At 51.1% G+C, this 57,671-nt stretch carries 54 protein-coding genes (2 of these 54 cut by a window edge); 26 read left to right on the top strand and 28 right to left on the bottom strand.

The annotated features are described in order from the left end of the window. A protein-coding gene (locus ACO0LM_RS03955; protein ID WP_423034523.1) for an ArnT family glycosyltransferase crosses the window boundary here: on the top strand, nt 1–504 show its 3' portion. It extends 1,182 nt beyond the left edge of the window; 504 of the gene's 1,686 nt are visible here — the last part of the coding sequence; its start codon lies off the left edge, out of view; its stop codon occupies nt 502–504. A gap of 137 nt (nt 505–641) precedes the next feature. After that, nucleotides 642–4,637, top strand: a complete 3,996-nt coding sequence (purL, locus tag ACO0LM_RS03950; RefSeq protein WP_423034653.1) for a phosphoribosylformylglycinamidine synthase — start codon at nt 642–644, stop codon at nt 4,635–4,637. Between the two features lie 134 nt (nt 4,638–4,771). On the opposite strand, the gene maiA is transcribed toward purL, so the two are convergent. The 12 genes from maiA to ACO0LM_RS03890 all read right to left on the bottom strand — a co-directional run bounded on the left by maiA (nt 4,772) and on the right by ACO0LM_RS03890 (nt 15,045). Further along, nucleotides 4,772–5,428: a maleylacetoacetate isomerase gene (gene maiA, locus ACO0LM_RS03945; protein WP_423034521.1), complete on the bottom strand. Its 657-nt coding sequence runs from the start codon at nt 5,426–5,428 to the stop codon at nt 4,772–4,774. 6 nt (nt 5,429–5,434) lie between these two features. After that, on the bottom strand, nt 5,435–6,151 hold the full coding sequence (locus ACO0LM_RS03940) for an ABC transporter ATP-binding protein (RefSeq protein WP_423034519.1): 717 nt from the start codon (nt 6,149–6,151) through the stop codon (nt 5,435–5,437). A gap of 11 nt (nt 6,152–6,162) precedes the next feature. Next, the gene (locus ACO0LM_RS03935; RefSeq protein WP_423034517.1) at nt 6,163–6,912 is read right to left on the bottom strand and encodes an ABC transporter ATP-binding protein; all 750 of its coding nucleotides are present in this window, start codon (nt 6,910–6,912) and stop codon (nt 6,163–6,165) included. After that, nucleotides 6,909–7,934 (bottom strand): branched-chain amino acid ABC transporter permease, encoded by a 1,026-nt coding sequence (locus ACO0LM_RS03930; RefSeq protein ID WP_423034515.1) that lies wholly within the window; start codon nt 7,932–7,934, stop codon nt 6,909–6,911. The genes ACO0LM_RS03935 and ACO0LM_RS03930 overlap by 4 nt, the downstream gene beginning before the upstream one ends. Further along, nucleotides 7,934–8,857 carry a branched-chain amino acid ABC transporter permease gene (locus tag ACO0LM_RS03925; RefSeq protein WP_423034514.1) on the bottom strand — a complete coding sequence of 308 codons (924 nt, stop codon included), beginning with the start codon at nt 8,855–8,857 and terminating at the stop codon, nt 7,934–7,936. Before ACO0LM_RS03925 ends, ACO0LM_RS03930 begins: the two co-directional genes overlap by 1 nt. Continuing rightward, nucleotides 8,858–10,066, bottom strand: a complete 1,209-nt coding sequence (locus tag ACO0LM_RS03920) for an ABC transporter substrate-binding protein (RefSeq protein ID WP_423034512.1) — start codon at nt 10,064–10,066, stop codon at nt 8,858–8,860. It abuts the gene before it with no gap. A gap of 64 nt (nt 10,067–10,130) precedes the next feature. Beyond that, nucleotides 10,131–10,442 carry a non-heme iron oxygenase ferredoxin subunit gene (locus ACO0LM_RS03915; RefSeq protein WP_423034510.1) on the bottom strand — a complete coding sequence of 104 codons (312 nt, stop codon included), beginning with the start codon at nt 10,440–10,442 and terminating at the stop codon, nt 10,131–10,133. Between the two features lie 7 nt (nt 10,443–10,449). Beyond that, nucleotides 10,450–10,923, bottom strand: a complete 474-nt coding sequence (locus ACO0LM_RS03910; RefSeq protein WP_423034508.1) for an aromatic-ring-hydroxylating dioxygenase subunit beta — start codon at nt 10,921–10,923, stop codon at nt 10,450–10,452. Between the two features lies 1 nt (nt 10,924). After that, the gene (locus ACO0LM_RS03905) at nt 10,925–12,205 is read right to left on the bottom strand and encodes an aromatic ring-hydroxylating dioxygenase subunit alpha (RefSeq protein WP_423034506.1); all 1,281 of its coding nucleotides are present in this window, start codon (nt 12,203–12,205) and stop codon (nt 10,925–10,927) included. Nucleotides 12,206–12,226: 21 nt separating this feature from the next. Next, complete coding sequence (locus ACO0LM_RS03900; protein WP_423034504.1) at nt 12,227–12,937, bottom strand: fumarylacetoacetate hydrolase family protein; 711 nt, start codon at nt 12,935–12,937, stop codon at nt 12,227–12,229. 45 nt (nt 12,938–12,982) lie between these two features. After that, the gene (gtdA, locus tag ACO0LM_RS03895) at nt 12,983–14,035 is read right to left on the bottom strand and encodes a gentisate 1,2-dioxygenase (RefSeq protein WP_423034502.1); all 1,053 of its coding nucleotides are present in this window, start codon (nt 14,033–14,035) and stop codon (nt 12,983–12,985) included. Nucleotides 14,036–14,058: 23 nt separating this feature from the next. Beyond that, the gene (locus ACO0LM_RS03890; RefSeq protein ID WP_423034500.1) at nt 14,059–15,045 is read right to left on the bottom strand and encodes a 2Fe-2S iron-sulfur cluster-binding protein; all 987 of its coding nucleotides are present in this window, start codon (nt 15,043–15,045) and stop codon (nt 14,059–14,061) included. A gap of 117 nt (nt 15,046–15,162) precedes the next feature. On the opposite strand from ACO0LM_RS03890, the gene ACO0LM_RS03885 reads away from it, so the two are divergent. Beyond that, a complete protein-coding gene (locus ACO0LM_RS03885; protein ID WP_423034498.1) occupies nt 15,163–16,068 on the top strand; it encodes a LysR family transcriptional regulator in 906 nt (301 codons plus the stop codon). A gap of 83 nt (nt 16,069–16,151) precedes the next feature. Here the strand turns inward: ACO0LM_RS03885 and ACO0LM_RS03880 are convergent, their stop codons facing one another. From ACO0LM_RS03880 to ACO0LM_RS03845, 8 genes are all read right to left on the bottom strand, one after another. Beyond that, nucleotides 16,152–16,925 (bottom strand): peptidyl-prolyl cis-trans isomerase, encoded by a 774-nt coding sequence (locus tag ACO0LM_RS03880; protein ID WP_423034496.1) that lies wholly within the window; start codon nt 16,923–16,925, stop codon nt 16,152–16,154. Between the two features lie 52 nt (nt 16,926–16,977). Continuing rightward, complete coding sequence (locus ACO0LM_RS03875) at nt 16,978–17,250, bottom strand: BolA family protein (protein ID WP_422986866.1); 273 nt, start codon at nt 17,248–17,250, stop codon at nt 16,978–16,980. Next, on the bottom strand, nt 17,247–17,870 hold the full coding sequence (locus ACO0LM_RS03870) for a septation protein A (RefSeq protein ID WP_423034494.1): 624 nt from the start codon (nt 17,868–17,870) through the stop codon (nt 17,247–17,249). The genes ACO0LM_RS03875 and ACO0LM_RS03870 overlap by 4 nt, the downstream gene beginning before the upstream one ends. An 11-nt stretch (nt 17,871–17,881) precedes the next feature. Next, a complete protein-coding gene (gene msrB, locus ACO0LM_RS03865) occupies nt 17,882–18,280 on the bottom strand; it encodes a peptide-methionine (R)-S-oxide reductase MsrB (protein ID WP_423034651.1) in 399 nt (132 codons plus the stop codon). Nucleotides 18,281–18,292: 12 nt separating this feature from the next. Continuing rightward, nucleotides 18,293–19,777 carry a protein adenylyltransferase SelO gene (locus ACO0LM_RS03860; RefSeq protein WP_423034492.1) on the bottom strand — a complete coding sequence of 495 codons (1,485 nt, stop codon included), beginning with the start codon at nt 19,775–19,777 and terminating at the stop codon, nt 18,293–18,295. A gap of 174 nt (nt 19,778–19,951) precedes the next feature. Continuing rightward, a complete protein-coding gene (locus tag ACO0LM_RS03855; RefSeq protein WP_423034490.1) occupies nt 19,952–21,805 on the bottom strand; it encodes a chemotaxis protein CheA in 1,854 nt (617 codons plus the stop codon). After that, nucleotides 21,805–22,566 carry a protein phosphatase CheZ gene (locus ACO0LM_RS03850; protein ID WP_423034488.1) on the bottom strand — a complete coding sequence of 254 codons (762 nt, stop codon included), beginning with the start codon at nt 22,564–22,566 and terminating at the stop codon, nt 21,805–21,807. The genes ACO0LM_RS03855 and ACO0LM_RS03850 overlap by 1 nt, the downstream gene beginning before the upstream one ends. A gap of 159 nt (nt 22,567–22,725) precedes the next feature. Beyond that, the gene (locus ACO0LM_RS03845; protein WP_423034486.1) at nt 22,726–23,208 is read right to left on the bottom strand and encodes a putative toxin-antitoxin system toxin component, PIN family; all 483 of its coding nucleotides are present in this window, start codon (nt 23,206–23,208) and stop codon (nt 22,726–22,728) included. 21 nt (nt 23,209–23,229) lie between these two features. Between ACO0LM_RS03845 and yaaA the strand changes: the two genes are divergently transcribed. Continuing rightward, the gene (yaaA, locus tag ACO0LM_RS03840; protein ID WP_423034484.1) at nt 23,230–24,018 is read left to right on the top strand and encodes a peroxide stress protein YaaA; all 789 of its coding nucleotides are present in this window, start codon (nt 23,230–23,232) and stop codon (nt 24,016–24,018) included. A 199-nt stretch (nt 24,019–24,217) separates the two neighbouring features. On the opposite strand, the gene ACO0LM_RS03835 is transcribed toward yaaA, so the two are convergent. Continuing rightward, nucleotides 24,218–25,021 carry an outer membrane protein assembly factor BamD gene (locus ACO0LM_RS03835; protein WP_422986852.1) on the bottom strand — a complete coding sequence of 268 codons (804 nt, stop codon included), beginning with the start codon at nt 25,019–25,021 and terminating at the stop codon, nt 24,218–24,220. Between the two features lie 43 nt (nt 25,022–25,064). On the opposite strand from ACO0LM_RS03835, the gene ACO0LM_RS03830 reads away from it, so the two are divergent. Both ACO0LM_RS03830 and pgeF read left to right on the top strand, forming a co-directional pair. Beyond that, complete coding sequence (locus ACO0LM_RS03830; protein ID WP_423034482.1) at nt 25,065–26,105, top strand: RluA family pseudouridine synthase; 1,041 nt, start codon at nt 25,065–25,067, stop codon at nt 26,103–26,105. After that, nucleotides 26,102–26,917, top strand: a complete 816-nt coding sequence (pgeF, locus tag ACO0LM_RS03825) for a peptidoglycan editing factor PgeF (protein WP_423034480.1) — start codon at nt 26,102–26,104, stop codon at nt 26,915–26,917. The genes ACO0LM_RS03830 and pgeF overlap by 4 nt, the downstream gene beginning before the upstream one ends. Nucleotides 26,918–26,938: 21 nt before the next feature. Here pgeF and ACO0LM_RS03820 read toward each other — a convergent pair whose 3' ends face one another. Further along, nucleotides 26,939–27,181, bottom strand: coding sequence for a hypothetical protein (locus ACO0LM_RS03820; protein WP_423034478.1), 243 nt, complete (start codon nt 27,179–27,181; stop codon nt 26,939–26,941). 135 nt (nt 27,182–27,316) lie between these two features. Between ACO0LM_RS03820 and phaC the strand changes: the two genes are divergently transcribed. From phaC to ACO0LM_RS03795, 5 genes are all read left to right on the top strand, one after another. Then, entirely contained in the window at nt 27,317–29,041 is a 1,725-nt protein-coding gene (gene phaC, locus ACO0LM_RS03815) for a class I poly(R)-hydroxyalkanoic acid synthase (RefSeq protein WP_423034476.1), read from the top strand. A 45-nt stretch (nt 29,042–29,086) separates the two neighbouring features. Further along, entirely contained in the window at nt 29,087–29,827 is a 741-nt protein-coding gene (locus ACO0LM_RS03810) for a 3-ketoacyl-ACP reductase (protein WP_423034474.1), read from the top strand. A 314-nt stretch (nt 29,828–30,141) separates the two neighbouring features. Continuing rightward, nucleotides 30,142–30,699 carry a polyhydroxyalkanoate synthesis repressor PhaR gene (phaR, locus tag ACO0LM_RS03805; protein WP_422986840.1) on the top strand — a complete coding sequence of 186 codons (558 nt, stop codon included), beginning with the start codon at nt 30,142–30,144 and terminating at the stop codon, nt 30,697–30,699. Between the two features lie 142 nt (nt 30,700–30,841). Further along, the gene (rimO, locus tag ACO0LM_RS03800) at nt 30,842–32,224 is read left to right on the top strand and encodes a 30S ribosomal protein S12 methylthiotransferase RimO (RefSeq protein ID WP_423034472.1); all 1,383 of its coding nucleotides are present in this window, start codon (nt 30,842–30,844) and stop codon (nt 32,222–32,224) included. Continuing rightward, entirely contained in the window at nt 32,224–32,694 is a 471-nt protein-coding gene (locus ACO0LM_RS03795) for a hypothetical protein (RefSeq protein ID WP_423034470.1), read from the top strand. The genes rimO and ACO0LM_RS03795 overlap by 1 nt, the downstream gene beginning before the upstream one ends. A gap of 42 nt (nt 32,695–32,736) precedes the next feature. Here ACO0LM_RS03795 and ACO0LM_RS03790 read toward each other — a convergent pair whose 3' ends face one another. Next, nucleotides 32,737–33,576 carry a carbon-nitrogen hydrolase family protein gene (locus tag ACO0LM_RS03790; RefSeq protein WP_423034649.1) on the bottom strand — a complete coding sequence of 280 codons (840 nt, stop codon included), beginning with the start codon at nt 33,574–33,576 and terminating at the stop codon, nt 32,737–32,739. 107 nt (nt 33,577–33,683) lie between these two features. Here ACO0LM_RS03790 and ACO0LM_RS03785 point away from each other — a divergent pair, with 107 nt between their 5' ends. Next, nucleotides 33,684–34,865, top strand: a complete 1,182-nt coding sequence (locus ACO0LM_RS03785) for a cystathionine beta-lyase (protein ID WP_423034468.1) — start codon at nt 33,684–33,686, stop codon at nt 34,863–34,865. Nucleotides 34,866–34,963: 98 nt separating this feature from the next. Here ACO0LM_RS03785 and ACO0LM_RS03780 read toward each other — a convergent pair whose 3' ends face one another. From ACO0LM_RS03780 to ACO0LM_RS03760, 5 genes are all read right to left on the bottom strand, one after another. Beyond that, nucleotides 34,964–35,209, bottom strand: a complete 246-nt coding sequence (locus ACO0LM_RS03780) for a hypothetical protein (RefSeq protein ID WP_423034466.1) — start codon at nt 35,207–35,209, stop codon at nt 34,964–34,966. A 200-nt stretch (nt 35,210–35,409) separates the two neighbouring features. Next, on the bottom strand, nt 35,410–38,145 hold the full coding sequence (acnA, locus tag ACO0LM_RS03775) for an aconitate hydratase AcnA (RefSeq protein ID WP_423034464.1): 2,736 nt from the start codon (nt 38,143–38,145) through the stop codon (nt 35,410–35,412). Nucleotides 38,146–38,215: 70 nt separating this feature from the next. Further along, nucleotides 38,216–38,695: a hypothetical protein gene (locus ACO0LM_RS03770; protein WP_423034462.1), complete on the bottom strand. Its 480-nt coding sequence runs from the start codon at nt 38,693–38,695 to the stop codon at nt 38,216–38,218. Between the two features lie 10 nt (nt 38,696–38,705). Continuing rightward, complete coding sequence (locus ACO0LM_RS03765) at nt 38,706–39,677, bottom strand: HpcH/HpaI aldolase/citrate lyase family protein (RefSeq protein ID WP_423034460.1); 972 nt, start codon at nt 39,675–39,677, stop codon at nt 38,706–38,708. 64 nt (nt 39,678–39,741) lie between these two features. Then, nucleotides 39,742–40,731, bottom strand: coding sequence for a malate dehydrogenase (locus ACO0LM_RS03760; protein ID WP_422986821.1), 990 nt, complete (start codon nt 40,729–40,731; stop codon nt 39,742–39,744). Nucleotides 40,732–41,087: 356 nt separating this feature from the next. On the opposite strand from ACO0LM_RS03760, the gene ACO0LM_RS03755 reads away from it, so the two are divergent. The 14 genes from ACO0LM_RS03755 to ACO0LM_RS03690 form a co-directional block, all read left to right on the top strand. After that, nucleotides 41,088–41,891, top strand: coding sequence for a GntR family transcriptional regulator (locus ACO0LM_RS03755; protein ID WP_422986819.1), 804 nt, complete (start codon nt 41,088–41,090; stop codon nt 41,889–41,891). A 231-nt stretch (nt 41,892–42,122) separates the two neighbouring features. Beyond that, the gene (sdhC, locus tag ACO0LM_RS03750) at nt 42,123–42,533 is read left to right on the top strand and encodes a succinate dehydrogenase, cytochrome b556 subunit (RefSeq protein WP_423034458.1); all 411 of its coding nucleotides are present in this window, start codon (nt 42,123–42,125) and stop codon (nt 42,531–42,533) included. Continuing rightward, on the top strand, nt 42,533–42,901 hold the full coding sequence (gene sdhD, locus ACO0LM_RS03745; RefSeq protein ID WP_423034456.1) for a succinate dehydrogenase, hydrophobic membrane anchor protein: 369 nt from the start codon (nt 42,533–42,535) through the stop codon (nt 42,899–42,901). Before sdhC ends, sdhD begins: the two co-directional genes overlap by 1 nt. Nucleotides 42,902–42,903: 2 nt before the next feature. Continuing rightward, nucleotides 42,904–44,679, top strand: coding sequence for a succinate dehydrogenase flavoprotein subunit (sdhA, locus tag ACO0LM_RS03740; RefSeq protein WP_423034454.1), 1,776 nt, complete (start codon nt 42,904–42,906; stop codon nt 44,677–44,679). A 12-nt stretch (nt 44,680–44,691) separates the two neighbouring features. Then, a complete protein-coding gene (locus tag ACO0LM_RS03735; protein ID WP_423034452.1) occupies nt 44,692–45,402 on the top strand; it encodes a succinate dehydrogenase iron-sulfur subunit in 711 nt (236 codons plus the stop codon). 106 nt (nt 45,403–45,508) lie between these two features. Further along, a complete protein-coding gene (locus tag ACO0LM_RS03730; RefSeq protein WP_422986809.1) occupies nt 45,509–45,790 on the top strand; it encodes a succinate dehydrogenase assembly factor 2 in 282 nt (93 codons plus the stop codon). Nucleotides 45,791–45,850: 60 nt separating this feature from the next. Next, on the top strand, nt 45,851–47,155 hold the full coding sequence (gltA, locus tag ACO0LM_RS03725; RefSeq protein WP_422986807.1) for a citrate synthase: 1,305 nt from the start codon (nt 45,851–45,853) through the stop codon (nt 47,153–47,155). Between the two features lie 441 nt (nt 47,156–47,596). Further along, nucleotides 47,597–50,452: a 2-oxoglutarate dehydrogenase E1 component gene (locus ACO0LM_RS03720; RefSeq protein ID WP_423034451.1), complete on the top strand. Its 2,856-nt coding sequence runs from the start codon at nt 47,597–47,599 to the stop codon at nt 50,450–50,452. Between the two features lie 62 nt (nt 50,453–50,514). Next, the gene (gene odhB / locus ACO0LM_RS03715) at nt 50,515–51,780 is read left to right on the top strand and encodes a 2-oxoglutarate dehydrogenase complex dihydrolipoyllysine-residue succinyltransferase (RefSeq protein ID WP_422986803.1); all 1,266 of its coding nucleotides are present in this window, start codon (nt 50,515–50,517) and stop codon (nt 51,778–51,780) included. Nucleotides 51,781–51,811: 31 nt separating this feature from the next. Continuing rightward, a complete protein-coding gene (locus ACO0LM_RS03710) occupies nt 51,812–52,144 on the top strand; it encodes a PspC domain-containing protein (RefSeq protein WP_422986801.1) in 333 nt (110 codons plus the stop codon). Nucleotides 52,145–52,196: 52 nt separating this feature from the next. After that, the gene (lpdA, locus tag ACO0LM_RS03705) at nt 52,197–53,624 is read left to right on the top strand and encodes a dihydrolipoyl dehydrogenase (protein WP_423034449.1); all 1,428 of its coding nucleotides are present in this window, start codon (nt 52,197–52,199) and stop codon (nt 53,622–53,624) included. 160 nt (nt 53,625–53,784) lie between these two features. Beyond that, nucleotides 53,785–54,882 carry a cell division protein ZapE gene (zapE, locus tag ACO0LM_RS03700; RefSeq protein ID WP_423034447.1) on the top strand — a complete coding sequence of 366 codons (1,098 nt, stop codon included), beginning with the start codon at nt 53,785–53,787 and terminating at the stop codon, nt 54,880–54,882. Further along, entirely contained in the window at nt 54,879–55,286 is a 408-nt protein-coding gene (locus tag ACO0LM_RS03695) for a hypothetical protein (protein WP_423034445.1), read from the top strand. Before zapE ends, ACO0LM_RS03695 begins: the two co-directional genes overlap by 4 nt. Before the next feature lie 366 nt (nt 55,287–55,652). Then, nucleotides 55,653–57,671 carry the 5' portion of a DUF2339 domain-containing protein gene (locus tag ACO0LM_RS03690; RefSeq protein WP_423034443.1) on the top strand. 1,968 nt of this gene lie beyond the right edge of the window, so 2,019 of the gene's 3,987 nt are visible here — the first part of the coding sequence; the start codon lies at nt 55,653–55,655; its stop codon lies off the right edge, out of view.

Raw genomic sequence — 57,671 nt, 5'->3', positions numbered from 1 at the left:
GGCGGCATGCATTATGTTTACTGGTGCCTGGTCGTGATGACGGTACTCAGTGCCGGTATCGGTGTGCTGGTGTGGCGTTATCCGCGCACTGGCCTGCTGCCTTTTGTGGCATTGCCGGCAATGATATTGTTTACCGCAATCGGTGTTTTACAGGCATCTTCCGATTGGACATCAACTCAGCCCATGGCGCTTGAATTGCAAAGTAACAAGAACGAAAGTGAAGTATTTTTATACCGGGTCTTTGAAAACCAGTCTTCCCTGCCGTTTTACCTGAAGCAGCCGGTACGCATTATTGACAGTCGCAGCAACGACCTGTTTTGGGGTAACAAGCTGCATAAAAACGAAATTGTTGTCACCGACACCATGTTTGACAAGATTTCTGATGAGAAAAAAGTCAGTATCATCGTCCTGGATGAGGATTTGCCGCATTTTAATGAAAAGAAGTATGCATCCAAATTCATAAACGGTAAAAAAATCGGTCATAGCACTTTGTTTGTGAATTGAGTTGGGTGCTGAGGGCGAAATCTTGTCGCCTGCGTTTGGAGTCGGCTTGGGCATCAAGGTATAATCTCGCTTTCTGATCCAACCAGCATATGTACATCGCAGCTTTTGTGTACATTGCCTCAACTACCTCGCTCACCATGTTGATATTGCCAGGCTCCAACGCCCTGTCTGCTTTTCGTACCTCCGGTCTTCTCTCTCGTTTGCAAGCTGTCGATGCCAATATTGTCGGCGTCAGCGGACGCTTTGTGCATTTTGTCGATACGGCATCTGAACTGGTCAAGGAAGACGCTGATCGCCTGAACGCTCTCCTGGTGTACGGCGATGCATTTGCCGCCAGCAGTGAAGGGGATGTATTTGTCGTGATCCCGCGCTTTGGCACGATTTCTCCATGGGCCAGCAAGGCGACGGACATCGTCCACAATTGCGGCATGACGCATATCCACCGTCTGGAACGCGGCATTATTTACTATGTGCAGGTAAAGACGGGTTTGCTGGGCGGTGCCAAAAAGCTTGCTGATGGCAGTCGTGAACAGGTAGCAGCACTCTTGCACGACCGCATGACAGAAATGGTGCTGGCTGATGCACAGCAGGCGCAGGCACTGTTTTCTGAGCTGGTCGCCAAAGAGCTGGAACATGTCGACCTGCTGCAAGGTGGCAAGGCTGCCCTGTTGCATGCCAATAGCGAACTCGGCCTGGCCTTGTCAGATGACGAGATTGATTACCTGGTTGATGCCTTTACCGTAGCCAAACGTAATCCTACGGACGTTGAACTGATGATGTTTGCCCAGGCAAACAGCGAACATTGCCGTCACAAGATTTTCAATGCAGACTGGACTATTGATGGTCAGAAACAGGACAAATCCCTGTTCCAGATGATCAAGAATACCCACGAACTGCAACCTAAAGGCACCATCGTTGCCTACAGTGATAATTCTTCCATCATGGAAGGTGCGGTCGTCAATCGTTTCTTCCCATCCGGTAAAGACCAGGTATATCAGGTCACAGAAGAACTGACGCATACCCTGATGAAGGTGGAAACCCATAATCATCCAACCGCTATTTCTCCGTTCCCGGGTGCTTCTACCGGCGCTGGTGGCGAAATCCGTGATGAAGGTGCCACCGGTCGTGGTGCCAGGCCAAAAGCGGGCCTGACTGGTTTCACTGTTTCCAATCTGATGTTGCCAGGCGCACGCCAGGCCTGGGAAAACACCGGTGATAGCCTGACTGCAAAAGCCAGTGCCGAAGTCTATGGCAAGCCAGACCGTATCGCCTCGCCGCTGCAAATCATGATAGAAGGCCCTTTGGGTGGTGCGGCGTTCAATAATGAATTTGGTCGCCCTGTTCTGGGTGGTTATTTCCGTACCTTCGAACAAAACGTCGGCGGCACGGTATATGGCTATCACAAACCCATCATGATTGCCGGTGGTATAGGCAATATCTCGGACAAGCACACCAAAAAGAATGATCTGCCGGTGGGCAGCCTGCTGATACAACTGGGTGGCCCGGGCATGCGCATAGGCATGGGCGGCAGTGCAGCGTCTTCGATGGCAACCGGCACCAATACGGCAGATCTGGATTTTGATTCTGTGCAGCGTGGCAACCCTGAAATGGAACGCCGCGCGCAAGAAGTCATCAATTCCTGCTGGCAGTTGGGTGATGATAATCCTGTTTTGTCCATCCATGACGTCGGTGCCGGTGGTTTGTCGAATGCCTTCCCGGAAATAACCAATGACGCCAAGCGTGGTGCCCTGTTTGATTTGCGCAAAGTGCCGCTGGAAGAAAGCGGCATGGCCCCGAAAGAAATCTGGAGCAATGAATCGCAAGAGCGTTATGTCCTGGGCATTGCCCCAGAAAGCCTGGAGCTGTTCCGTCATTTCTGTGAGCGTGAGCGTTGCCCGTTTGCTGTTGTTGGTACAGCGACTGAAGAACGTCAGTTGCGCGTCATCGACCCGCAAAACGATACTTCGCCAGTCGATATGCCCATGAATGTCTTGCTGGGCAAGCCACCAAAAATGCACAGGGACGTCGCCCACGTCAGCAATGATTTCCCGAAAATTGATTTGACAGGCATCACTTTGCAAGTCGCCGCAGAGCGTGTCCTGAGCCTGCCCACCGTTGCTGATAAATCCTTCCTGATCACCATCGGTGACCGTACGGTTGGGGCTACCTCGGTGCGTGACCAGATGGTCGGCCCATGGCAAGTGCCAGTGGCGGATTGCGCCGTGACTACCATGAGCCTGGAAGGCTATCTGGGTGAAGCCATGTCCATGGGCGAACGTACACCGCTGGCTGTGATTGATGCTGCCGCATCGGGCCGTATGGCTGTCGGTGAAGCCATCACCAATATCGCTGCCGCACCGATCAATGATATGTCGGATATCAAACTGTCGGCCAACTGGATGGCCGCCTGTGGCCAGCCTGGTCAGGATGCCGCCCTGTTTGATACGGTAAAAGCCGTCGGCATGGAATTGTGCCCGGCGCTGGGTATCAGTATCCCGGTAGGTAAAGACTCTTTGTCCATGCGCACCACCTGGAAGGATGAGGGGCAAAGCAAGGCCGTGACGTCACCGGTATCGCTGATTATTTCTGCCTTCTCACCGGTGTACGACGTGCGCAAGTCGCTGACACCGCAGATACGCCTGGATCAGGGCGATACCAGCCTGATCCTGATCGATCTCGGCCGTGGCAAGAATCGCCTGGGGGCTTCCTGCTTCGCGCAAGTCATGCAGCAACTCGGCAACGACGCGCCGGATGTCGACAGCGCAGAAGACCTCAAAGCCTTCTTTGCCGCTATTCAGCAATTGAATCGCGAAGATAAATTGCTGGCTTATCATGACCGCTCTGATGGTGGTCTGTACGCCAGCCTGTGTGAAATGGCCTTTGCCGGTCGTGCTGGTTTGTCTGTCAATCTCGATATTCTGACCATGGATAGTGAGCATGCGGCAGACCAGGGCGATGCCAAGAACTGGGCCAGCCAGGTGTCTGAACGTCGCAACGACATGACACTGCGCGCCTTGTTCAATGAAGAGCTGGGTGCAGTGATACAGGTGCGTACTGCGCAACGTTCAGAAGTCATGGATGTCTTGCGTAGTTTCAATCTGGGTGCTTGCAGCCATATCATTGGCAAGCCAAACAATGGCGGCATCATCGAATTTACCCGTGACGCCAAACAAATCTATTCACAGCCAAGAACCACATTGCACCAGTTGTGGAGCAAAACCAGCTGGCAAATCGCCCGCCTGCGCGATAACCCAGCCGGTGCCGATGCCGAATATGCACGCATCATTGATGCCAATGATCCCGGCATGCAACCCAAGTTGAGTTTCGACCCGCAGCAAGATGTGGCAGCGCCATTCATTGCCACGGGCGTGCGTCCCAAGGTCGCCATCCTGCGTGAGCAGGGCGTGAATTCACATATCGAAACTGCCTATGTCATGCATAAGTCCGGTTTTGAAGCGGTGGACGTACACATGAGTGACCTGATCGCTGGCCGTGCAAAATTGGCCGATTTCAAGGGCTTGATCGCCGTCGGTGGCTTCTCTTATGGCGACGTGCTGGGGGCAGGTGAGGGCTGGGCAAAAACCATTTTGTTCAATGCCATGATGTCTGAACAGTTTTCGCAATTCTTCCACCGCGATGATACGTTTGGCCTGGGTATCTGCAATGGTTGCCAGATGATGAGTAATCTGAAATCCATCATCCCTGGCGCACAAGCCTGGCCTAAATTCACCAAGAACAAGTCCGAGCAGTTCGAAGGCCGTTTTGCCATGGTGGAAGTGGCTGACTCTGCATCCATTTTCTTCCAGGGTATGGCCGGCACGCAAACGCCTATCGCCATTGCCCATGGCGAAGGCTTTGCTGACTTTTCTACGACGGGCGATATTGCCAAGGCACAGGTTGCCATGCGCTTTGTCAATAATGCAGGTCAGGCGACGGAAGCTTACCCCTACAACCCAAATGGTTCACCCCTTGGGATTACCTCGGTCACCAATGAAGATGGACGCTTTACGGTATTGATGCCGCATGCAGAGCGCGTATTCCGCTCGGTTCTGCATTCTTGGCATCCAGATGGTTGGGGTGAAGATTCCCCATGGATGCGCATGTTTCGCAATGCGCGCGTGTGGGTGGGCTGACAGCGTTTTCAAGCAAGCACAGCTTCATCGAAAGTGTCATTGATATGCCATATCCTGAGTCAGCAGACGCAAGATATGGCAGTTTCAAAAATAGGCTAGCGCATCTTTGCTCATTCTATCCACGAGGGGTGAAATTACTCCGAGTCTGGCTGCATGCCAGGATGCGCCAATTCAAATGCCTTTAGTTTCCCGCACGCTGTCGCAATGGCTCGCAAGGTCGGGTAGGGGGTGAGATCAACATCAAAACGTTGCGCGTTGAATAATTGTGGGACGAGGCAACAGTCAGCAATCGTTGGCGTATTGCCAAAGACAAATTGCCCTCTCTTGGGCGAATTCAAGATAGTTTTCTCAAGAGCCTGCAAGCCCAGTTCATTCCAGTGACGAACCCAGTTTTTCTTTGCTTCATCAGTCAGTTTGAGTTCTTCAGTTAAATACTTCAATACACGCAAGTTATTCAGCGGATGCATTTCACATGCAATGGTGTTTGCTATCTGCCGTACATAAGCCCTGTCCTCCGGCGCTGGTGGTAATAGGGGATGTTCTGGATAGGTTTCTTCAAGATATTCAATGATAGCGAGAGACTGGCTGATCCTGTTTCCATTCTCAAGCAGAAGCGGAACCAGTTGTTGAGGATTCAGGGCTTGAAAATCATGCGAAAACTGTTCGCCGCCATGTCGATTCAAATGCACCGCAAGATACGCGAAGGGAAGCGATTTCAGGTTCAATGCGATACGAACCCGATATGAAGAAGAACTACGAAAATAATTGTAGAGAATACGTTCGGTGGGCATGATTATTCACACTCCAAGGTAGCGATGGATGATGTCAGGTTCATTTGAAAGTTTTGCCGAAGTGCCAGACCAGACAATTTTCCCTTTTTCCATGACAAAGTGACGGTCAGCCAGCGTCAAAAGAGATTTGATGTTCTTGTCAATCACGATCTGTGACAGGCCTTCACTTTTTAATACCTTCAACGCTGCCCATATCTCTTGCCTGATTAAGGGAGATAGCCCCTCCGTCGCTTCGTCTAAGACGAGAAGCCGCGGATTGGTCATCAGTGCCCTGCCGATAGCCAGCATTTGCTGTTCTCCGCCAGACAGTTGCCATCCCTGGTTGGTGCGTCTTTCTTTTAATCTTGGAAAGAATTGGTAAACGCGGCCTAGTGTCCAGGGGGAGGAGAGGGCATTTTTTTTCGATGCCCTGGCCGTGGCGATTAAATTCTCTTCCACGGACAGGTTAGGAAATATCTGGCGCCCTTCAGGCACCAGCCCAAGGCCAAGACGTGCGATTGCATGTGGGGCACTTGATTGAAGGTCCGTTCCTGCAAAGCATATATTCCCTTTTTGCACAGGTAATAATCCGAAAAGACATTTGATCGTCGTCGATCTACCCATGCCGTTTCGTCCTAGCAGGGTGATTACTTCTCCTTCCCTGACATCCAGATCGACGCCAAACAGGGCCTGGGCATGTCCATAGGAAGCAACGACATGTTCAATTTTAAGCAACTGGTCCATATGATCAACCCTTATTCTTCTTCACCGAGATAAATAGCTTTCACCTCCGGGTGATTGCGAATTTCATCAGGTGTTCCACAAAACATGATGCGCCCATATACCAGCACGCTGATACGATCTGCCAGGGCAAATACCGCATCCATGTCATGCTCAATAAGCAGGATTCCATATTTGCCTTTGAGTCGCTTGAGTAATGTGACTACGACAGCAGATTCTTGTGAACTCATTCCCGCCATTGGTTCATCCAGTAACAGGAACCTGGGTTCTGCGGCCATCGCCATCGCGAGTTCCAGTTGTCGTCGTTCTCCATATGCCAATTCGCCTGCCAGCATGTTTTGGCTGGCTACCAAGCCTATGTCTTCAATAACACGGTCTGCTACATCGGTAATATCCCGATGTTCAAGCATGGGTTTTAAAAAAGAAAATGCATTTCTTTTTGCCCCGGCTGCAGATAACCCCACATTCTCACGGACAGTGAATGACTCAAAGATAGAAGTTATCTGATACGAGCGAAGCAAGCCCAGTCGAGCCCGGCTTTCTATCCCAAGGGGTGTTACATCCTGTCCTTGAAAATATACCTGCCCCATGTCGGGGGATAATTCTCCTGACAATTGATTGATGAGGGTAGTTTTGCCGGCACCATTTGGACCAATGATGGCGTGTAGTTCACCCGGCTGAATATCAATGGTGACGTTATCCGTAACGAGCAAACCGCCATAGCGTTTTGTCAGGGAGCGGGTGCTCAGTAGACTGGTCGTCATGCTGACTTCTCCTCAGCAGGAACAGGGCTACTATTTTTCATCGTGCGATATTGATTGCGCAGACGAGTAAGCCGGTGATCGATACTGTTCAACCAGCCAGCAATCCCGGACTTGCCGAGCAAAGCAATCAAGACAATGATGGGGCCAAAAACGACCATCCAATGCTCGAAGTATGCCTTTAGTATTTCTTCAAGTCCCAAGAACACAAATGCGCCAATAAATGGTCCGGCAACTGATCCTATCCCGCCCAGAACCACCATTACAATTAAATCTCCGGACACAGACCAGGCTAGCGTGCTGGGAGACGCAAATGCATTCAGGTTTGCAAAAAGCAGGCCTGCTATGCCACAGATAATCGAAGAAATAACATAGGCAACCAGCTGATATTTTTTTGCTGGAAACCCTGATGCATTAATGCGACGGGTATTCTGTTTCGCACCGCGTAACACCATGCCAAACAAAGACGAGTGGAGTCGCCACATAAACCAGGTGACAACGCACAGCAAGAAAAACGCGACATAATAAAGTGTGTTCAGGTCGCCTAAGCTCACACTGAAAAATTTTGATGGATTTGAGATCGTCATGCCGTCGTCTCCACCGTAATTTTTCAGGCTTACAAAGACGAAATATCCCATTTGAGCAAAGGCCAGCGTAATCATGATGAAAGCGATACCTGTAGTGCGAAGACTGATGAGACCGGTAATGCCACCAAGAACAGCACATGCCACTATACATATGCCCAATTGCATCCATCCAGAATCAATGCCATAAAAAGCCGGTATGGCAACACAATAGGAGCCAACGCCAAAGAAAAGGGCATGACCAAAGCTGACCAGCCCTGCATAGCCTAGTGAAAGATTTAAGGCCATCGCAGCCAGTGCGTAAATCACTATACGGGCAAACAGTGATACATAAAATGGCTGTTCAAGCATTCCTGCTATGAGTGGCACTAAGCCAAGCATGGCCAATATGGACATGGGCAGAAAAAAAGCAGCTTTGTGAAACATGTCTTTTCTCAACATTACCGTCTCCCCGTTGGAAAAAGGCCCTGCGGTTTGACAGCCAATACAAGCGCCATCAAGATATAGACCAGCATGGAAGCGACTGCGGGCCCGGCTGCTGTCGCCACTTCTTTATCCATGACAGAACGGAATAACAGCGGCAAAAAAGCACGTCCCAGCGTATCTGCAACACCGACGATGATGGACGCATACAGTGCGCCGCGTATTGATCCAATGCCACCGATCACGATTACGACCAGTGTGCTGATCAACACGGATTCCCCCATTCCTGATTGAATCGACAGTATCGGTCCAGCCATCACTCCTGCCAATCCTGCCAGCACAGCGCCTATGCAGAACAAGAGGGTGTTGAGCAATTTAATATTGACCCCCAGCGCGCCAACCATGGCAGGGTTTGTGGCGCCAGCACGAATCAGCATTCCCAATCGCGTTCCTTGCATGAGCCACTGTGCCCCAACAGCAACCGCGATACCAACGGCAATAATAGAAAACCGGTAGGCCGGGTAGGTGATGCCAAAAAGATTCACTGTTCCTTCGAGAAACGCAGGGACGGGTAAAAAGTAAGGCTGCGAACCAAACAGGATGCGTACTAGCTCGTTAAAAAAAAGCACCAGACCAAAAGTCGCCAATACGTGATCCAGGTGATCCCGACTATAGAGGCGGGTGATGACGATGCGCTCCAATATCAATCCAACTGCTGCGCAACCGATGATGGCCGCCAGCACTGCCCAGGCGAATGATCCTCCGTATTCAAAACCGAGAGCGGAAAAATAGGCCCCCAGCATATACAGCGAACCATGCGCCAAATTGACAAAGTTCATGATCCCAAATACCAATGTCAAGCCGGCTGCAAGCAAGAACAGGAGCACGCCGTATTGAACACCATTGAGTACCTGCGGGAATACCTGCATTAAGATATCCATTTACTTCCTCGGACATTGATTGCTGTAGGCGTCGGAATGCTCTTTTAGTGCAACGCTACTTTGTTTCACTTCAATCCGGCCTGCAGTTTTAATGACTTCGAATATGTAGTAGTTCTGAATAGGGAAGTTATTGTTATTGAACTGAAAAGGTCCCCTTACCGATTTGAATTCTTTACCAGCAGCTCTCACTGCCTCTGAAAACGCTTTCTTGTCAGAGGTGTTGCCACCTAGTTTTTCTACTGCCAGATTTATAATGCGTGCCGCATCAAATCCAGTTGCAGCGTATTCACTTGGAATGCGCTTGTACTTTGCCTGGAACGCTGCGACAAATTTCTTGTTTTCATCGTTGTCCAGTGCCGCGTCCCACATGGCACCAAAGGTGCTGCCAACGGCAAAATCTCTCAGTGCCGGCATGGTTGTACCGTCTATGGTGAAGACAGAGAACATTGGTACAGTACCCAATAAGCCAGCCTGGCTAAATTGTTTGACGAAATTGACGCCCATCCCACCCGGATAGAAAACAAACACGGCATCTGGCTTTGCAGACTGAATTTGAGCGATTTCGGCAGAGTAGTCGGTTTGGCCAACTTGCGTATAGAGTTCGTCCGCGACCGTGCCTTTATATAAACGCTTGAATCCAGTCAGCATGTCTTTGCCAGCCTGATAGTTGGGTGCCAGGATGAATACTTTTTTATAGCCCTTGGATTTGACATATTGGCCAACTGCTTCTGCAGTACTGTCGTTTTGCCAGGCCACAGAAAACACGTTGGCGGCACATGAGACCCCGGCGACTGGGGAAGGGCCAGCGTTTGTGCCGATGGCTACCACTCCTGAATCGACGATAGTCTTGAATCCAGCCATGAAAACATTAGAAAAACCCAGACCGACAATGGCGTCTACCTTGTCTTTTTCGATAAACTTACGAATTATCTGCGCCCCTATTTCTGGTTTCAGTTGATCATCTTCTTTAAGCAAGCTCACGGTACGGCCACCGAAACGGCCGCCATATTGCTCAATTGCCAGATTGAATCCGTCCAGTTGGTCTTGTCCCACCATCGCTTGACTACCCGATAGCGGTGCCGAAAAACCAATCTTGATGTCATTGGCAGCCTGTGCTGCAGATGTGAAAGCTGAAGTGAAAGCTAAAGTGAAAGCTAAAGTGCATACAAAAGTAGCTATGGCAGAACTTATTTTTTTAAAGGTTTTCATTTTGTCTCCTGATTTTTTGGTGCTTGCCTGTCATTGAAAAGCAAGCGTTGAGTGATGCGGCTATTTACATTTCTATGAAAACCTTTCCGGCTTCAATCTTCACAGGGTAGGTACGAAGGTCTTGTGTGAGAGGGGAGCACATTGCCTTGCCATTACGGATATCGAATTTCCCCTGATGCAGCGGACATTCAATTTCGTGTCCTTCCAAAAAGCCGTCGCACAAGCGTGCATGTCCGTGGGTGCAAATGTTGTCAGTCACGTAGACGTTTCCGTTAAAGCTATAAATAGCCAGGTCCCTTCCTTCTACGGCAACGCCAACCACATCATCTTGGGGGACATCATCGGCAGCAATTGCCTCGATCCAGTTTTGACTCATGGGAACCTCAAATCGGATAAATAAGTGAATTCGGAATCATTTCTGAGTCATAAATACACAGCTTTGACTCGAACTTCATTCCTTCAGGGGTCAGGCGTACTTTATCCAGGTAGCGACCGGCATTGAACACGGTGGTTTCCTGGTTAAGCTTGGTTCTGAACACGGTATAGTTCGCTTCTGAAACAATCAGTCCGGCCTCCTCGCTCTTGACTAAGGGAAGGCCAGTTATATTGCGTTGATAATAGGGGTCATGAAACAGGGTTTCTTCAATGCCATAGACACGATCCAGCAGCATTTTCTTGCTGATGAATGAGAGTGTGGCAAGCGGGAAGTTGCGCTCAAAATTCTCGCGAGGCTGGATCATGTAAATACAGGTTTCAGTGAAAAAATCCGGCCATTTTTTCCATTCTGCATTACTGAGTACCGCTGCGTAGTTCGCATACAATTGGATCAGGTCGACATATGTTTTTGGATCAATCATGTTAACGCTCCATCACTTTCCGCCAATAGTTGTACATTCCGCGTATCAGTGTTTCTGTGACCATATGCTCAGTATCCTGGATGTGTATGCCATCCAATTCGGCCAGCGTGCGATGATTCGGTTTTTGCTCAAACCCGCATTGAGAAAATTCGATGACTTCACCGTCATCTGCTGATACGAAGCCAGCCGGGCCAAACAGGTTCGCCTGAATCAAACGACGCTCTGTCATTTCCTCGCTATCGTCTTCAAAGCCAAAGTGGGTCCAGATAAAGTCAAATGAACCGGTACCATTAGGTTGAATGTGGCGAGTGGATACGCTGTTGACCTGCTGTTGGAAAATGACACTTGGAAACACGGTCATCATCACCGCGGTCGGACCCTTCCACCAATCTTCCAGGACAATGTCAAGCAGACGTTTGTCGTTGATTTGCATGTTTTCTTTAAAGCTACTCACACCCGCAGTGACTTCGGTAGAGGCACCACCTGTGCCACTTGTGCCACCCGTGCCACGGGTCGAGATCATCGCTGCATGCCGGAAATGATCATCCATGCGAAGCTGCGACTTGTTGTCTGCACGCCAGAGACCATAGGTGACGAACCAGGTGTGGAGCAAACCAGGATGGTAGGGGTCCTTGATATTTTCTTGCATCAGCTTCCAGTTGCCCGGTATGCGTTGACGGTTATAACCAAGTATCTTGAGCTGGCGGCCATTGAACAGGCGATCAAAATACGTCAACATTTGCGGCCCAAGAAACTCTTCCAAAGGTTCTATATCCAGGTCGAAAGAGGCAAACACCACCCCGCCACGGGTAGCGACCTTTAACTTTGTCAAACCGTTATCCTCGGTTTTAAAGCTGACTGGCATACCGCCGTTAATTTTTCCATCCTGCTTGACGCCACGACGAAATGGAACCCCCTGCAGGTCGCCGTTTAGTTTGTAGCTCCACTGATGATACGGGCATACCAGTTCTTTTTTATTACCGTGGCGCGCCCGGCAAAATTGCATACCTCGGTGCGCGCAAACATTCTCGATAACACGAATGGCACCATCGGCGTCACGTGTCATGACGACCGATCTTTCACCGACAACGGTGCGTTTAAAATCGCCATGATTGGGAATTTCGGCTTCCAGGCCGACGTAACACCAGTGCTTGGTATAAAAAAAACGTTCCAGCTCTTTCTTGTAGATGGATTCGTCGGTGTAAGCCCAGAATGGAATCCGGCTAGACCCGTCGCCATCCCATTTTGGATTGCTTTGAAAAATAGTTTCTGAATCAGGCATGTCTCACTCCCTTGGTGGAATTCATGGCACTTGCGAGGCAGCTACGCGCACCGCAATTGCGCCAAGGCCATCTATTGCACCGACCATCACATCACCTGCCACGACGGCATTAACACCTTCTGGCGTCCCAGTCATGATGATGTCGCCAGGTTCCAATACTTCGAACTGCGAAAGATAGGCAATACTTTCCGCGACCGACCAAATCAATTCCTTGACGTTGGAGGATTGCCTGGTCACACCATTGACAGTCAAGCTAATTGCTGCGGATGCGATGTGGCCCACGTCTTCTATGCGGTGAATAGGACCGATCGGTGCCGAACCTGAAAAGGATTTTCCAAATTCCCAGGGGCGTCCTTTGTCACGCGCATCCAATTGCAGATCGCGGCGTGTCATATCCAGGCCAACTGCGTAACCATATACATGCTGTAACGCTGCTTCTTTTGGGATAGCCGATCCCCCACGTCCAATTGCCACCACCATCTCAATTTCATGATGAAAATTATTAGTCATGCCCGGGTAGGGAATACTTGATTCTGTATTCCCCACCTTGACTGCAGCGCATGCTGGTTTCATGAAAAAAAACGGCGGCTCACGTTCCGGGTCTTTCCCCATTTCGCGTGCATGGGCCGCATAGTTTCGTCCAACACAAAAAATACGATTCACGGGAAATTCATCGCTGGTGCCAGCCACTTCCAGACTGTATGTGGGGGCGGTAGCTACGACATATTTCATTTTCTTCTCCGGTTGGTTATTGCTTAGTTAATGCTGGGCTATTGCTTAGTTATTTTGAATTCGCTCTTCGCGCCACAACCCCATTGCCTGCTGAACAGGCCGGTCGGAGTAACTGAACAGGATGCAGTTGCTGGCAGCACGCAGACTGAGCCTGTGCCACGAAGGGACGACGAAGACATCGTTCTGCGAGAAATGAAATAGCTTGTTATCTATCGTCGCTGTTCCTTCACCTTCCAGGCAGACGTAGACGGTCGCATCCGTGCAGCGATACGGATAGCTCTCAAAATTTCGTGGCAGGTATTGTGCGAAAGCAGCAATCGTTGGCATCGGTGACGCACCGGTCGCGGGATTCACAAAACGCAGCTTGTGTCCGTGATGCCTGTCAATTTCTCCTTGAGAAACGGTCAGCAGCGATGAACGTGTTTGGGCAAACGGATACGCAAAAACCTTGGTGGCTTGATTCGACACCTGGTAAAAATCGACTGGCAACATATTGCTGCCATAACGCGCCAATGCGTCTCCTTCTTGTCGACTGACCTGCTGAGATCGTTCTTCGCTATGTTCAGAAAAACCCGCATCGAAGAATCTGACCAGCGGAATATCCAGCCCGTCCAGCCAAATCACCGGGTCCTTACCGAGGTTGCCATGATCATGCCAAGTCCAGGACGGCGTAATGATGAAGTCGCCCCGACGCATGGTGCTACGTTCTCCGTCAACCGCGGTGTAAGCGCCTTCGCCGTCCAGCACTAATCTGAGGGCAGACTGCGTGTGGCGATGTGCTGGAGCCACTTCTCCAGGCATAATCAGCTGGAGGCCGGCATACAAGCTTTGTGTGATCGATGAATTTCCGCGAAGTGCCGGATTCTCCAGAATAAGCACACGGCGCTCTGCCTCTTCGGCAGTAATAAGCGTGCCTGCTCTCAGAACCTGATCACGTACTTCACTGTATTTCCATAAAGCGGCGACGACGACGGGTGCCGGTTCTTTGGGAACCAGGCGACCTAGCACTTCCCATAATGGCGTCATGCTGTATTCGTTGATGTGCTGGTAATATCTTTGACGTTCTTCGTGAACATCGTTGGCTAATTCTTTGTTCATAGGGTGCTCACTCACTTACTCACTCAATTTGCACTGGCATAAAATGCATCTGCATACACATGTTCATTCGCAATACCTTTTCTCTTCACGATCAATTTCGCTGCATCAACCATAGGTGGTGCGCCACAAAGATAAGCACGCCATCCTGTTAAATCTTTCCAGTCTTGTTCAACGGCATCTGTCACCAAGCCTAGGCGATAGGTAGAATTGCTTTCCTTGGTCGAGACGATGACGTGCACGTGTAAATTCGGGTTCTGCAATGCAATGGATTCTAGCCATGCCAGTCCGTATATATCTGCTGAGGAACGAACCCCAAAGTACAGATGAATTGGATTATTGAGTCCAGCGGCGGTGGCGCCGCGGATGATAGCCAGTACTGGCGCAAGCCCGGTGCCGCCGGCTATGCACAGTATTGGGCCGGTATATTTTTTGCGTAAATATGCAGTCCCCATGGGGCCCGAGATACGAATGGCATCACCGACCCTGAGTTCGTTGAAGACATAGCCGGTAACACGACCACGTGGTACTGCACGGATATGAAATTCGAGTAGCTCATCGTCTGGCAGACATGCCATTGAGTAGGGGCGTACATGTTCGGCAGTGAACTGCAGCGTCGCATATTGACCCGGTGAAAATGAGAGCTGCTTGGGGGACTTCACGACCAGTCGTTTAATGTCGTGAGTCAGATTTTCCAGGGTAACCACGGTCCCTTTAATTATTCTGGCAGGGTGATGAACGATCTCGTCAGGTTCCGGGATTTCGATCACACAATTTTCTGTCAGCACACTCATGCATGCCAATACGTGATTATCGTCGTCAGGATTGGTGATTTTGGCATCTCTTCCTGATTCGAGTACTTTGCCTTCCACTATGCGGCAACGACAGGTTCCACACCGTCCTGATTTGCAACTATAAGAGATTGGAATATCGTTCGCTTCCAGCACCCCCAGCAAATTTTCTCCGGGCTGTACGCTAAGCGCGCGCCCCAGGGGTTGCACAACGAGTTCCATTTTTTCTCCTTTTACCTACTGACATTGACTGGTTGGAGGAATTATAGAAATCTGAGCTTTATTAATATATAGTATTCTGTGAATTTTAATAATCACTGAAAATGATATTGCCTAAATATGGAACTCAAGGATATTGACCTCAATCTGCTCGTCGTTTTCAATCAGTTATTGATAGATAAACGTGTTTCTATCGTTGCAGAAAAGCTTGGCCAGACACAACCCGCAATTAGCAATGCGCTCAACCGACTCAGACGTTTATTGGGGGATGAGCTGTTTCTGCGGACTTCAAAGGGGATGGAACCCACCTCACTGTCCGTGCAGTTGGCGGAACCTATCGCCTATGCATTAAGTGCAATTCACAGCACCTTGAATCAGCAAACATTATTCGATCCAAAATGTAGCGCAAGAACTTTTAGAATCGGCATGACGGATATCGGTGAAATATATTTCCTGCCCAAATTAATGAATGCGCTTTCCGAGATTGCTCCCGGGGTCTCCATCAGTACGGTTCGTAACACTGCGGTTAATCTGAGGGATGAAATGGAGGCGGGAAATGTCGACTTGGCTGTTGGCTTATTGCCACAACTGAAGGCTGGTTTTTTCCAGCACAGACTCTTCGAGCAAAAATATGTATGCATGTTGCGTCGGGGTCATGCTCTGGATAAGAAAAAAATATCTATAGAGGAGTTTTCCAATGCCGAGCATGTGGTGGTGATCTCGGCGGGAACCGGGCACGCAAAACTGGACGAATCCATAGAAAGAAAGGGGGTTAAACGCAACATCAAGTTGACTGTCCCCCATTTTGTCGCAGTTGGGCATATTCTATCCACGACCAACATGCTGGCAACTGTCCCCGAGCGCTACGCAAGAGAGTGCCTGGCACCGTTTAATCTCCGGTTCATGGACCATCCAATACCACTGCCGGAAACCGGAATCAATTTATTCTGGCATGCCAAGTTTCATAAGGAACCAGGGAATCAATGGATGCGGCGCCTGATATTTGATACTTTTTCAGACACCTAATCTATTCTATTCAGTAATTTTCCTAAGGATTCAGAAACAAAAAAGCGGACTTGAAGTCCGCTTTTTCTTGTGCCTTGACAAAATTACTGGACTTTTGCCTTTTTAACCAGCGCTTGCTGATAAATCTGCACGCGTTGCTGCTGCAGACCGTCAACAATTTGCGGTTTCACTTCTTCCAGTGTAGGGAATTTCGCTGCACGTACATCATCCAGCTTGATGATGTGGAAGCCAAATTGTGTCTTCACCGGTGTTTCTGTGAACTGACCTTTTTGCAGGGCAGTCATGGCTTGAGAGAAAGCTGGATCCCAGGCAGCAGGAGATGCCCAGTCCAGATCGCCGCCTTTGGATGCAGAACCTGCATCTTTAGACTGTTTTGCCAGTTCTTCAAACTTGGCACCAGCCTTCAGTTTGGAGATGATGGCTTTGGCTTCATCTTCCTTGTCAACCAGGATATGGTAAGCGTGGTATTCCTTGTCGCCAGCCTGTGCTTTTGCCTTGTCGTACTCAGCCTGTATCTCTGCATCAGTGACAGGGTTTTTCTTGACATGTTCAATCATCAGGGCACGAATCAACAAAGATTGGCGTGCTATTTCCAGTTGGTTTTTGACTTCTGGATTTGAGGCTACTCCGGATTTCTCAGCTTCCTGCATCAATACTTCACGATTGATCAGTTCTTGCTTTACCATCGCACGCAATTGCGGGCTGTCTTGCTGTCCTTGTGCAGTCAATTGCTTGACCATGGCATCAACACGGCTGGATGGGATGGCTTTGCCGTTAACAACAGCCAGATTCTGTGCCAGAGCAGGCAGGGCAGTTGCAAGAAGTACTACCAGCAAATGAGCAGGTTTAAAAGTCATTGTCTGTTCCTAAATAACAAAATTAAATAAAACGGATTTATAAGTAAACTGCCTAGGTCGGTATCTCTGACGGACTTAATGCCACGATGTTTAAGGCATGAATTTCCGTTTGCATCATATCGCCAACGGCATCATACACCAGTCGATGGCGAGAAATACGGTTTAAGCCCTCAAATTGCTGACAAACTATTCTTACACGGTAATGACCGGCTCCACCAGCGGCACCAGCATGCCCCCGATGTGCTTCAGAATCGTCTGTCAATTGACAATCGGAAGGCTGCAAGGTTTCCGAAAGGCGCTGCAATATTTTCTCGTCGCGTGTCATTGCGCTGGTTCTTCCAGGTATTTTGCCAAGAACAGGCTTTGTACCACGACAAATGCAGGCATTATTGCAACAACAGCAATTAATTTGAAATTTGCCCAGGTATCAGTGGAAAAATGATAGGCAACGTAGAGATTGACGACGCCCATCAGCGTGAAATACAGTATCCACGCCACGCTCAGACGTGACCAGATGGTATCCGGCAATTTGATTTGCGAGCCCATGGCAGCCTGGATCAGGTTGGACTTGAAAATAAATTGCCCCAAGGCAAATGCGCCGCCATAACACCAATATAAGACGGTCGGTTTCCACTTGATAAAGGCTTCACTCTGGAAGTACATGGTGGCACCACCGAAAATCATGATGATGATGAAGGAAATCAGCAGCATTGCATCGACTTTTTGCCTGCGCAGCACCAGATAGCCGATCTGGATAACAGAAGCGATCAGGGCGACAGCGGTTGCCAGCATGATGGGTGCCAGCTCGACGGTGGTTGTGCCGCCCGAGATAATGCCAGAAAGATATTGCGTGACCAGCGCCTGCGCCTTTTCTGCGTTTCCCTCGCCCCATTTGAAAGCGCCAAAAAACAATACGACCGGGAATAAATCAAAAAGAAATTTCATGTGCGGACAGCTTAAGTTTCTGGTTCAAATTTCATGGATGCGGAATTGATGCAATAACGCAACCTTGTTGGCGGCGGCCCGTCAGGAAATACATGTCCCAAGTGAGCGTCGCAGATATTACACAATATCTCGGTTCGCGTCATGCCATGAGATGTATCAATTTTTTCACGCACGTTGTCCGGATCCAGTGCCTTGAAATAGCTGGGCCAGCCACAGCCGGAATCAAACTTGGCGTCGGAGGTGAATAGCGGCGTGTTGCAGCAGACACAAATATAGGTGCCGACCTCGTGGTGATCCCAGAATTTGCCAGTAAACGCACGTTCGGTGGCGGCGTGCCGGGTAACTTCATATTCCATGGCGTCTAACTGGGTTTTCCATTCGGCATCGGATTTGACAACTTTTTTCATGATTTCCTCATCGTTTCAGGAAGAACAACTGACTTCTATATGCCTGGCCCAGTCGGGGGGCAGGGTAGCGTAGTCTTCGTTTTCCTCTTGTTCGTCAAACGGTTTTTCCAGAATCTGCAGCAGTTTTTCCACTTCTGAAAAATCCTTGTTTTGTGCTTTTTCTATCGCCACCTGTGCCAGATAGTTTCTCAATATGTATTTGGGGTTGCTTGCCAGCATGCTGGCCTGACGTACCGCTTCATCACTGGCTTCCATTGCCAGTCGTGCCCGGTAGTGCGATAGCCAGTCATCCAAAGCTTGTCTATCGAGAAATAAATCGCGCAGGGGTTCATCCTTAGTCGAAATCTGGTTCGAAAGCTTACTTAAATTGCGAAAACTCAGGGTAAAGTCGGCTTGATTACTTTGTAACAGTTTGAAAAAATCGGCAAACAGTTCCAGATCGCCTTCATGCACTGTATCCAGCCCGAATTTCCTGTGCATCAGCTCGCTCCACTTGTTGCGATAACTCGCTGGATAATGGGCCAGGGCGGCATTGGTTTCGTCCACGCTGCCGATCAGGGGCGACAGTGCTTGTGCCAGTGCCTGGCAATTCCAGTTGCCGATGGCCGGTTGCATGCGGTATGAATAGCGCCCTTGCTGGTCAGTGTGATTGCAGATGTGTTTTTCATCATAGGCTTCCATGAAGCCAAACGGGCCGTAATCAAGCGTCAGGCCAAGGATCGACATATTGTCCGTATTCATGACGCCATGCATGAAACCTACGGCCTGCCAGTGCGCCATCAATTCAGCAGTGCGCTGGGTGACTTCTACCAGTAAAGCCTGGTATTTGTTGGCGTGATCTAATAGTTCAGGGAAAGACTGCTCAATGACAAAGTCGGCCAGCAGACGCAGGTCATCCATCCTGTCATTGTAGTACCAGTGTTCAAATGAACCAAAGCGTATGAAGCTGGGAGCAAGGCGGGCAACCACCGCACTGGTTTCTGGCGTTTCGCGAAACACCATCTGGTCCGAGCCTATGACGCACAGCGCGCGTGAGGTAGGTATACCGAGACCGGCCATGGCTTCTGAACACAAGAATTCCCGTATTGACGAGCGCAATACGGCGCGTCCGTCACCCATGCGGGAATAGGGCGTCATGCCGGAACCTTTGAGCTGGATTTCCAGGTGCTGGCCGGCATGACTCAGTCCACCCAGCAGCAGGGCCCTGCCATCGCCAAGTTGCCCGGCCCAGACGCCAAATTGATGACCAGAATAGACAGCGGCCAGTGGTTTGCTGCCAGGAATGCCCTGATTGCCTGAAAAATAGGAAATAAATTCCGGCGTGTTCAGGCATGCCTGATCCAGGTGCAGGTAATCCGCCGCAGCCTTGCTGGCAGCGACCAGATACGGCTGCTGGATAGGGCTGGCCGGCAGTTGGGTAAAAAAATGCGCTGGCAGGTTTGCAAACTGATTTTCCAGGGCCAGATTTTGCAGTGTAAAAGTGGCGGCAGCAGATGTCATGGGGTGCCAGATGGCTGTAAAAAGAATAAACGCATTTTGACAGATTTGGTCAAAATGCGTTTATTGGGGTGGGGCGCGGTGATGCAGATCAATACTGATTGATGCTGGATGATCCAGAGCGCCTGGCCAGGTACAGAGCCAGGAACAGTCAGGAAGCGCCAGGATCAACAATAATCAGGCAGAAATACGTTCCCGTGTCTTACAGCCGTCAATCAGGAAGGACAGGCTGATCACCAGTACCAGTTCACCTTCAGCCGAGCGGGCCGTACCCGTAATGCCCGGCGTGCTGATGCAGGTCAATGGTTTGATCACCAGATCAGCCGTGCCATCCACCGCGTCTACTGACAGGATGTAAGGGCTGGGGGCTGCAATGACGATGCCAACACGCTCTGATGCCGGGGTATAACCTAAAATCTTGCCCAGTGATTTTACTGGCAATGGGCGACCCAGATCGCGCAATACAGGTTGGCCACCGACACTTTCAAAGGTCTCGGGCAATTCGACCACGCGTTGCACGGTCGCCATCGGCAAGGCCAGTGAAGCGCCATCTGTACGTACCAGCATGGTAGGTACGATGGACAATTCGATCGGCAGGCGAATCAGAAAGGTCGTGCCTGCACCCAGTTGTGACGCAATGCGTATGGCGCCACGATGACGTTCCACCGCGGTTTTCACCACGTCCATACCGACACCACGTCCAGAAACGCTGGACGCCACTTCCTTGGTAGAGAAGCCCGGCAGGAAAACCAGCTGGAACGCTTCGTCGTCGGTGCGGGCATCATGCGAATTGATGAGACCCTTGGAAATCGCCTTGTCACGCAACCTTTGCGCATCCATACCCTTGCCGTCATCGGTCACTTCTATCATGACGCTGCTGGCTTCCTGCCAGGCCTTGAGAGAAATGGTGGAGCGTGGCGACTTGTTGGCGTTGATGCGTTCTTCAGACGTTTCTATGCCGTGATCAAGTGCATTGCGCAGCATGTGGACCAGTGGGTCATACAGGCTGTCCACCACGACGCGATCCACTTCGGTTTCAGCACCGGCAATATTCAGATCCACTTCTTTGCCCAGATCGCGAGCCAGTTCACGAACCAGACGCGGGAATTTCTGGAACAGGCGACCAACTGGCTGCATGCGGGTGGCCAGTGTAGCGCGCTGTAGTTCTGTAGAGTAACGCGAGGCCCTGGTCAGGGTTTCGGTCAGTGCCGACATCAGTGGTGCTGCCTGACCATCAAATTTGAATTGCGACAGTTTTTCCAGCAAAACAGCAGCCTGATTGGCAGCCTGCACGGATTCGCCAGCAACTTCCAGCAAGACATTCAGCTTGACTGCATCAATACGTATGCTTTCTTCCTTGGCCGGTGCGTTTTGCTTGATTTCTGCATTCGATAGCGAGGATTTGACCGCTTCGTGTTCTTCTTTTTGTACGATGGCCTTGTCTTCCGCTTCTTCTGCGTCTGCTTCAGCGGCTGCGTCAACAGCTTCCGGCAAGGTGCCAGGTGGCGTCACTGCACGGAAATAAGCTTCCCAGTCAAGTTCACCACTGCTTTCCTTGGCAGGGGTGTCGACCTTTTTCTCGGCGGCTTTTTTTGGCGCAACTTCGGCTTTGGGCTTGGCAACAGCAGGGGCTTTTTTGCTCGCACCCTTCATCTCGATCGCATCTGTCAGCATCTTTTCGAGCGATTTTGGCATCGTCGAAAGACTGGCTGGTTCGGTGCCATTGTTCAGTGCCGTCAACTGATCTGCCACAAAGCCGCTGGCTTCCAGTGCCGCTTCTATGGCTTCGGGGGTTACCGGTACCTGGCCCGTGCGCAGCGCATCGAACAGGTTTTCTGTCAGATGGCAGGCCGATACCATGGCGCTCAGATTCATGAAGCCGGCACCACCCTTAATCGTATGGAAAGACCTGAACACCGCATTCAGCGTATTCATGTCACCTGGATTGCGCTCGAGCGAGAGCAGGTGTTCTTCTACATTTGTCGCAAGGTCGAGCGCTTCGACGACAAATTCTTTGAGCATGTCATCCATTAGAAACCCAGACTATCAAGTAGATTGTCTACATCGTCCTGTTCCAACGCTGCGTTCGGGACAGATGGGCCTTCCATCAATACCACGGCCTTTTCTTTCAGGTCAGATGGTGCATTGTCGAGCAGTATCTGCGCCAGTTCATGTTCCACTATTTTGTTGATGGCGACCACTTTCTTGATCAACTGGCCAGTCAGATCCTGGAAGTCCTGTGCCATCATGATGTCCAGCAAGCGTGCTTTTTCAGCATCGGTTGCTACCAGCACGGTAGTGGCAAAACTTTTGGAATCTGTCGCCAGCGATTTGAATTCGTCAACACTGAGCTTGCCTTCAAACAGGTCCGTCCAGCGCGCATCCATGGTCTTGGCTTTCTTGGCCAGTTCATCCTGTTCCGGCAGACCCAGATCAGTGGCATTCAAGACTTTGTTGGCAGCTTGTTCTGTCAGCGAGGCAACATATTCCAGCCTGTCCTGCGCATCAGCGATTTGTATTGCGACATCCGACAGTGAGCGGTCATAGCCGAGCTCACGCATGGAGTCGTGCAGCATTCTGACCAATCCACCAAGGCGGTCAAACATGGGCTTGTTTGCTTCTTCATCGGTGTTGTGGAAATTGAATTTGGCGGGGATGCTGTCGTGCGCCACCTGCGCATTTGACTCTGCTGGAGACGGCGATCCGGGCGGTGTAGGTGCAGCACCTGTTTCCACCCGCTGATTGGCCATTTCTTCAAACAATGCGTCCAGATCATCTGCTGAATCGGTCATAGTCCTTTATTCTCCATAATCGCATTGAGGTAGGTTCCCTGAATTGTTCAATGATGAATGCAATTCAGATCTTGTTTTCATGCTCTGGCGATGCTTCTTTCATCATTCCATCATAGTAGCAGGAGATTACCGAAGGATAACCCAGAGTAACAAAATTTGTCATGCTTTTGTTCCATGCGATGCAGTTTTGTCACATTCTTTTACGTAGCCAAGTAAAAATTGTTCTGGCGTTTGAATCTGGAACATGCCGGCGGTTTTCATTTTTCTTGCCAGCTTCAACAAAGCCTTGTCCTTGGTGATCAATACTTGCGCTTGTGCATCGCGCGCAATTTCCAGAAATTTCTGATCGTCCTTGTCACTGCAGACTGGCAATTTATACGTCGATGGCTCTGCCGGTATGACGCACAGTATGTATGCATCAAACCAGCCGGTAATCTGCTCCAACTGTTCTGGTATGACCGGCAGGTGAGGGTATTTGAGTACGGCCAGCCATTCGTCCCGGCAATCATTTCTGGTGACGGCCTGTATCTGGCCATTTTGCAAGGCAGACAGCAAAACCGACCAGCGCGGGTCTTTGAAGACAAACAGATCGAGACAGACATTGGTGTCAATGACGACGCGCTTAGGTATGATGTGGGTCATTTTGGAATTTGAAATTTATTTATGCTCATTGTAATATCGCCAGCCAAAAGCCTGGATTTTGACACCAGGGTGAAAACCAGAACTTCCAGCACCCCGCATTTTCTGGATGAGGCTGAAGAATTGATTGCGGTCGCCTCGCGTTATTCTCCCGCGCAACTGACTGAGCTGATGGACATCTCCCCAACATTGGCCGAACTCAACGTTGACCGGTTTGCCGCCTGGCAGCGTGATCCGGTGGCCGGTCAGGGCAAGCAGGCCGTTTTTGCTTTCAATGGAGATGTCTACGAAGGTCTGGATGTGCACAGCCTGACTGCAAGCCATGTCAAATATCTGCAAAATCGTCTGTATATTTTGTCCGGGCTATATGGAGCATTGCGTCCTTTGGATGTTTTGCAAGCCTATCGACTGGAAATGGGAACGTCTCTGGCAAACCGGCATGGCAAGAACCTGTATGCATTTTGGGGTGATAAAGTCAGTCTGTTGCTGCATGAGGCAATGCGACAGCAAAAATCCAAAACCTTGCTGAATCTGGCCTCTGACGAGTATTTCAAGGTGGTCAGACCCGCCGTGCTGGGCGTCAATATCATTTCACCGGTGTTTCAGGACTGGAAAAATGGCCAGTATAAAATTATTTCCTTTTACGCCAAGCGCGCCCGTGGCCTGATGGCCCGTTATTGTGCGCAGCATGGCCTGCGACGCGTCCAGGATATCAAAGCCTTCAATGGAGAAGGCTATGCCTACTGCGAAGAAGCGTCGACTGGCAACAATTGGGTATTTCGTCGCAAAATGGCTGATCAGGACGGGAAATAAAATAGCCCCTACAGCCCAAAGGGGCTGTCAGAGGCAACCTGTGCACGATCTTACTGCGCGAGCGTGATCGGGGCTCATGTGCTGCTCAAAATGCTCATGGTCTTAAGTACATTCCGCTTTTTGCGCTGCTCTTCTCCCCGCTGACGCTCGCTCGCTACAGATCGTACACAGGTTCTTGCCAGCTTATGCTTCGGTCAATTTACCAGAACTTCCACCAGGCATCGCGACCACGGCCTTTGCCTGTCACAAAGTCACTGTTCGGGAAATTTTGCGTAAATACGCGATTGGCATCATTGCGCAAATCCGCCAGGCCCATGGCATCGTATGAGCGAACCAGGATGAACATGGCTTCTTCAATCGCCGGTGCGTCAGGATATTCCTTGATGGCTGACTGGGCGCGGTTGGCTGCCGCCAGATAAGCGCCACGACGCAGGTAATAACGCGCTACGTGGACATCGTACTGGGCCAGGGCATTGACCAGATATTTCATACGCAAGATGGCATCAGGCGTATATTTGCTGTCTGGGAACTGAATAGCCAACTGCTTGAAAGCGTCGAAAGAGTCGCGTGAAGCCTTCGGGTCACGTTCAGTAATGTCCTGATTGGCCAGGAAATTGAACAAACCGACCTGATCATTGAAGTTGATCACGCCACGCAAGTAGTACATGTAGTCAACATGACTATGATTCGGGTGGAGTTTGATAAAACGTTCCACGGCGGCCAGGGCCTGTGCCTGGTCACCCTGTTTATAGTAAGCATAGGCTGTTTCGATCTGAGCCTGTTGTGCATAAGTACCAAAAGGGAAGCGCGATTCCAGTTTTTCAAAGTACTGAATTGCCTTTTCGTAACCCCCGCTGGACATTTCGTCTTTTGCTTCAGCGTATAATTTTGATGCTGACCAGGTTCTGGTCTCATCGCCTTTTTCTCCAAACACCCCGCAGCCGCTTAAACTTAAGGACGCGGCCATAGCCAGAACAAGCAATTTCAAAGATTTAATGTGCATAAATTTGTGCGTGAGCATGAAAACAATTTACGGATTATAGCCGATGGCAAAAAATGTGAAACCAACTACTACAGTGATTTTGTCAGATTCCGACCTGGAGACTGAATTTGAAGAGCTGAACGATACCACCGAAGTGGACGAAGATTTTTCGCCAGCAGTCGAAAATATAGAATTAAAGCTCACATCGGACGCTTGTGGTGAGCGTTTGGACAAGACTTTGTCCAAACTGGTTCCCCAATATTCCCGCAGCCGCATCTCGCAATGGATAGAAAATGGCTTTGTCAGCGTCGATGGCAAGCCCGGACGCGGAAAAATGACCATGCTGGGGGATGAGCGCATCGTCATCCAGCCCCAGGCAGCACCGGATGAAGGTGCGTATGCGCCTGAAGATATTCCTTTAAACGTTGTTTTTGAAGACGAACACGTGCTGGTGATCAATAAACCGGCAGGCATGGTGGTGCATCCGGCTGCGGGCAACTGGTCCGGCACCTTGCTGAATGGCTTGCTGTATCGCTGGCCAGCCTTGCTGGGCGTGCCTCGTGCCGGTATTGTTCACCGGCTGGACAAGGATACCTCTGGCTTGATGGTGGTTGCCAAAACCCTGGTCGCCCATACCGAACTGGTCAGGCAGTTGCAAGACCGTACCGTCAAACGTGAATACAATGCGCTGGTATGGGGAACCCCGAATCTGTCTGGCACCGTGGACGCGCCTATGGCCCGGCATCCGCGTGACCGTATCAAAATGGCAGTTTCTCAAAGCATCATTGCCAAACCCGCAGTCACGCATTTCCAGCGTGTTGCTGCTGGCATGCTGGAAAAATTCCCGGTCAGTCTGGTTGCCTGCCAACTGGAAACTGGCCGTACCCATCAGATTCGCGTGCATATGCAATCCCTGGGTTTCCCTCTGGTGGGTGATACCTTGTACGGCAAGCAGCATCTGGCACGGTTTTTCCCGCGCCAGGCCTTGCAGGCCAGAAAACTGGGTTTGACCCATCCCAAAACCGGCAAGCATGTCGAATGGGAAGTCAGTCTGGCAGATGATTTTTCTGACCTGTTAAAACAGGCCGGCATCCAACTTACATGAGCGCTGATACAGGTAGAAGGACGCAAAAGTTGCCATTTCCGGTGTTATTGCCAGACTGGCAGGGCGCGCCTGCCCACGTGCGCGCCATGACCACTCTGCGTCAGGGCGGTGGCAGCCGCGGTGCGTATGGCGATGCGGATGGCAATTCCGGATTGAACCTCGGTGATCATGTTGGTGACGATTTGATGGACGTCAAACAGAATCGGGATAAATTAAACCGGCAATTACCATCTGATGTCATATTCCTATCACAAGTACATGGCAATATTGCTGTTGACGCCGCCAGTTTGCGTAATAAGCAGCACGGTGCCGTCAGTGCCGATGCCGTGTTTTCCTCGCAGGCAGGCTTGGTGTGTGCAGTATTGACGGCGGATTGTTTGCCTGTGCTGTTGACCGACATGGATGGCACCGTGGTGGCGGCGGCTCATGCCGGCTGGCGTGGGCTGGCAACGGGTGTCTTGCAAAATACCGTGCGCAGTATGCGTGAAGCCGGGGCCGGGGAGTTGCTTGCCTGGCTGGGGCCGGCCATAGGCCCTGCCGAATTTGAAGTGGGTAGCGATGTGTTGCAGGCTTTTTTGCCGCAAGTGGATGATATTGGTCTTTATTTCCGGGCCAAAGTGGCAGTGAACGGCCAGGATAAATATCTGGCTGATATTTATGGATTGGCAAGAAAATTGCTAGGTGATGTGGGCGTGACACGCATCAGTGGCGGCGAGCATTGCACGCTGCGCGAAAAGCAACAGTTTTATTCTTACCGGCGCGATGGCATCTGTGGTCGCATGGCCAGCATGATCTGGATCGAACGTCTTTGATTGTGCTTTTTTTGATCGGGATTAATCGGGCATATTTTGCAGGCTGATGTCTTGGTTGTCGGTGTTTGCAGCACTTTGTTTTTGCAGTGCAGCTTGTTTTTCCAGTCGCTCACGCTTGCGTTGTGGTGTGCGCATCAGGTATAAAACTATTGTTAAAGGAAAAACGCAGTAGAACAGAAAAGTCATGATGCCGGTGAACACGGAGTGCTCAGTGATGGACATCATGAGAACGACGTAGATCCAGGCGATGGCAACGATATACATACTAACCTTAATGCAAAAATAGGGGATGGCCGGGCAAGCAACCATGGGTAGGGATTTATCCCGGAACACTCACCGCAGGCAAAACGGAAAGCTTAAAATTATTTCGAAACGATACGCGAAAAACAGGAGGCACGCATGAAGACTTTCGATCCTCAAGCTATGTACTCCGAGTGGATGTCACAGCTAGTGAATCAAAAAAATTGGCAGGACTGGATGTTACCTGCCTCGCCCTTGAATCAAATGCAAATGCCCTCTGGGGACATGCTCAAGGAACTGGGTGCGCTGATCGAACCGGCCACCATGACTCGCCTGCAACGTGAGTACATGCAAGAGCTGGCCCAGTTATGGCAAGACTTTTCCCTGTCCAAATTACCCGACCTGAAGGACAGGCGTTTTGCCGCACCGGACTGGCATAACCATGCCATGCATTCTTATAGTGCAGCGTCTTATCTGTTGAATGCACGGTTTTTAATGGCATTGGCAGAGGCTGTACAGGCTCCCGCCAAGACAAAACAAAAAATCGGTTTTGCGGTGCAGCAAATGATCGATGCCATGTCACCCGCCAATTTCCTGGTGACCAATCCCGAAGCCCAAAGCAAGCTGATCGAGAGCAAAGGCGAAAGCCTGGCCAAAGGCATCAGCCAGATGCTGGCGGACATGCAAAAAGGCAGGATTTCACAGACTGACGAATCCGCCTTTGAAGTCGGCAAGAATGTGGCCACGTCGGCAGGCAACGTGGTGTTTGAAAACAAGTTATTCCAACTCATACAGTACCAGCCGGCCACCAAGACCGTGCATCAGCGCCCCTTGCTGATGGTGCCGCCCTGCATCAATAAATTCTATATCCTCGATCTGCAGCCAGAAAATTCCGTCGTCCATTATGCGGTTGAGCAAGGGCATACCGTGTTCCTGGTGTCATGGGCCAATCCGGATGAAAGCATGGCAGATGTCACCTGGGATGATTACATCGAAGACGGTGCCATCAAGGCCATCAGCGTGGTACAGGAAATCAGCAAGCAGGACAAAATCAATGCATTTGGTTTTTGCGTTGGCGGCACCATCATTTCTACCGCCTTGTCCGTCCTTGCTGACAGGGGCCAGCATCCCGCTGCCAGCCTGACCTTGCTGACGACACTGCTGGATTTCTCGCAGACGGGCGTGCTGGACGTGTTTATCGATGAAATGCAGGTCAAGATGCGTGAGCAGACCATAGGGCAGGGTGGACTGTTGCCAGGCCGCGACCTGGCCAGCACCTTTTCTGCCCTGCGCGCGAACGATCTGGTCTGGAATTATGTGCAGTCGAATTATCTCAAGGGCGAGGCACCACCTCCCTTTGATCTCTTGTACTGGAATGCGGACAGCACCAATTTGCCAGGCCCGATGTTTTGCTGGTATCTGCGCAATACGTATCTGGAAAACAAACTCAGGCAGCCTGGCGCACTGACCGTGGCCGGGAGCAAGGTGGATCTGGGTAAAATTGATGCCCCATGCTTTATCTATGGCTCACGCGACGACCATATCGTCCCCTGGCAGGCGGCCTACGCATCAACCAGCCTGTTGAACCCGCGTCACAAGAGCAAGAATCGATTTTTGCTGGGAGCCTCAGGACATATTGCCGGTGTGGTCAACCCTCCGGCGAAAAAGAAAAGAAATTACTGGACCAATACCCAGACGGGTTTGGATGCCGATAAATGGTTTGCCGATGCGACCGAACATCCGGGTAGCTGGTGGCCAGAATGGGCTGATTTCCTTAAAGAGCATGGTGGAAAAATGGTCAAGGCGCCAGCCAAACCTGGCAGCCCGGACTTCCCGGCGATAGAAGTGGCACCGGGACGTTATGTCAAAGTAAGAGCAGATTGATCGTTTTTGTTATAATTAATATAAAATTTTAATCAGGAGAACAATATGTCAAAACGTGTAGCGTATGTAACTGGTGGTATGGGTGGTATCGGCACTCCAATTTGCCGTCGTCTGTGCAGAGACGGCTATATCGTGGTGGCCGGTTGCGGCCCGAATTCTGCCCGTAAAGACAAATGGCTGGCGGATATGCGCGCCGAAGGCCTGGATATTCATGCGTCGGAAGGTAATGTATCTGACTGGGAATCCACCAGGGCTGCTTTCGAAAAAGTCAGGGCAGAAATCGGTGAAGTTGACGTGCTGGTCAACAATGCCGGTATTACCCGCGACGGTCAGTTCCGCAAGATGAGTAAAGGAGATTGGGATGCGGTCATGGATACCAATCTGAATTCCCTGTTCAATGTCACCAAACAAGTCATTGATGGCATGGTAGACCGTGGTTGGGGCCGTATTATCAATATTTCCTCTGTCAATGGTCAAAAGGGCCAGTTTGGTCAAACCAATTATTCGACTGCCAAGGCCGGTATCCATGGTTTCAGTATGGCCCTGGCGCAAGAAGTTGCCACCAAGGGTGTCACCGTCAATACCGTGTCACCAGGCTATGTCGGTACCGACATGGTCAAGGCCATACGTCCTGATGTACTGGAAAAGATCGTTGCCGGTATTCCCGTCAAACGTCTGGCTGAGCCTGAAGAAATCGCTTCCATCGTTGCCTGGATCGCTTCGGATGAAGGTGGTTATGCCACTGGTTCTGACTTCTCCATCAATGGCGGCTTGCATATGGGCTAATGCCCAATAATCTTTAATGTGGGAATTATTTAGAGTAAACAGTTTTAAATAGGCTTTTTAGTTCTCTTATTGCTGTCTTTCTGCCGCAGTGCGGTAAAATATGCCCATCAGGTCGCAAGATTTCGATGGGCATGTCTTTTGCAAGTCGCAATTTAAAAGATGCAATAATAAAGGGGACAAACATGGTTTCGGATAGTGGCTACCCAGTAGCCACCACCAGTCTGAAGTCTTGTTTGCGTGAATTAGTCTGCGCCACGCTTGTGAGAAAGCTTTCATGATGTGGCTGGATATCGAAGTGATTAACTGAGATTTCAATGAATAGCGCAAAAAAATCAACACAGCATCTGATCAAAAAATACCCGAATCGCCGTCTGTACGACACCCAGACCAGTAGCTACATCACACTGGTCGACGTGAAGCAGTTCGTACTCGAAAACGACGATTTCGCAGTGGTCGATGCCAAATCCGGCGAGGATTTGACACGCAGCATTTTGTTGCAGATCATTCTGGAAGAAGAAGCTGGCGGAAGCCCGATGTTCTCCAGTGTTGTCCTGTCGCAGATCATCCGTTATTACGGACATGCCATGCAGGGTATGATGGGCAATTATCTGGAAAAAAACGTCCAGGCCTTTATCGATATCCAGAACAAGCTGGCAGAAAACTCAAAAGGCATTTACGAAGGCAAGCCCTTCAGCCCCGAAATGTGGACACAGTTCATGAATGTGCAGGGTCCGATGATGCAGGGCATGATGGGCAACTACATAGAACAGAGCAAGAATCTGTTTGTGCAAATGCAAGAGCAGATGCAAAGCCAGGCCAAAAATATGTTCAATGTCTTCCCGTTTAATCCGGAAGATGTGAATAAAAAGTAAATTATATAGATAGACGATCTTACTTAAGCCCCTGATTTATCAGGAAAATTGCCATTCATACGGCAAGGTGAGATGGCAAAGGGTACAATAGCGGATTCGCTTTTGTACCCTTTTTGCTATTTTTTGCTATTAAGTATCCGTTATGTCTATCATTGAAATCCGTCGTCAAGAACCTGCCAACGCACCCAAGGTTGGGTTTGTCTCTCTCGGTTGTCCGAAAGCCCTGGTTGACTCCGAACAGATCCTCACCCAACTGCGTGCCGAAGGGTATGACACCGCCAAATCCTATGACGGTGCTGACCTGGTCATTGTCAATACTTGCGGTTTTATTGATGCTGCCGTGCAGGAATCGCTGGACGCGATAGGTGAGGCGCTGGCTGAAAACGGCAGGGTCATCGTGACCGGTTGCCTGGGTGCCAAGAAGGGGGCTGATGGCAAGGACATGATACAGTCCATCCACCCTAAAGTACTGGAAGTGACTGGCCCGCATGCAGTGGGTGAAGTCATGGCCGCTGTGCACAAGCATTTGCCAAAACCCCATGAGCCCTTCTTTGATCTGGTGCCGGCCCAGGGTGTCAAGCTGACACCAAAACATTTTGCCTACCTGAAAATATCCGAAGGCTGTAACCATCGCTGCAGTTTTTGCATCATCCCATCCATGCGCGGCGACCTGGTATCGCGCCCGATTGCCGATGTCATGCTGGAAGCAGAAAACCTGTTCAAAGCCGGCGTCAAGGAATTGCTGGTGATTTCCCAGGACACCAGCGCCTATGGGGTGGATATCAAGTTCCGCACGGGCTTCTGGAATGGCAAGCCTGTCAAAACCCATATGACGCAACTGGTCGAAGCCCTGGGTGAACTGGCCAAACAATATGACGCCTGGGTGCGTCTGCACTATGTGTATCCGTACCCGCATGTCGATCAGATTATCCCTTTCATGAACAATGGCCATGTACTGCCGTATCTGGACGTGCCTTTGCAGCATGCCCACCCGGATGTGTTGAAGCGCATGAAGCGCCCGGCCAGTGGCGAGAAAAATATTGAACGCATCAAAGCCTGGCGTGCGATGTGCCCGGACATCACCATACGCTCGACCTTCATCGCCGGTTTCCCTGGCGAGACCGAAGAAGAATTCGAATACCTGCTGGATTTCTTGAAAGAAGCAGAGATTGACCGTCTGGGCTGTTTTGCCTATTCGCCGGTCGAAGGCGCGACAGCGAATGAAATTGAGAATCAATTGCCGGATGAAGTGCGCGAAGATCGCCGCCGCCGCGTCATGGAATTGCAAGAAGGCATATCCAAAAAACGCCTGCAGGCCAAAGTCGGTAAAACCATGCGTGTATTGATTGATTCCCTGGATCGCAGTGGCGGCGTTGGCCGCAGTTCTGCCGATGCACCTGAAATTGATGGTGTGGTCTACGTCAAGCCACCGTTTGAGCCACATCGCAAACTGAAGGTTGGTGAATTTGTCGATGTCACCATTACCGCCGCCGATGCCCATGACCTGTGGGGCGAGGCAGTTTGATGCGCGTCATGCCGGTGTTGAAAGTGTTGCTGCTGATGGTATTGATGAGTAGTTTGGGTTTGCCAGTGCAAGCTCAGCCATTTGCGCCTATGTCTAACCCGCAGTTTGCCAAACCGGTGGAATTGCGCGGCAAGCTGGGCGACGACAAGGTGACGATGCATATACAGCCAAAGCCCGAAGACAGGGATAGCGTCGAAGGTAACTATGTCGTCGCAGGTGGCAAGCGCAATCATGGCAAGAAGATTTTACTTGCTGGTGAAATCAGCGGCAATAAACTCAGCATGGAAGAATCCGAAGATGGTACGGACGTGTCTGGTCAGTGGGATGGTGAACTGAAAGACAATGTCATACGCGGTATCTGGCAATCGGACGATGGCAAAGTCAGCAAGGATTTTGTGCTGGAACTGGTCCCGCCTGCAAAAGCCAGAAAAAATAAAACGGCACAGCCACAAGGCAAGCCAGTCAAGTAAATCACCGGGCCCGGGCCATTACCATGGCCTGATTGCCCCGCTTTATCCAACGTCAAAAACCACTACACCCTCAACCCCTTGCGTCACGCGGGCGACTATCTCGCCTTGCGGGTTGACGATGCATGTGCAGCCGTGGCTAAGCTTGTCACCCGATACACCAACAATGTCAGAAGAAACGACCCAGCAAGCTGTTTCGATGGCTCTCTGGCGTAGATTCTCTACACTCTTGTGCCGCCATTTGTCAGCAGTGGCGACAGCAAGCATATTATTAAGCGGGTAGCAGATCAGGCGAGCAGCTTGTGTGCTGAGCCGTTTTGCGCAATCAGGGAAATTCGCATCAAAGCAGATATTGATGCCAAATAAAAAACCTGATTTCTGAAAAACAGGCATGTCGCGGCCTGGTAAAAATGCCTGTTCTTGCGGGTGATTTTTGGCGTAGATGCCGCGCAGCTTGCCTTTGCCGATAAGTGCAGCAGAGTTATAGTAACCGTCTATGCCTTGCTCGACAAAACCAATAATCAAATCGGTGGAAAAAGGGGATAACTTCGTCAGTATGTCATTGAACGAAGGGCTGTCAACAGCGATGGCCCGACGCGCAATGATTTGCTGATCGCTGGTGTATCCCTGCAAATAACATTCAGGAAATACAGCCAGTTCCACACCCTGATTGTCACACCAGGCCAAATCGTCCTGCAGGCGAGCCAGGGTGCCGGCGATGTCATCAAATAAGGGGCGGCGCTGGAATGTGGCTACACGGATTTTTTGCATAAGGGTATCGGATCCGTCTTCGTTTAAAAAATGCACTGACACATGCATTGTGCTGATGAGGTCAGCGGTGTTGCTAATCGTCTTGTCATGGACGCAGCTCAAACTGTAACCCATCCAGGTACAGGCCAGTGCAGCCTGGTGAAATCCTGAAGCGCAAAGTCCCGGTTCTGCGTTAACATAGCCCTTCATCTGTGGATATCTTAATCAAAGAAAAAGTGGCCATGTCGGAAAATTCAAATTCTCAACGCGGATTCAATACCCGCGTCATTCATAGCGATTACGAAGCACCAGACGGTTTTGGGGCTCTCCCTGTCGCGATACATCATGCTTCCACCGTATTGTTTACGGATGTGGCGTCCATGCGTTCCCGAAGCTGGCAAGACAAATCTGCTTATACCTATGGCCTGCACGGCACACCAACCAGCTTCACGCTGGAAGCCAGGCTGGCCGAGATAGAGCAGGGCAAGCATTGCCTGCTGACACCGAGCGGGCTGGCCGCCATCACGCTGGTGAATATGGCTTTTCTGGCGAGTGGTGATCATGTGCTGATCCCGGACAATGTGTATAGCCCGAATCGCGAACTGGCAGACTGGCTGTCGCGCAGTTTTGGTGTCCATGTCAGTTATTACGACCCCCTGATCGGGGCGGGCATTGCTGCGCTGATTCGTGATAACACCAAATTGATCTGGGCCGAGGCTCCTGGCTCGGTTTCCATGGAAGTGCCGGACGTGCCGGCGATATGTGCCGCCGCCCACGCACGTGGGGTGTTGGTGGCGCTGGACAATACCTGGTCTGGCGGGATTGCCTTTCCGGCGTTTGAACATGGCATCGATATCATCATGCAGGCGCTGACCAAATACCAGAGTGGTGGTTCGGACGTTTTGATGGGGGCAGTGATTACCCGTGACGGGGCATTGAATATCCGTTTGCAGACAGCGCATATGCGCCTGGGCTTTGGTGTCGGCATGGATGATGTTTACCTGGTGTTGCGCAATCTGCCAACGCTGCAATTGCGTTTCCAGGCGCATGACCAAAGTGCACGCCAGGTCGCTGCATGGTTAAAGACGCGGCCAGAAATCAGTACGGTATTGCATCCGGCATTGCCAGGCTGTCCGGGTCATGAAATCTGGCAGCGCGACTTTACTGGTGCCGGTGGCTTGTTCTCGGTTTTATTTGATGAGAAATACACAGAGCAACAGACCGATGGTTTTGTCGATAGCCTGAAGCTGTTCAAGATCGGTTTTAGCTGGGGTGGGGCGCATAGCTTGTGCGTGCCTTATCGCATTGAACAAATGCGTCAGCACTGGCCGCACAAAGGTATCTTGGTGCGCTTCAATATAGGGTTGGAAGACAGCGCAGATTTGATTACCGATATCGAACAGGCATTGGCGCAAATGACGTGAGTTGGATTGGACTGTGTTGATATTGAGTAGAGATGCAGGTGCAAGTGCAAGAATGGGCAGACTGCAAACGGTCGGCCCATGCACATAGCATAGCGAAATTATTTGCTGGCGCTGCTGGCTGTCGCGTCAGATGCGGGTGCTGGTGTAGCGGTAGCTGAAGCCGCGACAGGTGCCACTGGTGCCACAGGCGTTTCTGGCCCGGATGCACTGGCCGAAGCTGAGTGAACTTCAGTAGGATTATGGCCGGCTGCTTCGCCTTGCATATCCACTTTGTCGCCTGCCTTGAAAATCAGGAGCAGGGCAGCGGCTGCAAAAATAATAAAGCCGACGAGAATTTTCCACATGTTTGTCTCCAGAATTGTACTTATAAGATGCGACAAGCTTAGATGTCCTTGCTTACATCATTCTTGCATTGCCACAGCACAAAAGAAAGAAAGGTGAATTTCAAAAGAAATTCACCTTTCTTATTTAATCCCCGTGACGGGGATTAATGTACAGCGCATGGGTATTGCTTATGTTTGCTGATTTTTGCTTCTTTTGTTAATTACGCAGCCAGCAATTGACGCAATACGAATGGCAGGATGCCGCCATGTTTGTAGTAGTCAACTTCGATAGGCGTATCGATGCGCAACAGGACTTTGACTTCCTGTTTATCGCCATTGGCACGGTGGATGACCAGAGTCACTTCTTGCTGTGGCTTGATTTCATCTTCTATGCCTTTCAGGTCGTACGATTCAGTACCTGTGATGCCCAGGCTGTCAACACTGTCAGTACCCAGGAATTGCAGCGGCAATACGCCCATGCCAACCAGGTTGGAGCGGTGGATACGTTCAAAAGAACGGGCGATGACTGCTTTCACGCCCAGCAATTGTGTGCCTTTTGCTGCCCAGTCACGGGAAGAGCCTGTGCCGTATTCTTCGCCACCGAAAATCATGGTCGGTACGCCGTCTGCAATGTATTTCATCGCTGCATCGTAAATTGCCATCGGTTCGCCGGTTGGCTGAAACAGGGTTTCGCCGCCTTCAACGCGGGAGCCATCTTCCTTCGCCGGGATCATCAGGTTTTTGATACGCACGTTGGCAAATGTGCCGCGCATCATGATTTCATGGTTGCCACGACGTGAGCCGTAGGAATTGAAATCAGCCTTCAAAACGCCGTTTTCTTTCAGCCATTTACCTGCAGGGCTGGATTCCTTGATCGAGCCAGCTGGTGAGATGTGATCGGTCGTGATGGAATCACCAAACACGCCCAATGCGCGCGCACCAGTGATGCCGGTTGCCGCTGCTTTTGGTTCCATCGTGAAATCAGCAAAGAAGGGTGGCTCAGCGATGTAGGTGGAAGTAGGCCAGTTGTAGACTTCGCCTTCAGCGACGCCCTGGATGTTTTCCCACAGTTTGCCTGGTGCACCTTTGACGTCTGCATAGTTTTCCTTGAAGGTCTTGGAATTCATCGCATACTTCATCAGCTTGTTGATTTCAGCACTGGTAGGCCAGATGTCACCCAGGAAAATATCCTTGCCTTTAACGCGGCCAACTGGCTCTGTCATCAGGTCTCTGGTCATGTTGCCAGCGATGGCGTAAGCCACCACCAACGGCGGAGATGCCAGGAAGTTGGAGCGGATATTCGGGTGAATCCGTGCTTCAAAGTTGCGGTTGCCAGACAGGATGGCAGAAGCCACGATGTCGTTGGCAACAATCGCTTCATTCATCGCTGGTGTCAGATCACCGGCATTGCCGATACAGGTTGTACAGCCATAAGCGGTGACGCCGAAGCCGAGTTTTTCCAGGTAAGGCAGCAAGCCTGCCGCTTCCAGGTATTTGGTGACGACGCGCGAGCCAGGAGCCAGCGAAGTCTTGATATGTGGCGCCACTTTCAAGCCAGCTTCTACCGCTTTCTTGGCCAGCAAGCCAGCTGCCAGCAAGACGCTAGGATTGGATGTATTGGTGCAGGAAGTAATTGCAGCGATCAGGACATCGCCGTTTTTGACTTTGACGCCATCGCTATTGGTGTAGACCGCATCCAGATCTTCGGCTTTTTTGTTGAAGCCGTTTTCAGATGTTGGTTTGGCAAACAGGTCGGCGAAAGTGGATTTGACGTGACCGATTTCAATGCGATCCTGTGGGCGTTTCGGGCCAGCCAGGGAAGGTGCAACGGTGGACAGATCCAGCGAGATTTCGGTGGTGTAGTCGATGTCGCCAGCGTTAGGGATGCCGAACATTTTCTGGGCTTTGAAATAGCCTTCGAATGCATCGATTTCTGCCTTGGTGCGGCCTGTGCCTTTGAAGTAATCTATCGTTGCTTCATCAACCGGGAAGAAACCCATGGTGGCGCCGTATTCTGGTGCCATGTTGGCGATGGTGGCGCGGTCTGTCAGCGACAGGGAACGTGTGCCTTCGCCGAAGAATTCAACAAACTTGCCAACTACCTTGGCTTTACGCAGCAATTCTGTGATGGTCAGTACCAGATCCGTTGCAGTACAACCTTCGCGCAATGCGCCAGTCAGGTTGACGCCGACCACGTCCGGTGTCAGGAAGTAGACAGGCTGGCCCAGCATGCCGGCTTCCGCTTCGATACCACCCACGCCCCAGCCGACTACGCCGATACCGTTGATCATGGTGGTGTGGGAATCAGTACCTACCAGTGTGTCCGGATAGTACACGTCGTTTTTCTTGGCATCTTTGATTTTGTGTACACCGCGTGCCAGGTATTCCAGGTTAACCTGGTGAACGATACCAAAGCCAGGAGGAACCACGCCAAAAGTATCAAATGCCTGCATACCCCATTTCATGAACTGGTAACGCTCGTTATTGCGTTGGAATTCCAGTTTCATGTTCAGGTCCAGCGCTTTCTTTTCGCGGAAATGATCGATCTGTACAGAGTGATCAACCACCAGATCAACCGGCACCAAAGGTTCGATGTTCTTAGGGTTTTTACCTTGCTTGGCGGCGACGTTACGCATGGCAGCCAGGTCGGCCAGCAAAGGGACGCCCGTGAAATCTTGCAGGACAACGCGGGAAACGACGAAAGGAATTTCATCGGTGCGGGTGGCGGTTGCGCTCCAGTTGGCCAATTGCTTTACATGTTCATCAGTAACTTTTTTGCCGTCGCAGTTACGCAATACCGATTCCAGAACCACGCGGATGGAAACGGGCAGACGGGAGATTTTTACACCGAGATTTTTTTCCAGTGCGGGCAAAGAAAAGAACTTGCCTTTCTTGGTGTCTGAAATTTTGAAATCTTTCAGGGTTTTGAATGCATCTTTGTACGCATTTTGGCTCATGGCTGTTCCTTATTTACAAAAATCAACGATCAGAAAATTTACTTGCTACTACTTTTTTATTTGATGAATATTATTTTAGAAGTACCGGTGTCGCTTTGGTGTTATCCACTTCTGCCAGGGCAGGTGTTGCGGTCTTGCATTCATTGGCCAGTTGCTGACCCTTGAGTGAATCGAGTAACAGGCCTTTTGCCGGAATACCTATCCAGATCAAACCTGATTTGCGGTTTTCAAAACGCACGGCACCGGTCGTCGTGTCCACCTTGGACAAGCGGTACAAACGTTTTTTCCAGCGCATGGCAACGTGGTCAGTATCTTCAGGGTTGATGTACATCGTCAATGAATTACCCAGTTCACATTTGTATTCGAAACTGCTGTGCTGTTGTATGTCCGGTTCTGGCTCATCGCTTTCTTTGCTGGCCGCAGCGGCAGCTGGTTTCGCTGTTTTGGCACCGACCTTGGTTTTGCTATGTGGTGCTTCCACTGCGTGGACGTTGGCAGTGAGCATTGCGCATGCGGCAAATGCCAGGCTGATAAAAGAAAGTAATTTCATGAGGGTCTCCCTAGAGTAATTCTCGTGCTGCTTCTGGTAATACAACTTGCCCAAACTGGGCCTTTTTTAAAACTGTCCAATAGTAGCGGTAACTGGCGCGGTCGTGTAGCTGTCCTTGCCACTGTATTGGTCCCCATTGATGCGCTTTGGCTGATGACAGGATGGATACGGCTTCATCGATTTCCTGGTTGGGGGGCGTCAGCGCGCCAACTATGGCCTTAATCTGGTCCGGATGTATGCTCCACATGCGGGTATAGCCGCATTCCTGGGCGGCACGGCGCGCATCATTGGCGACCACGTCCTTGTCCCGGATTTCTGTGGTCACATTATGCGAGGGGATTTTTCCATGATGATGACAGGCGGCAGCTATTTCCAGCTTGGCGCGTAGTACCAGTGGATGCTCAAACTGTCCGGGCGAGCGCATGGCTGTGGCTGGAATGGCACCGTAATGGGCGGATACAAAGTCCATCAGGCCAAATGACAGGCACTGCACCTGGGGCAGGGCAGCAATGTCCCTTACTTCAGCCAGGGCGCCATGTGTTTCTATTAATACATGGACAGGTATCAGGCTGCCATCTGCCTTCTGCGCGTGGCGATTGATACGGCTGAGGGCAGACTGCACCTCGGCCACACTCTCCACTTTCGGCAAAACCACATAGGCCAGTTTGGTGGCGGCAGTGGGCAGGATAATGGATAAGTCCTGCTCAAAGGCAGGATGATGCAGGTCGTGCACGCGCACGCCTATGCGTTGAAACAGATTTTCTGTGCCCGACACTAAAGACGCGACCAGCACGGCATGGGCTTTTTCATTGCCGGCGGCTGCGCCGTCTTCACAGTCAAGCGTGATATCGAAAACGGGGCCAAGTTCCTGCTGTAAGGCGATGGACTTGCGCATGAGCTTTTCAGAGCCGGCATAGTGATCGCAGACCGGTAAAAACACCGGTGGTAACTGATCCTGAAAAAGCACAGAGGAGGGATGCATCTTGAATATGGCGTCTTGATTGAGGCAGTCTGCGGCGAGTGGCCGCAGACTGTCTCAGACTTGATTAACCTACCAGGTGTTTCACGCCATCACGCTCTTCTTGCAACTCTTTGAGAGTGATGTTGATGCGTTCGCGGGAGAATTCGTCGATTTCCAGACCTTGAACGATCTTGTATTCGCCGTTTTCTGTGGTGACAGGGAAGCCGAACATGGTGCCTTCAGGGATGCCATAAGAGCCATCGGAAGCGATGCCCATGGTAGTCCATTTGCCGTTTGTGCCCAGAATCCAGTCACGTACGTGGTCAATCGCTGCATTTGCTGCGGATGCTGCAGAAGACAGACCGCGTGCTTCGATGATGGCAGCGCCGCGTTTGCCAACGGTAGGCAGGAACACATCCTTGTTCCAGACTTGATCGTTGATCAGGTCTTTGACGGATGCGCCATCTACTGTCGCGAAGCGATAGTCAGCGTACATGGTTGGGGAATGATTACCCCAGACGCACAGTTTTTCAACTGCAGCAACCGGTTTGCCAACTTTGGCAGCAACCTGGGACAACGCACGGTTGTGATCCAGGCGCAGCATGGCTGTAAAGTTTTTAGCTGGCAGGGAAGGTGCCGATTTCATTGCAATGTAAGCATTGGTGTTGGCTGGATTGCCGACCACCAGGACTTTAACGTTGCGGGAAGCAACGGCGTCCAGTGCCTTACCTTGTACCGTGAAAATCTGTGCGTTGGCTTCCAGCAGATCTTTGCGTTCCATGCCTGGGCCGCGTGGACGTGCGCCAACCAGCAGGGCGACGTCGATGTCCTTGAATGCTGTCAGTGGATCGCTGTGAGCAGACATGCCGGCCAGCAACGGGAAAGCGCAGTCATCGATTTCCATCATGACGCCTTTCAGCGCTTTTTGTGCTTTTTCGTCAGGGATTTCTAACAATTGCAGTATCACTGGCTGGTCTTTGCCCAGCATGTCGCCATTGGCGATACGGAATAGAAGGGAATAGCCGATTTGGCCTGCGGCGCCGGTAACAGCTACGCGCATAGGGGATTTCGCCATGATGCATCTCCGAAGTGGTGTAAAAACGAATTTCAAACAAATGCCTTGCCCGCAGGACGTGTGAATGTTGCGGGCACTGTGTAAAACGCTTAATGATACCGTTGAAAACCATGCCAGTCAGCCAAAATCAGCGCTGAAGCCGTTTTTCTTCCTTTACATTAAAGACGTTCGAACTATATTGCACTGGTGTGGCAGCAGTGCTGACTACTGCTGTGGGCAGGCTGCCAATTATATTCCCCGAGAGTTTAGGTGCTGTGCGCTGAAGTGTCAATGAATATCTTATGTCTTATATAAGACATATTACTTGACACTTTGTTCTGGACGGGATGGGTGGTTTCGTGGTGAAATTGCAGTCTATGAACTCAATCATTCCTATCGCAAGTAATCAGCCTGTCAGTCCAGCTACGCCTGGTACAGGTGCTGCTGCTTCGTCCTTGAGTGCTTCGCCTACATTCAGCCCATTATATCAACAGATAAAAGCCCTGATCACCCAGAGCCTGCAATCGGGTGAGTGGAAGCCGGGCGAGCTAATTCCCAGTGAAATGGAATTGGCCAGCCGCTTCAAGGTCAGCCAGGGTACGGTGCGCAAGGCGATTGATGAGTTGTCGGCAGAAAACCTGGTGGTGCGCCGGCAGGGCAAGGGAACCTTTGTGGCGACCCATCACGAGGCGCGCTCGCAGTTTCGTTTCTTGCGGCTGGCGCCGGACGAAGGTGTGCCGCATTACCCCGAAAATAAAATTGTTGAAGTCAAGCGCATGCGTGCACCAGCCGAGGTGGCGCGTCTGCTGGATATCAAATCCGGGGATTCCGTTGTTTTCATCCGCCGTGTGCAGTCTTTTTCTGGCGTGCCTACCATTCTGGATGATTTGTGGTTGCCTGGTTCCATCTTCAAAGGACTGACCGCCGAACGCCTGAATGAATACAAGGGGCCGATGTATGGCCTGTTTGAAACCGAATTCGGCACCCACATGATCCGCGCCTCGGAGCAGATTCGTGCTGTCTGCGCAGATGAGCAAGTCGCTCCCTTGCTGAATGTTGAGGTCGGCATGCCTTTGCTCAATGTGGAGCGGGTTTCTTTCACGTATGGTGATAAGCCGGTTGAGTTGCGTCGTGGTTTGTACCTGACAGTTAATCATCACTACCGAAATGAATTGAGCTAGTGCAGCACTACACCAGTACCGGCTGTTATTGCCACGTTGCTGGCAGCATCAATGGCTGCATTTCAAGTGGGATTGCCTGGTTTCGCGTTGATCCGTGCTCAGCGAGAGTGTTGGGTTTGGGTTTAAGATAGCGATATTTTGTAAATTGGACTGATTTTTGTTGGTGCAATGCACCAAAATGAGCGAAAATTGCAAGGTTTATGTACAGACTAGTTAATGGGGAGATTATTTATGTCTGAAGTAGTAAAAACCAGACCGCGCTTTGGTGTAATGCGCCTGATAGATGCGACTGGCTACAGGCTGCCACTGGCGGGCTTTGTTTCCATCTTGCATCGTGGCAGTGGAATGTTGATGTTCTTGTTGTTGCCTTTCATTTTGTATTTGCTCGATAAAAGTCTCACTTCAGAAACGACGTTCGCTGAATTGCAGGGTTTTATTGCACCTAATGTTTTTGTCAAGTTGGTCATCCTTGCCCTGGTCTGGGCGTACTTGCATCATTTCTGTGCGGGTATTCGTCATTTGTTCATGGATCTTCACTTTGGTCTGAATAAGGAATCTGCACGCAAGTCGGCGGTCAGTGTTCTGGTGATCAGCCTGGTGTTGGCTGCTTTGACAGGCCTGAAATTGTTTGGAGTATTTTGATGGCAAATAACAATATTGGTCCAAAGCGCCTGGTCGTAGGTGCAAGCTATGGCTTGCGCGACTGGTTGGCGCAACGTGTCACGGCAATCGTGATGGCTTTGTATACAGTGATTTTGCTTGGTCTGTTTTTGACTGGCAAAAATTTCAGTTACGAAGCGTGGGCTGGCATATTCGCCATGCAATGGTTCAAGCTGGCGACATTCTCTGTCATCGTTTGCCTGTTGTATCACGCCTGGGTAGGTATGCGTGATGTCTGGATGGATTATGTGACACACAGCGTCTTTGTGCGTCTGGTATTTCAGGTTGCCACTATTCTGTGGCTGATTGCTTGTGCTGGCTATGCTGCACAGATTTTGTGGAGAGTATAAAAGTGGCTGCAATTAAATCCACAATTCCTAGCCGCCGTTTTGACGCGGTCATCGTTGGTGCTGGCGGTTCTGGCATGCGTGCTTCGCTGCAACTGGCTGAAGCTGGCCTGAATGTCGCGGTACTGTCGAAAGTATTTCCTACCCGTTCTCATACGGTAGCAGCGCAGGGCGGTATTGGTGCTTCCCTGGGCAATATGTCGGAAGATAACTGGTACTGGCACATGTTTGACACGGTCAAGGGTTCCGATTACCTGGGTGACCAGGATGCGATCGAATTCATGTGCCGTGAAGCGCCAAAAGTCGTGTACGAACTCGAACATTTTGGTATGCCGTTTGACCGTAATGCCGATGGCACCATTTATCAGCGTCCATTTGGCGGTCACACTGCCAATTTCGGTGAAAAACCTGTACAGCGTGCCTGTGCTGCAGCTGACCGTACCGGTCACGCCTTGCTGCATACCCTGTATCAGCGCAATGTGCGCGCCCGTACCCATTTCTTTGTTGAATGGATGGCGATTGACCTGATCCGCGATGCGGACGGTGATGTGCTGGGTGTTGTTGCGCTGGAAATGGAAACTGGCGAAGTCATGATGCTGGAAGCCAAAACCACGATATTTGCCACTGGCGGTGCCGGTCGTATCTGGGCAGCGTCGACCAATGCATTTATCAATACCGGTGACGGTATGGGCATGGCTGCACGTGCTGGCTTGCCGCTGGAAGATATGGAATTCTGGCAATTCCACCCAACCGGTGTTGCTGGTGCGGGTGTTTTGATTACCGAAGGCGTGCGCGGTGAAGGCGGTATCCTGGTGAATAGCCAGGGTGAGCGTTTCATGGAACGTTATGCGCCTACGCTGAAAGACCTGGCACCGCGTGACTTCGTTTCGCGTTCTATGGACCAGGAAATCAAGGAAGGCCGTGGCTGTGGTCCGAACAAGGATCACGTCATGCTGGATCTGCGCCACATCGGTGCTGAAACGATACAGAAACGCCTGCCATCGATCCTGGAAATCGCCCACAAGTTTGCCAACGTGGATGCGACCAAAGAACCGATTCCTGTCGTTCCTACCATTCACTATCAGATGGGCGGTATCCCGACCAATATCTATGGTCAGGTAGTGGCGCCGAAAAACGGTGGCAGTGAAATCGTCAATGGTTTGTACGCAATCGGCGAGTGCGCCTGCGTATCTGTGCACGGTGCCAACCGTCTGGGTACCAATTCGCTGCTCGATTTGCTGGTGTTTGGTCGTGCTGCCGGTAATCACGTGGTTGCCAGCAAGCTCAAAGAACGCAGCAACAAGGATTTGCCGGCTGATGCAGCTGATCTGGCGCTGTCACGTTTGTCCAAGCTGGAAACCAGTACCGGTTCCGAGCGCGTACAAGACGTTGCCAATGATATTCGTGCCACCATGCAGCAATACTGCGGCGTGTTCCGTACTGATGAATTGCTGCAAACCGGCTACAAGAAAATTATGGAGCTTGATGAGCGTCGCAAGCATGTTTCTTTCAAGGATAAATCCAAGGTCTTCAATACTGCACGGGTAGAAGCGCTGGAACTGGATAACCTGATCGAAACAGCCAAGGCAACGATTACATCGGCCGCCGCCCGTAAAGAATCCCGTGGTGCGCATGCACACCGTGATTACGAACAACGCGACGACGTTAACTGGATGAAGCATAGCTTGTGGTATTCCGAAGGCAATCGCCTCGACTACAAGCCAGTCGTGACCAAACCACTGACTGTGGAAACCTTCAAACCGAAACCACGTACATTCTAAAGAGATACCGATATGGCACGTACACTAAAATTCCAAATATATCGCTACGATCCGGACAAGGACGCCAAGCCTTACATGCAGGATCTGACAGTAGAACTGCAAGATACCGACAAGATGTTGTTGGATGCATTGCAGCGCATCAAGTCTGACGTTGATGATTCCCTGGCGCTGCGCCGTTCATGCCGTGAAGGTGTGTGTGGTTCTGACGCCATGAACATCAATGGCAAGAATGGTCTGGCCTGTACCACCAACCTGAACGAATTGACTGAGCCTATCAAATTGCGTCCTTTGCCTGGCTTGCCAGTGATTCGCGACCTGATCGTGGATATGACGCAATTCTTCAAGCAATATAATTCCATCAAGCCTTATCTGATGAATGATTCCATTCCACCAGAAAAAGAACGTTTGCAGTCACCTGCCGAACGGGAAGAACTGGATGGTCTGTATGAATGCATCCTGTGCGCCTGCTGTTCGACTTCCTGCCCGTCTTTCTGGTGGAATCCGGACAAATTCGTTGGCCCTGCAGGTTTGTTGCAGGCATACCGTTTCATTGCTGATTCCCGTGATGAAGCAACTGGTGCGCGCCTGGACAATCTGGAAGATCCGTATCGTCTGTTCCGTTGCCACACAATCATGAACTGTGTGGATGTCTGTCCTAAAGGTCTGAATCCTACCCGTGCTATCGGTAAGATTAAAGAACTGATGGTGCGTCGCGCGGTCTAAGAAGGTGTTGTTGTCAGCGATGCTCCGGCATCGCTGCTATTTCATGCGGTTTTTTACGGGTTACCTGAGAATCGCATGAAATAGTCAGTATGGAAGAGAATTAATTATGTCTGAGTCACAAGCGGTACCCCATCAAAGCGACCCGGTAAAGCGGGCCCGTTTGCGGTGGCGGGCGAGGCGCGGCTTGCTGGAAAACGATCTGATCTTGACGCGTTTCCTGGATGCCCATGAAGAATCCCTGACAGATGAGGAAGTGGATGCCTTCGGCCGCCTGATGGAATTGCCAGACAATACGTTAATGGATTTGATCATGGCTAAAAAGCAGCCAGAAGCCGAGGTCGATCTTCCTCATGTCCATGCTTTATTGCTACGTCTGCAAACGGCGTAAGTCAATTTGATTTTTGTGTTTTTTTGATTAACGACTCACCTCTTATCTGAAGGAAGAGCCATGACTAATTCTGAAACAAAAGCCACCCTATCATTTTCCGATGGCTCCCCAGCGCTGGAAATGCCAATTTACAAGGGCTCTATTGGTCCTGATGTGATTGACATCCGCAAGTTGTACGGCTCTACCGGCATGTTTACGTATGATCCGGGTTTCATGTCCACCGCAGCCTGTAATTCTTCCATCACCTACATCGATGGCGACAAGGGTGAACTGTTGTATCGCGGTTATCCGATCGAACAACTGGCAGTCAATGGCGGCGATTTCCTGGAAACTTGCTACCTGTTGCTGAATGGCGAATTGCCAAATGCTGCGCAAAAGAAAGAATTTGTTGCGACTGTCACCAATCACACCATGGTGCATGAGCAGATGCAATTCTTCTTCCGTGGTTTCCGTCGTGATGCTCATCCTATGTCGGTTTTGGTAGGTACAGTTGGCGCGCTGGCATCGTTCTACCATGATTCGCTGGACATCAATGATCCGCATCACCGTGAAGTATCGGCGATTCGCCTGATCGCCAAGATGCCGACCCTGGTTGCCATGGCTTACAAATATTCCATAGGCCAGCCTTTCGTGTATCCACGCAATGACCTGTCCTACAGTGCCAACTTCATGCACATGATGTTCTCGACACCATGTGAGCCATACAAAACCAATGAAGTGCTGGTACGTGCGCTGGATCGTATCCTGATCCTGCACGCAGATCACGAGCAAAATGCATCTACATCGACCGTGCGTCTGGCGGGTTCTTCCGGTGCCAATCCATTTGCCTGTATCGCTGCCGGTATCGCTTGCCTGTGGGGTCCTGCTCACGGTGGCGCGAATGAAGCGGCATTGAGCATGCTGGAAGAAATCGGCAGCGTCGACAATATTCCTAACTTTATCGCTCAGGTAAAAGACAAGAATTCCGGCGTCAAGCTGATGGGCTTTGGTCACCGCGTCTATAAAAATTATGACCCACGCGCCAAACTGATGCGTGAAACTTGCTACGAAGTATTGCAAGAACTCGGTCTGCAAGACGACCCACTGTTCAAGCTTGCCATGGCGCTGGAAAAAATCGCTCTGGAAGATGACTATTTCGTCAGCCGCAAGCTGTATCCTAATGTCGATTTCTATTCAGGCATCGTACAGCGCGCGCTGGGCATCCCAACCGCCTTGTTCACTGGTATTTTCGCCTTGGCGCGTACAGTAGGCTGGATCGCTCAGTGGAAAGAAATGATTTCTGATCCTGAGCAAAAAATTGGCCGTCCTCGTCAGTTGTTTGTTGGCGCAGCCAAGCGCGACGTGCCACCAATCGACAAACGTTGATGTTCAGACGCTGGTTTTTTAATCAGTTCTGATGTTGTAAAAAGCGAGTCTTTAAGAACCTGTTTACGATCTGTAGCGAGCGAGCGTCAGCGGGGTGAAGAGCAGCGCAAAAAGCGGAATGTACTTAAGTACATGAGCATTTTGAGCAGCGCATGAGCCCCGATCACGCCCGCGCAGCAAGATCGCAAACAGGTTCTAAGACTCGCTTTTTTTTTTCTTTAAATATGCTATGCTTCGGCACGAAAGTGATTTTTACATATAACTTTCGCGATTAAATCAAAAATCATATTAAAAGAGCATGATTTTTGATTCGATCACGAGGATAGTTTGAAATAAGCCCTTCCCCACAACTTGATGTGCAATCCGCTAACCGGTCAGGCCGTGTCGCGGAAGGTTAGATTAACCCGCTAATCTCGCGAAACGCGAAGAAAGGTGAGCAAGATGATGCAACAATATAACGCCAACTCGTACTTGTTCGGCGGCAATGCGCCGTACGTAGAAGAACTGTATGAAGCGTATCTGAATAATCCCGGTTCTGTTCCTGAAAATTGGCGCGCGTACTTTGACGCCATGCAAAATGTGCCTGCAGTCGATGGCTCTGCCAAACCCGACGTTGCGCATGCTCCCGTCATTGCTTCCTTTGCTGAACGTGCCAAACAAGGCCCGATACGCGCAGTCAATGCCACAAATGATGCTGAAATGGGCCGTAAACGCGTCGCTGCCCAGCAACTGATCGCTGCTTATCGCTTCCTCGGTAGCCATTGGGCCAATCTGGACCCACTGCAGCGCCAGGAACGTCCAAGTATCCCGGAACTAGAACCCAGTTTTTATGGCTTTACTGATGCGGACATGGATATCCAGTTCAACATCAGCAATACCTATTTCGGACCAGAAACTGCATCCTTGCGCGACCTTCTGAATGCCTTGCGTGATACCTATTGTCGTTCCATTGGTGCCGAGTTCATGTACATCAGCGATCCGACTGAAAAGCGTTGGTTGCAACAAAAACTCGAAGCCATCCGCTCTACACCATCCTTTACCCTGGAAAAGAAAAAACACATCCTCGACCGCCTGACTGCGGCTGAAGGTCTGGAGCGTTATCTGCACACCAAATATGTGGGTCAGAAGCGTTTCTCCCTGGAAGGTGGCGAGAGCTTTATCGCCTCCATGGATGAAACCATCCAGCGCGCCGGTGAGCGCGGTGTGGAAGAAATCGTTATCGGTATGGCCCACCGTGGTCGTCTGAACGTACTGGTCAATACCCTGGGCAAAATGCCACAGGATCTGTTTGCCGAATTTGAAGGCAAGCATGGTGACGATTTGCCAGCAGGTGACGTTAAATACCACCAGGGCTTCTCGTCCGATATTTCTACTCCAGGCGGCCCGGTCCACCTGTCGCTGGCGTTTAATCCTTCCCATCTGGAAATCGTCAACCCGGTGGTTGAAGGTTCTGTCAAAGCACGTATGGACCGTCGTGGCGACAAAGATGGCTCGCAGGTTTTGCCTATCCTGGTACACGGCGACGCCGCGTTTGCAGGGCAGGGCGTGGTCATGGAAACCCTGAACCTGGCGCAGACTCGCGGCTATGGTACAGGTGGTACTGTGCATATCGTCATCAATAACCAGATCGGTTTTACGACTTCCGATCCACGCGATTCTCGTTCGACCCTGTATTGCTCCGACGTCGTCAAGATGATCGAAGCGCCGGTATTGCACGTCAATGCAGATGATCCTGAAGCGGTTGTTCTGGCCACCCAGATCGCCCTGGATTACCGTATGGAATTCAAGAAGGATGTCGTGGTTGACATCATCTGCTATCGCAAACTGGGTCACAATGAGCAAGATACACCTGCGCTGACCCAGCCTTTGATGTACAAGAAGATTGGTCAGCATCCTGGCACGCGCAAGATGTATGCAGACAAGCTGGCAGCGCAGGGCGCTATTCCTGCGGATGGTGGCGATCAGATGATCAAGGCTTACCGTGATGCCATGGATGCCGGCAAGCATACCCATGATCCGGTCATTTCCAATTTCAAAAACAAATACGCAGTTGACTGGATTCCTTTTCTCAACCGCAAATGGACAGATGCGGCTGACACTGCCGTTCCATTGACAGAGCTGAAGCGTCTGGCTGAACGTATTACCGTCGTGCCTGAAGGCTTCAAGCCGCATAGTCTGGTAGAAAAAGTCCTGGGTGACCGCGCTAACATGGGTCGTGGCGACATGAACCTGGACTGGGGCATGGGCGAACATCTGGCGTATGCATCCCTGGTATCTTCCGGTTATGCAATTCGTCTGACAGGTCAGGATGCAGGTCGCGGTACCTTCGTTCATCGTCATGCCGTCTTGCATGATCAAAATCGTGAGCGTTGGGATGCCGGTACTTATATCCCTCTGCAAAACATTTCTGACAAGCAGGCCCCATTCACAGTCATCGATTCGGTCTTGTCTGAAGAAGCGGTACTGGGCTTTGAATATGGTTATTCCACAGCAGAACCAAATACGCTGACCATCTGGGAAGCGCAATTCGGCGATTTCGCCAACGGCGCGCAAGTGGTTATCGATCAGTTCATCAGCTCTGGTGAAGTGAAATGGGGTCGTGCATCCGGTCTGGTCATGATGCTGCCGCATGGTTACGAAGGCCAGGGTCCGGAACATTCATCCGCACGTCCTGAGCGTTTCCTGCAACTGTGTGCTGACAACAATATGCAAGTGGTGCAGCCGACGACAGCAGCACAGATTTTCCATCTGTTGCGTCGTCAGATGATACGCATGTTCCGTAAGCCATTGGTCATCATGACACCGAAATCCCTGTTGCGTAACAAGGATGCCGGTTCACCGTTGTCCGACCTGGCCAAAGGCAGCTTCCACACTGTCATCGGCGAAGTGGATGAAAAAATCGACGCGAAAAAAGTCAAGCGCGTGGTCGCCTGCTCAGGCAAGGTGTATTACGACCTGGTTAATTCTCGTAAAGAGCGTGGCCAGACTGATACGGCAATTATCCGTGTTGAACAGTTGTATCCTTTCCCGCACAAGAGCTTTGCTGCAGAACTGAAGAAATTCCCGAACTTGACGGAATTGGTCTGGGCACAAGATGAGCCGCAAAATCAGGGACCATGGTTCCAGATCCAGCACAATATTTTTGAAAGCCTGGAAGAAGGGCAAAAGCTTGCTTATGCCGGTCGTCCAGCGAGTGCATCGCCAGCTGTCGGTTATTACGACAAGCACTATGCGCAACAAAAAGCATTGCTGGAAACGGCATTTTCCAAACTCAAAGGCTTTGTCCTGACCAAATAATGACGCGATGCGACATCAGAAGCTGATGTCGCATTTGGCTACCCGAATCGGAGAGTAAAAAAATGGCAATTATCGAAGTAAAAGTTCCTCAGTTATCTGAATCTGTCGCAGAAGCAACCCTGTTGTCCTGGCATAAAAAAGTTGGCGAAGCAGTTGGCCGTGACGAAAACCTGATCGACGTGGAAACTGACAAAGTTGTATTGGAACTGCCTGCGCCTGACGCTGGCGTGATCACACAAATCATCAAAGGTGACGGCAGCACAGTGGTTGCTGGTGAAATCATCGCCATCATCGACACCGCAGCAAGTGCCAGTGCTGCCGCCACACCGGCAGCAGCACCAGCTGCCGTTGCAGCCGCCCCTGCCGCAGTCGCTGCAAGCGCCTCTGCGGATGCAAAATCTTCTGCTGGCGTGGCAATGCCTGCCGCAGCAAAAATCCTGTCAGAAAACAATCTGACGGCAGCACAAGTGGATGGCTCTGGCAAAGATGGCCGTGTCACCAAAGGTGATGCACTGGCAGCAGTTGCAGGTAAATCAGCAGCACCGGTAGTTGCGCCTCTGGCAGCACCGGTAGCCAGCAAACCAGCGCTGCAACAAGTTGCTGCACCGACCATCGCCAGCCTGGGTGACCGTCCGGAAGAGCGCGTACCGATGAGCCGCCTGCGTGCACGTATTGCTGAACGTCTGGTGCAGTCACAATCGACAAACGCGATCCTGACCACTTTCAACGAAGTCAACATGGCACCCGTCATGGACTTGCGTAACAAGTACAAAGACAAGTTTGAAAAAGAACACGGCGTGAAACTGGGTTTCATGTCCTTCTTCGTCAAGGCTGCTGTTGCTGCATTGAAAAAATACCCTATCATCAACGCTTCCGTTGATGGTAATGACATCGTGTACCACGGTTACTTCGATATCGGTATTGCTGTCGGTTCCCCGCGTGGTCTGGTGGTACCTATCCTGCGCAATGCGGATCAAATGACGATTGCTGAAATCGAGAAGAAAATCGGTGAATTCGGTAACAAGGCAAAAGACGGTAAATTGACTCTGGATGATCTGTCTGGCGGTACGTTCTCCATCTCGAATGGCGGTACTTTCGGTTCCATGTTGTCTACGCCTATCATCAACCCACCACAATCCGCAATTTTGGGCGTGCATGCGACCAAGGATCGTGCCGTGGTTGAAAATGGCCAGATCGTTATCCGTCCTATGAATTACCTGGCAATGTCTTATGACCATCGCATCATTGACGGTCGTGAAGCTGTTCTGGGTCTGGTGGCAATGAAAGACGCGCTGGAAGATCCAGCCCGCCTGTTGCTCGATCTGTAATTCAGATTCAAAGCAAAGCGAGAGTCATTCTGTGAATATCGCTGACGAAATCAAACGTCTGCATGAACTGCATCAGGCAGGAGCCCTGTCTGATGCAGAATTTGCCCAAGCCAAAGCCAGATTGCTGGCAACTGGCGACACTTCCGCATCTGGTAATCATCAGGACCAGGGTTTCAACCATCTGAATCAATTCCGCAGGTCAAAAAAAGACCAGTGGCTGGGTGGTATTTGCGGTGGGCTGGCGCAATTTACTGGTCTGGATTCCTGGATCTGGCGTTTGATGTTTGTCTTTTTCAGTCTTTACTTTGGTGCTGGCGTGGTCGCTTATTTGCTGGCCTGGATTTTTGTGCCGGAAGAAGAGTAAAAAACCACGGTATGTCGCGAATTAGTCAATCTATACCTATCAGGATATTTTCATGAGCAAACAATTTGATGTTGTCGTTATCGGCGCTGGCCCTGGCGGCTATATCGCAGCAATTCGTGCTGCCCAACTGGGTTTTTCCACAGCCTGTATCGATGCCTGGAGCAATGACAAAGGCGGCCCGGCACCTGGCGGCACTTGCACCAACGTAGGCTGTATCCCATCCAAGGCCTTGTTGCAGTCTTCCGAACATTATGAACACGCTGGCCATGCTTTCGCTGACCACGGTATCCAGGTGCAGGGCCTGGGCCTGGATGTCGGCAAGATGCTGGGTCGCAAAAATACCATCGTCAAGCAAAACAACGACGGTATCTTGTTCCTGTTCAAAAAGAACAAAGTCACTTTCTTCCATGGCCACGGCTCTTTCGTTAAAGCCGATGCGACCGGTTATGAAATCAAGGTCGCTGGCAAGACCGAAGAAAGCATCACCGGCAAGCACATCATCGTGGCTACCGGTTCCAATGCCCGCGGCTTGCCTGGCGCAGCATTTGATGAAACCACCATCCTGTCGAATGACGGCGCACTGAAGATAGCTGAAGTACCGAAAAAACTCGGCGTCATCGGTGCCGGTGTCATCGGTCTGGAAATGGGTAGCGTCTGGCGTCGTCTGGGTGCTGAAGTCACAGTACTCGAAGCATTGCCGACTTTCCTTGGTGCAGTGGATGAACAAATCGCCAAAGAAGCACACAAGCTGTTCGTCAAACAAGGCCTGTCCATCAATCTGGGCGTCAAGATTGGTGAAATCGTCAATGGCGGCAAAGAGGTGACCGTCAATTACACGGATGACAAAGGTGCTGAACATAAGGCCGTCTTCGACAAACTGATCATCTCCATCGGCCGCACACCTAACACCAATGGCCTGAATGCTGAAGCTGTCGGCCTGCAACTGGATGAACGTGGTTTCGTCGCCGTTGACGGTGATTGCAAAACCAATCTGGCGAATGTCTGGGCATTGGGTGACGTGGTACGAGGCCCGATGCTGGCACACAAAGCGGAAGAAGAGGGCGTTGCCGTTGCCGAGCGTATCGCCGGTCAGCACGGTCATGTCAACTTCAATACCATCCCCTGGGTGATCTACACTTCACCTGAAATCGCCTGGGTCGGTCGCACTGAACAGCAACTGAAGGCAGACGGCGTGGCTTACAAAGCCGGCACTTTCCCATTCATGGCGAATGGTCGTGCCCGCGCCCTGGGTGATACGTCCGGCATGGTCAAGTTCCTGGCCGATGCAAGCACAGATGAAATCCTGGGCGTACACATCGTCGGTCCTATGGCATCTGAGTTGATTTCCGAAGCAGTGGTTGCGATGGAATTCAAAGCCTCGGCAGAAGACATCGCCCGTATTTGCCATGCCCATCCTTCTTTGTCTGAAGCAACCAAAGAAGCGGCACTGGCAGTCGACAAGCGTTCCCTGAACTTCTGATCGTTCCCAGCCTGTAGTCAGGGGTGCTGTCTTGGCACCTCTGATCACAGCTTGCTGCCAGCACGCCTGGGTCCGGTCTGATGGGGCAGGGTGTGCGGCAGTTTCATCCGGCTACCAGATACAAGATGGCAGCTAACGCAGCAAAGAATCATTTTCCCTCATGAATGTCATAGAGTTTTATCAGGATGCATTGAGCCAGCGTGGTTTCCAGGCTGACGAAGCACAAAGACGGGCAGTGGACCGCCTGCAGACTGCCTATGATGAATGGGTGGAATACAAAGGCAAGCGTGCGAATAAATTTACCCGCCTCATCACCCGCCCTGAAGTGCCGCGTGGGGTGTATATGTGGGGTGGGGTCGGTCGCGGTAAATCGTTCTTGATGGACAGTTTTTACTCGGTCGTGCCGGTGGTACGCAAAACCCGCCTGCATTTCCATGAATTCATGCGCGGTGTACACCGCCAACTGGATGAAATGAAAGGCGTAGCCGACCCGCTGGACGAGGTGGCGCGCAGGATCGCCAAAAAATATCGGCTGATTTGCTTTGACGAATTTCATGTATCAGATGTGGCCGATGCCATGCTCTTGTATAACCTGCTGAAGGCGCTGTTTGACAATGGCGTATCCTTTGTCATGACATCCAATTACCAGCCGGATACCCTGTATCCTGAAGGCTTGCACCGCGATCGCATGTTGCCGACGATTGCCTTGCTGAAAGAAAAACTGGATATCCTGAATGTGGATTCCGGCAATGATTATCGCAAGCGTGCGATGGAACAGGTGCAGGCTTACCTGACCCCGCTGAATGCGGCAAATGACCGTTCCTTGCGTGATATGTTTGCGCGCATTGCAGAAACCCATGATGAAGATCCGCGCGTTGATATCGAAGGGCGCAACCTGAAATCCTTGCGACGGGCCGGCAGTGTCATCTGGTTTGACTTTGCCACCCTGTGCGGTGGGCCACGATCACAGAATGATTATCTCGAAATCGCCAGTCGTTTCCATACGGTCATTTTGTCTTCCATCCCCCGCATGTCGGCCGCCATGTCGTCCGAGGCGCGTCGTTTTACCTGGCTGATCGACGTCTTTTACGACAATAAAGTGAAGCTCATCATGTCGGCAGAAGTGATACCCGAGGAACTTTATACCAACGGTACCCTGTCTAATGAATTTCACAGAACCATTTCACGTATCATAGAGATGCAGTCCAAGGAATACATGGATGCAGATCAGCGCCAACTTGCGGAGAGTATCACTTGAATAAAAACATACTGACTGTCTGTGTTGCCGCATTGCTTCAACTGGCGCTGACCAGCCCCGCAATGGCTATCCCCGACAGCAATGAATTGTCGGCGATTGCCGGATTGACGACTACCCTCGATCAAAAATATGCACCTGGCAGCATTACGACTGGCGAGGTGGCAGATATAGCCCTGAAAGAAGCCACGGTGGCACAGCAACGTTTGCAAAACTGGTATGAACAGGCGGACAAAGCCTGCCATAGTAAATTTTTTGTGAATGACTGCCTGGATGACACCAAGCAACAGCGTCGGCAATATATCGTCGTCTTGCAAAGAATCTCGCTGGAAGCCAAAGCCCTGCAACGTAAATTGCACATAGAACAGCTGGACAGAGAATTGCTGCAAAGGCAGGCAAAACCTTGAAACGATGGGCACGCCTGTTGCCTGCCCCTCGCTTCCTGACAGATGGAAAGCAATCAGTCTGAACGCGCATGACGCTCACGAGATTGATGACACTTTCGTGCTGCTTTCGTCGCAAACCGGACGGTATCACACAATTTACCATGCAATTTTGTAAGTAGTTGTAATGCATTTCATTTGCTCCCCCGCCTGTTTGCCCTTTGTTTGGCAGCGGTTCTTCAAGTGTTTTCCTATTGGAATCACCAATTACATGCATAAAATAAATCGCAACACCCCGATTGCAACTCAAGTGCAAGTATTGCAAGTTTTTTGAATTTTCCTTACAGTCTGGCGATGGCGCTAAAAGCGCAGAAGAAATAAGGGAATATTATGTGGTTTGTCGGGGGAATCATCGGTTTCATCATCGGCGTGGCAACGGGGTCTGGCCCCGTCATGCTGCTGTTTGCCGTACTGGGTGGCTTTGTCGGCCAGATGCTGGGCAGTTCCCGCAAAAAAAATCCCAAACCCTGGAGCGCAAGTGAAGCTGCGCAGGCGAAACCGGGACAGAGCAAACCTGAAGATCCGCTGGCAGAGATGCGCAGGAAAATGGCAGCGATGGAAAATCGCCTGCAAAATCTGGAGCATGAACTGGCCAGCCTGAAAGCTGGTACCGCCAGCAGTGGTGCTGATGCTGCAGCCGCGACTTCGGTCCTGCCGGAACAAGCATCCGGAATCGCTGCCGCAGCCGTCCGTCCTTCGGATACCGGTATGGCGACAGCAGAGCCAGTCATCACCACACCACCACCCTTACCACTCCCCATAGCTGACGAGGCCTTATCCATCGATGACGGCCTGACATTTGAACCAGCACCCGCCATGGCAGCGACCATCACGGGCAAAGATGCGAATGCCAGCTTGCCTGTCAGGGATGAAGCCGCCTTCAAGCCAGTTGAGCTGACACCGGCAATGTCTGCACCAGTACCTCCGGTGGCGTCGCCTGCTATGCCAACTTCGGCGTCTCCTGTAGTGTCACCCGCAGTGACAACCGTCATACCAGCCGTTACGCCTGTACCTCCGGCCCCGGTCAAACCTGCGGCGGCAAAACGGCCTCCGCCACCACCACCCAAAAGCTTGCGTGAAAGTTTGCCTGCGCCGATTGCCAATCTGATTTTTGGCGGCAATACCCTGGTCAAGGCGGGTGTGCTGATCTTGTTCCTGGGCCTGGCTTTCCTGCTGCGTTATACCGCAGAGCGGGTAACGGTGCCGGTGGAATTGCGTTATGCCGGCGTTGCGCTGGTCGGTGTAGTCCTGTTAAGCCTGGGCTGGTTGCTGCGTAACAAGCGGCGCGATTATGCGTTGATATTGCAGGGTATGGCGATAGGAGTGTTTTATCTGACGACCCTGTCCGCCATGAAAATGCATGGGCTGGTAACACCAGAAGTAGGCTTTGGTTTCATGTTTGCCGTGTCAGTGTTAAGTGCTGCATTAGCCGTCTTGCAAAATGCGCCGATGCTGGCCATCGTCGCAGCGCTGGAAGGCTTTGTGACGCCGGTGCTGACCTCTACCGGCGAAAACCGGCCTATGGGCTTGTTCACCTATCTGGCGGTGCTGGATATCGGTATTTTCCTGGTGGCCTGGTTCAATGCCTGGCGCATCCTGAACCTGATCGGTTTTGTCGGCACCTTTACCCTGGCTCTGGGCTGGGCAGATAAATTTTATACAGACAGTCAATATGGGCTGGTGCAGCCTTTCCTGCTGTTCTTCTTTGTCCTGTTTGCCTTGATCGGCTTGCTGTTTGCGCGTCGTACGCTGAAAGAAACTGAAAATCAGGAAGGCCCGCTGGCCACCCTGAAACGGGTGGGCAGAGTGGATAGCGCACTGGTGTTTGGTAACCCGGTCACGGCGTTTGGCATGCAGTACATGCTGGTCAAGCATACCGAATATGGGGCTGCATTTTCTGCACTGGCAGTTGGTTTCTTTTATCTGCTGCTGGCCAGGTTTGTGTTTTCCAGGCAGAAGCAGGGTCTGGCCTTGCTGGCCGAGGCCTATGTCATCGTGGCCGCCATTTTTGGTACTTTGGCGATTCCGCTGGGCTTGGAAGGCACCTGGACCGGCGCTGCCTGGGCGGTAGAGGGGGCGGGCATGTACTGGCTGGGCTGGCGCCAGCAAAGACCGTATGCCCGGGCATTTGCCTATGTCGTATTGGTGGGGGCCAGCTACAAGCTGTTAAATGGCATTTACCTGAATCCTGATCTGACCGGACCTTTGTGGCAGGGACCGTGGCTGGGGCCGGTGCTGCTTGCCGTCAGCGTGTTTGTGGTCTGGAATTTGCACCGGCGTGCCGACAGCAAGACTGTTTCAAGCTGGGAAGAAGTGCCAAACCGCTTCTTGCCGTGGCTGGGTGTGGCG

The sequence above is a fragment of the Undibacterium sp. Di26W genome (assembly GCF_049340265.1).
Lineage (GTDB): Bacteria > Pseudomonadota > Gammaproteobacteria > Burkholderiales > Burkholderiaceae_D > Undibacterium.
Note: the sequence above shows the minus strand (reverse complement) of the source record. Positions and strands in the feature narration are given on the sequence as shown.

Coding starts and splice junctions, on each gene's coding strand:
- ACO0LM_RS03925 (WP_423034514.1), bottom strand. CDS start 8,857: ATGGATATCTTAATGCAGGTATTCCCGCAGGTACTCAATGGTGTTCAA.
- gtdA (WP_423034502.1), bottom strand. CDS start 14,035: ATGAACAAAGAATTAGCCAACGATGTTCACGAAGAACGTCAAAGATAT.
- ACO0LM_RS03885 (WP_423034498.1), top strand. CDS start 15,163: ATGGAACTCAAGGATATTGACCTCAATCTGCTCGTCGTTTTCAATCAG.
- ACO0LM_RS03850 (WP_423034488.1), bottom strand. CDS start 22,566: ATGACCGATTCAGCAGATGATCTGGACGCATTGTTTGAAGAAATGGCC.
- ACO0LM_RS03765 (WP_423034460.1), bottom strand. CDS start 39,677: ATGCATCCCTCCTCTGTGCTTTTTCAGGATCAGTTACCACCGGTGTTT.
- phaR (WP_422986840.1), top strand. CDS start 30,142: ATGAATAGCGCAAAAAAATCAACACAGCATCTGATCAAAAAATACCCG.
- ACO0LM_RS03890 (WP_423034500.1), bottom strand. CDS start 15,045: ATGGAACTCGTTGTGCAACCCCTGGGGCGCGCGCTTAGCGTACAGCCC.
- ACO0LM_RS03855 (WP_423034490.1), bottom strand. CDS start 21,805: ATGGATGACATGCTCAAAGAATTTGTCGTCGAAGCGCTCGACCTTGCG.
- ACO0LM_RS03905 (WP_423034506.1), bottom strand. CDS start 12,205: ATGCCTGATTCAGAAACTATTTTTCAAAGCAATCCAAAATGGGATGGC.
- ACO0LM_RS03920 (WP_423034512.1), bottom strand. CDS start 10,066: ATGAAAACCTTTAAAAAAATAAGTTCTGCCATAGCTACTTTTGTATGC.
- ACO0LM_RS03730 (WP_422986809.1), top strand. CDS start 45,509: ATGTCTGAGTCACAAGCGGTACCCCATCAAAGCGACCCGGTAAAGCGG.
- odhB (WP_422986803.1), top strand. CDS start 50,515: ATGGCAATTATCGAAGTAAAAGTTCCTCAGTTATCTGAATCTGTCGCA.
- ACO0LM_RS03930 (WP_423034515.1), bottom strand. CDS start 7,934: ATGTTGAGAAAAGACATGTTTCACAAAGCTGCTTTTTTTCTGCCCATG.
- zapE (WP_423034447.1), top strand. CDS start 53,785: ATGAATGTCATAGAGTTTTATCAGGATGCATTGAGCCAGCGTGGTTTC.
- ACO0LM_RS03860 (WP_423034492.1), bottom strand. CDS start 19,777: ATGACATCTGCTGCCGCCACTTTTACACTGCAAAATCTGGCCCTGGAA.
- ACO0LM_RS03820 (WP_423034478.1), bottom strand. CDS start 27,181: ATGTATATCGTTGCCATCGCCTGGATCTACGTCGTTCTCATGATGTCC.
- ACO0LM_RS03790 (WP_423034649.1), bottom strand. CDS start 33,576: ATGGGTTACAGTTTGAGCTGCGTCCATGACAAGACGATTAGCAACACC.
- ACO0LM_RS03755 (WP_422986819.1), top strand. CDS start 41,088: ATGAACTCAATCATTCCTATCGCAAGTAATCAGCCTGTCAGTCCAGCT.
- ACO0LM_RS03720 (WP_423034451.1), top strand. CDS start 47,597: ATGATGCAACAATATAACGCCAACTCGTACTTGTTCGGCGGCAATGCG.
- yaaA (WP_423034484.1), top strand. CDS start 23,230: ATGCTCATTGTAATATCGCCAGCCAAAAGCCTGGATTTTGACACCAGG.
- ACO0LM_RS03875 (WP_422986866.1), bottom strand. CDS start 17,250: ATGACACGCGACGAGAAAATATTGCAGCGCCTTTCGGAAACCTTGCAG.
- maiA (WP_423034521.1), bottom strand. CDS start 5,428: ATGCCCACCGAACGTATTCTCTACAATTATTTTCGTAGTTCTTCTTCA.
- purL (WP_423034653.1), top strand. CDS start 642: ATGTTGATATTGCCAGGCTCCAACGCCCTGTCTGCTTTTCGTACCTCC.
- ACO0LM_RS03735 (WP_423034452.1), top strand. CDS start 44,692: ATGGCACGTACACTAAAATTCCAAATATATCGCTACGATCCGGACAAG.
- ACO0LM_RS03810 (WP_423034474.1), top strand. CDS start 29,087: ATGTCAAAACGTGTAGCGTATGTAACTGGTGGTATGGGTGGTATCGGC.
- ACO0LM_RS03915 (WP_423034510.1), bottom strand. CDS start 10,442: ATGAGTCAAAACTGGATCGAGGCAATTGCTGCCGATGATGTCCCCCAA.
- ACO0LM_RS03795 (WP_423034470.1), top strand. CDS start 32,224: ATGCGCGTCATGCCGGTGTTGAAAGTGTTGCTGCTGATGGTATTGATG.
- ACO0LM_RS03880 (WP_423034496.1), bottom strand. CDS start 16,925: ATGACTTTTAAACCTGCTCATTTGCTGGTAGTACTTCTTGCAACTGCC.
- gltA (WP_422986807.1), top strand. CDS start 45,851: ATGACTAATTCTGAAACAAAAGCCACCCTATCATTTTCCGATGGCTCC.
- ACO0LM_RS03835 (WP_422986852.1), bottom strand. CDS start 25,021: ATGCACATTAAATCTTTGAAATTGCTTGTTCTGGCTATGGCCGCGTCC.
- acnA (WP_423034464.1), bottom strand. CDS start 38,145: ATGAGCCAAAATGCGTACAAAGATGCATTCAAAACCCTGAAAGATTTC.
- pgeF (WP_423034480.1), top strand. CDS start 26,102: ATGAGCGCTGATACAGGTAGAAGGACGCAAAAGTTGCCATTTCCGGTG.
- sdhD (WP_423034456.1), top strand. CDS start 42,533: ATGGCAAATAACAATATTGGTCCAAAGCGCCTGGTCGTAGGTGCAAGC.
- phaC (WP_423034476.1), top strand. CDS start 27,317: ATGAAGACTTTCGATCCTCAAGCTATGTACTCCGAGTGGATGTCACAG.
- ACO0LM_RS03785 (WP_423034468.1), top strand. CDS start 33,684: ATGTCGGAAAATTCAAATTCTCAACGCGGATTCAATACCCGCGTCATT.
- ACO0LM_RS03760 (WP_422986821.1), bottom strand. CDS start 40,731: ATGGCGAAATCCCCTATGCGCGTAGCTGTTACCGGCGCCGCAGGCCAA.
- rimO (WP_423034472.1), top strand. CDS start 30,842: ATGTCTATCATTGAAATCCGTCGTCAAGAACCTGCCAACGCACCCAAG.
- ACO0LM_RS03780 (WP_423034466.1), bottom strand. CDS start 35,209: ATGTGGAAAATTCTCGTCGGCTTTATTATTTTTGCAGCCGCTGCCCTG.
- ACO0LM_RS03830 (WP_423034482.1), top strand. CDS start 25,065: ATGGCAAAAAATGTGAAACCAACTACTACAGTGATTTTGTCAGATTCC.
- sdhC (WP_423034458.1), top strand. CDS start 42,123: ATGTCTGAAGTAGTAAAAACCAGACCGCGCTTTGGTGTAATGCGCCTG.
- ACO0LM_RS03935 (WP_423034517.1), bottom strand. CDS start 6,912: ATGACGACCAGTCTACTGAGCACCCGCTCCCTGACAAAACGCTATGGC.
- ACO0LM_RS03770 (WP_423034462.1), bottom strand. CDS start 38,695: ATGAAATTACTTTCTTTTATCAGCCTGGCATTTGCCGCATGCGCAATG.
- ACO0LM_RS03900 (WP_423034504.1), bottom strand. CDS start 12,937: ATGAAATATGTCGTAGCTACCGCCCCCACATACAGTCTGGAAGTGGCT.
- ACO0LM_RS03870 (WP_423034494.1), bottom strand. CDS start 17,870: ATGAAATTTCTTTTTGATTTATTCCCGGTCGTATTGTTTTTTGGCGCT.
- ACO0LM_RS03910 (WP_423034508.1), bottom strand. CDS start 10,923: ATGATTGATCCAAAAACATATGTCGACCTGATCCAATTGTATGCGAAC.
- lpdA (WP_423034449.1), top strand. CDS start 52,197: ATGAGCAAACAATTTGATGTTGTCGTTATCGGCGCTGGCCCTGGCGGC.
- ACO0LM_RS03940 (WP_423034519.1), bottom strand. CDS start 6,151: ATGGACCAGTTGCTTAAAATTGAACATGTCGTTGCTTCCTATGGACAT.
- ACO0LM_RS03845 (WP_423034486.1), bottom strand. CDS start 23,208: ATGACCCACATCATACCTAAGCGCGTCGTCATTGACACCAATGTCTGT.